The following is a 56,130-nucleotide window of genomic DNA, read 5'->3' on the forward strand; positions in this document are numbered from 1 at the left end:
TGGCGCGGCGCTATATCGATCTCGGCGCCACCTTCGTTGCGGTGGGGTCCGACGTCGGCCTGCTGCGCCAGTCCGCCGTGGCGCTTCGCCAGGCCTTCGACTGCCCGGAAAGCGAAGGCCTGAAGCGTGGCATTCGGATCTGAAAGGTCACGACACAGCCGGCCGGATTGATCGGCCGCGGCCCCAAAAAAAGCGGCCGGCCTTCTGGCCGGCCAATTCGGGGTCATGTCCGGGTCAAGCCCATGGAAGTGAGAAGGTCTTGACGTTGGTGAAGGACTTCATAGCCTCGATGACGCCCTCCTTGTAGCCGTTGCCTGAGTCCTTGATGCCGCCGAAGGGGCTCATCTCGATGCGGTAGCCCGGCACTTCCCAGATGTTGACGGTGCCGACCCTGAGGCCGGCGATGTATTTCTGCATGCGCCGGAAATCGTTGGTGCACACGCCCGACGACAGGCCGAAGGCGGTGGAGTTGGACAAAGCGATCAGGTCGTCGTCATTGTCGGGGGCGCGGATGATCGGGATGATCGGCCCGAACGTCTCCTCCATGACCAGTTCGGAGGCGTGCGGCACGCGGTCGATCACGATGGGGGGAAGCAGCGCCCCCTTGCGGCCGGGATCGTAGAGCACTTCCGCACCCTGTTCGGCCGCCATGTAGACGCGCTTCTCGAACAGGGCGGCGGCCTGTTCGTGCACCACGGTGCCGAGGTCGGTCGACCGGTCCATCGGGTCGCCGAAGCGGATCTTCTTCGCCCGCTCCAGCACCAGGGGCACGAAGCGGTCGGCCACCTTCTCCTGGACCAGGATGCGCTTGACGGCGGTGCAGCGCTGGCCCGAATTCCTGGTGGCGCCGGCAACCGCCAGATCGGCGGCCCTGGCGAGATCCTCGTCGGATAGGTCGTTGAGGATGATGAGCGGGTCGTTGCCGCCCAGCTCCAGCACCTGGCGCTTGTAGCCGGCCTTCGAGGCGATCAGCTTGCCCACCGGCACGCCGCCGGTGAAGGTGATCAGGTCGATGTTGGGATTGGTGATCATCTCGTCGCCGATGTCGGCGGGCCAGCCGGTGACCACCGACAGCATCTGCGGCGGCAGGCCGGCCTCGTAGAGGATGTCGGCCAGCACCAGCGCCGTCATCGGGGTCAGCTCGGTCGGCTTGACCACCACGCAATTGTTGGTGGCGATGGCCGGCGCCACCTTGTGCGAGACCATGTTGAGGGGATGGTTGAAGGGGGTGATGGCCGAGATGGCGTTGAGCGGCTCGCGCAGGGTGAAGATCTTGCGCTGCTTGCCATGCGGGGTGAGGTCGCACGAGAAGATCTCGCCGTCGTCGCGGATGCACATCTGGCCGGCCAGCGTGAACACGTCATAGGCGCGACCGACCTCGTAGAGCGAGTCGGCCTTGGAGATGCCGAGCTCCAGCGTCACCAGGTCGGAGATCTCCTCCTTGCGCGCGGCCAGCGCCTCGGCCGTGCGAAACAGGATCTGCTGGCGCTCGTAGCGGGTGAGCTTCGACGTATAGCCGGCGGCGATGTCGAAGGCGCGCCGCGCATGTTCGGCGCCGCCGGCCGGCACCGTGCCGATGACGGTGTCGTTCCACGGATAGCGCACCTCGACGACGCCGTCGGCATCGACCTTCTCGCCGGCGATGCGCATCGGCTCGTGGCGGAGCTTGAGGGAAGTCTCGGGCTTGTTCATATCTGGCTCCTTCACCCCTCCCGCTTGATGGGGAGGGACGGCGCATCGGCGCCGGGGTGGGGTTGGAAGGCCAGGCAGGGCCCTTCCGCCCCGCCAGCCCGGTTGGCGATCCTCCCCATGAAGGGGGAGGATGAAAGTGTCATCCCACCTGCGCTGCCGCCAGCACCGCATAGTAGAAGGCATCGAAGTTGCGCAGCGCCGGCGCGCCCGGCTGGTCGGGCAGCACCCGGTTGGTGATGAAGGGCACTTCCTGCTCGGTCAGCCCGCCATGCGAGCGCAGCGGCTCGTCGAGCGCGGCAAGGTCATGGCGGTGCGCGCTGGTGCCGATGGTCTTGTTCTCGCCCGACACCATGACGATGTCGCCGATGCGGTCCTCCGGCAATTCGAAGCGGGCGCAGCCCTCCTCGCGGCCGAGCACCAGCGTGATGCCCTCGACCTGGCGCAGCCTGTCCATCACTTCCTCGCGGTCGGCCCCTTGCGGCAGGTAGGCGGTGGCGAAGGAGCCGAGCGCCCCGTGATGCACCACATAGGGATCGGTGATCGGCAGGATGACGCGGGCCGCGTCCTTGCCCAGCCATTCGTCGAGCAGGTCCTGCACATAGACCACGTTGGGCGAGCCGTCGGCATGGTGCTTGGGCTTCATGCCGTGGTCGGCGGTGACCACGATGGCCGCGCCCAGCGCATCGAGCTCGGCCAGGTATTTGTCGAACATCTCGTAGAAGTCGTTGGCCTGCTTCACGCCCGGCGCATATTTGTGCTGCACATAGTCGGTGGTGGTCAGGTACATGACATCCGGCCGGAATTCCTTGAGCAGCTTGACGCCGGCGGCGAAGACGAACTCCGACAGCTCGGCCGAATAGACCTCCGGCACCGGGCGTCCCAGCCATTTGGAGGCGTTGTCGATGCCGTGCTGTGCCTTTGTCGTGGTGTCCGACTTCTCCGAGGAGAAACACACGGCGCGGCCGTCGTCGAACTTCAGCCCATGGCCGAGCAGGGCGCGCAGCTTGTCCTTGGCGGTCACCACCGCCACCCTGGCCCCGGCGTCGTAGAAGGCTTGGAAGACGGTCGGGGCGCGCAGGAACTTCGGATCGTTCATCATCACCTCCTCGCCCGTCTGGGGGTTGTAGAGGTAGTTGCCGCAGATGCCGTGCACGGCCGGCGGCCGCCCGGTGGCGATCGACAGGTTGTTGGGGTTGGTGAAGGAGGGGATCACCGAATGGGCGGTGCGCACCGTGCCCCTGGCCTTGATCTTCTCAAGCGCCGGCATCAGTCCCGCCGCAATCGCCGCGTCCAGATAGGCCGGCTCGCAGCCGTCAAGGCAGATCGCAATCGCAGGCACACGCGGCCACGCATAAGTCCGGCCATTCGCGGCAACAGAAACAGGAGTGTGCTGGTTCATCGGTGTCGTTCCTTGTCTGGCTGGAGGCGGCTCAGGCCGCGAGCTTGGCGCGCTCGGTGAGCGCTGCTTCGGGCGGCGCGGCCGTGTCGACGCCCATTTCCTTGAGGGATTGTCCGGCAGCCTCGACCACGCGCCGCATGACATGCTCGTCCATGCGTCCGATGCAGCCGACGCGGAACGAGTCCACCACGGTCAGCTTGCCGGGATAGATGATGAAGCCCTTGTCCTTCATCAGGTCGTAGAAGCGCTCGAAGTCGAAATTCGGATGCGCGGGATTGAAGAAGGTGACGATGATCGGCGACAGCCAGCGGTCCTTGAGCAGGGTTTCGAAGCCGAGTTCGCGCATGCCGGCGACCATGACGTCGCGGTTTTTCGTGTAGCGCGCGCCGCGGCCCGCCACGCCGCCCTCGGCGGCATGCTGGCGCAGCGCCTCGATGAAGGCGGCGACGACATGGGTCGGCGGGGTGAAGCGCCACTGGCCGGTCTTGTTCATGTGCGCCCATTGGGCATGGACGTCGAGGCTGATCGAATGGCTGCGGCCCTTGGCTGCCTCCAGCTCGTCCTTGCGGGCGATGATGAAGCCGAAGCCCGGTACGCCCTCGATGCATTTGTTGGCCGACGATACCATCGCCGCGTAGCGGATCTCGCTGACGTCGAGCGGCACGGCGCCGAAGGCGCTCATGGAATCGACCAGCAGCTTGCGGCCCCTGGCATGGACGACCTCGGCGATCTCGGCCACCGGGTTGAGGATGCCGGAACTGGTCTCGCAATGGATGGCGATGACATGGGTGATGGCGGGATCGGCATCGAGGGCCGCCGCTACCTCGTCGCCGCGCGGCGGCAGGTAGTCGCCCTTGTCGATGACGGTGTGGGCGCGGCCGAGATAGACCAGCGTCTGCGCGGCCCTGAGGCCATAGGCGCCGTTGGCCAGCACCAGCACCTTGCCGTCGCGGGGCACGAAGGAACCCAGCATCGCCTCTACCGCGAAGCTGCCGCTGCCCTGGATCGGCACGCAGTCGAATTCGTCTTTGGTGTCGCCGGTAAGCGCCAGAAGCCGGCGGCGCAGCTCGGAGGTCATGCCGCGGAAGTCGCCGTCCCAGGAGCCCCAGTCGCGCAGCATCGCCTCCTTGACCTCGCGCGAGGTGGTCAGCGGGCCGGGCGTCAGCAGATAGGGCTCGCCCAGCGCGGGAGCCGGCAGCGGGGCTGCTTCTGCGGATGCAAGGTTCTGATCGGACAGCATTTTTGTCTCCTCGCCGTCAACTGGCTATCTCCGGGATTGACCATGGCAGCGGCCCGTCCATATGTAAAATCGCTAATTTGTATCCATCGATAAGTTATGTCGATGAATTGTCGTGCATCGGGCGATCATGCGGTGCGCAGCAGCCGGCTTTCCAGCAGCTCGCCGCTCTGGGTCAACAGGGGATAGGCCAACGATACCAGAAGCGAATTGATCTCCTTCAGCGCCCGCAGCGCCTCCAGATGGATGTCGCTGGTTTCGAGGCTTTCCGTGGTGCCGGTTTGCAGGCGCTTCAGATGCCGCTCATGGCTTTCCCGTTCCAGCCGGCGCACATGTTCCTTCTCGGCGGCCAGATGGCGGGCGGTTTCCAGATCGCCCGAAACCAGCACGTTCATCGCGATCTGGCTGTTGGCCAGCACCCGCTCGTGCAGTTCCGTCAGTTCCTTCAGCCCCTCGCGCGAAAAATTGAGCTGCTTGCGGGCCTTCTCCTCGGCCAGCGTGAGCAGGTTCTTGGCGATGATGTCGCCGGCATATTCGAGATTGATGGCGAAGCCGGTGAGTTCCACGCCGCGCCGCGCTTCCTCCTGGCTCATGCTGCCCCGGTTGACCTCGGCGATGTAGAGCTTGATCTCGGTATGGGCGCGGTTCACCTCCTGATCGAGGGCGCGGATACGGGCGATGCGCTTTTCGTCGCCGCTGTCGAACAGGTCCATCACCGGCCGCAGCATGACGTCGACGGTCTCGGCCATGCGCAGCAATTCGCGCGTGGCGCTAGTGAGCGCCACGTTCGGCACCTTGATCGCCGAACGGTCGAGCGCGCTGATGCGCTGGGTGATGGGATCGTCGGCGGCCTCGGCAGGCTTGTCGCGCACCAGTTTGCGGGTTGCCGCTTCCATCGCGGCCGTCAGCGGCAGGCACGCCACCAGCAGCACCAGGTTGAAGGCCAGATGCATGTTGACCACCTGCCGGCCAACGCCGGTGCCGAACCAGCCGGGCGGGATCTCGACCAGCCGCGAGGCGACGAGCAGGCCGGCGGCGGCTGCGGCGCGGAACAGGAGGTTGCCGGCCGGAATGCGGCGCGCCTCGACCGCCTGACCCCTCGTCAGCCCGGCCGCAATCAGGCCGGCGCCGAGATTGATGCCCAGCACCATGGGCAGGGCCACCTCGGCCGGCAGCACGCCCTGTGCGGCCATCGACATCAGCAACAGCACCGAGGCCACGCTGGAATGGATGAGCCAGGTGAACAGCCCCGCCAGCAGGAAGGCGGTGATCGCATCATCCTCCAGATAGGCGATGATGACGGGCATGAAATCGCTGTTGCGCATCGGCGCGGTCGCCTCGCCCACCATGCGCAGCGAGATCAGGATGAAGGCGATGCCGAGCGCCGAGCGGCCAGTCTGCTTGATGGTGCGCGATTCGAACTTGAGGAACATGGTGGCGCCGGCGAACAGGAGCAGCGGCACCAGCCAGTCGAGGTCGAAGGACAGCGCCTGCACCACCAATGCCGAGCCGACATCGGCCCCCAGCATGACGGCAATGCCGCCGGCCACGCCAAGCGTGCCCGTGGCGGCGAAGCTGGCCGCCAGCATGGCGACGGCCGTCGAGCTTTGCAGCAGGATGGCCAGGACGATCCCGGCGAAGGCGGCGCGCATGCGACCGCGGCTGGCGCCGCGCAGCGCATCGCGCAGCAGCGCCCCATGCGCCCGCTCGATGCCGGTGCGCACCAGGCGAACCGCCCACAGCAGGAGCATGATGGCGCCGGCCAACTGGATCAGGATCGACATCAGGTGCATCGCGGCCTCCGTATGGGCGTTGCGGCGGCTTTATCGGGCAGGCTCCGGCATGCCGCGTCGCGCGCAGTTTCCCATTTTCTCCTATGTGCACCGGTTATGATATAAATCAAATCGTTAGTTTCTATATTGACATTAATGGAATCTATCGATCATGACTGGTCTTGCTGATGGAGGAAGACCATGCGCTACGTGCAGCTTCGCGCATTCCACTATGTCGCCGTGTGCGGCGGCTTCTCCCGCGCGGCCGAGGAGCTGTTCCTGACCCAGCCGGCCATTTCCGATCAGGTGCGCAAGCTCGAGCAGGAATATGACATATTGCTGTTCAACCGGCACAAGAAGCAGGTGACGCCGACCGAAGCCGGCTACCGGCTGCTGGAGATCACCCAGCGCCTGTTCGACACCGAGCAGCAGGCGCTGGAGCTTCTGTCGGAATCGCGGGCGCTGCGCTCCGGCACCCTGCGCGTCGTCGCCGACGCCGCCCATCACCTGCTGCACATATTGGGCCGCTTCCGCCACAAATATCCGGGCATCCAGGTGCAGGTTCGCTCCGGCAACACCGAGACGGTGATCTCCAGCCTCTATGCCTATGAGGCCGATATCGGTGTGCTCGGCGAGATTCCGACCAGCCGCGATTTCGAGGTGGTGCGGCTCAACTCCACCCCCATCGTGGCCTTCGTGTCGACCGACCATCCGCTGGCCTCGGCGCCGTCGCTGTCTTTGCAGGAACTTTCGGTGCAGCCGCTGGTGATGCGCGAGCGTGGTTCCAAGACCCGCGCCAAGCTGGAGGACCTGGCCGCCAGCCAAGGCTTTGAACTGAAGCCGGCGATCGAGGCGGAAGGCCGCGAGGCCGTGCATGAGATCGTCGCTTCGGGGGCCGGTGTCGGTTTCGTCTCGGCGGCGGAGTTCGGGCAGGACGGGCGGCTGGTCCAGATTCCCATCGACGCGCCCGAAATGCTGATGGAGGAGGCGCTGATCTGCCTCAAGGAGCGCGGCGGCGGCAAGCTGTTGCGCGCCTTCCTCGATATTGCCGCCCAGCATTCGCAGACTGGAAAATAGGGTTTTCCAGGAACCGGCACAGGCTTTTTTGCGGAACCGTCCAATGCCACTTTTTGCAACAAAGCCTTGCCTGATCGGCGCAAGCCCGCCACAGTCGCGCCATGGCATCGCAGAACAGTTCCCGGGCGCTCGCTCCGCGCCGTCATGATGAAATCCTCAAGCGCCTGGCGGCCGACGGCTCGGTCGGCATCGCTGAATTGGCGGCGTTCTTCGACGTGTCGCGCGAGACCATACGCCGCGATATGAAGCTTCTGGCCGAGCGCGGTCAGCTCGATCTGGTGCATGGCGGCGCGCGCTCCTTCGCCGCGACCGAGGCGGCGCTGCCGCTGCGCAGCCAGGAGAACGCTGCCGGCAAGGCGGCGATCGGGCGGGCGGCTGCGGCGCTGGTCGAGGACGGCATGGTCGTCTTCCTCGATTCCGGCACCAGCGCGCTGGAAGTGGCCAATGCGCTGATCGGCAAACAGAACCTCACCATCTGCACCACCAGCTTGGTCATCGCCCTGCTGCTGTGTCGCCAGCCGTCGATGCGGGTCCATATCCTCGGCGGCGAGATCGACCCGATCGAGGAGGCCGCGTCCGGCATCGATGCGCTGGAAGCGATCGGCCGCTACCGCATCGACATCGCGTTCCTTGGGGCCGGCGGCCTCACGCCCGACGGCACGATAACCGACTTCACCCGTTCGGGCGCGGAGCAGCGGGCCCAGATGGTGACCCATGCGGCCAAGACCTATTTCCTGCTCGACTCCTCGAAATTCGGACGGCTGACGCCGATGCGCATCCGCAATTTCGAGCGTGCCTCCGGCATCATCGTCGACGCCCCGCCGCCGGTGCCATCGGGCCATGGGCTCAAGAAGAAAGGCATGAAGGTGATTGTCGCCGGGTGAGAGACGGGCATGTTGCATTTTGTTGCAAAACTTGTTGATTTTTTGATTTTGCGCTTTTAGGCTTCCCGCATCGTTCCGGGAGGTCATCATGGCACAGCAGTTTCCCACTCAGGCCCGCGTGGTCATCATCGGCGGCGGCATCATCGGCTGTTCCGTCGCCTATCATCTGACCAGGATGGGCTGGACGGATGTTCTGCTGCTGGAGCAGGGCCAGCTCAGCGGGGGGACCACCTGGCATGCCGCCGGGCTTGTCGGGCAGCTTCGCAGCCACGCCAACATGACCGGGCTGATCCGCTATTCCACCCAGCTCTATGGCGAGCTGGAGGCCGAGACCGGCCTCGCCACGGGCTGGAAGCAGTGCGGCTCGCTGTCGGTGGCCCGCACCGAGGACCGCATGACGGTGCTGAAACGCACGGCCGCGTCGGCGCGCGCGCAGGGCGTGGAGATCGACGTGATCACCCCGCAGGAGGCCGGCAAGCTGTGGCCGGTGATGGCCATCGACGATCTGGTCGGGGCGGTCTGGCTGCCGGCGGACGGCAAGGCCAACCCCACCGATCTCACGCAGTCGCTGGCCAAGGGGGCGCGCAATCGCGGCGCCCGCATCGTGGAGCGCGTGCGCGTCACCGGCATCACCACGCAGGACGGTACCGTCACCGGCGTCCGCACCAGCGAGGGCGACGTGAAGGCCGAGATCGTCGTCAACTGCGCCGGCCAATGGGCGCGCAAGGTCGGCCAGATGTGCGGGGTGAGCGTGCCGCTGCATTCGGCCGAGCACATGTATATCGTCACGGGCAGGATCGAGGGCGTGCATCCCGACCTGCCGGTGATGCGCGATCCCGACGGCTACATCTACTTCAAGGAAGAGGTCGGCGGGCTGGTGATGGGCGGCTTCGAGCCGCACGCCAAGCCGTGGGGCATGAACGGCATACCCGATGATTTCGAGTTCTCGCTGCTCGACGACGACTGGGACCAGTTCGAGATCCTGATGACGAACGCGCTCATCCGCGTGCCGCAGATGGAAACCAGCGAGGTCAAGAAGTTCTACAACGGCCCCGAGAGCTTTACGCCGGACAACAACTTCATTGTCGGCGAGGCGCCGGAATTGAAGAACTTCTTTGTCGGAGCCGGCTTCAACTCCATGGGCATCGCCAGCGCCGGCGGCGCCGGACGGGCGCTGGCCGAATGGATCGTCAACGGCAGCCCGACGCTGGACCTGTGGCCGGTCGATATCCGCCGCTTCGCCGCCTTCAACAACAATCCGCGCTGGCTGCACGACCGGGTGAAGGAAACGCTCGGCCTGCACTATGCCATGCCATGGCCGAACCGGGAGCTGGACACGGCTCGCCCCTTCCGCCGTTCGCCGCTCTATGACCGGCTGGCCGCAAAAGGTGCCTGCTTCGGCTCCAAGATGGGCTGGGAGCGGGTGAACTGGTTCGCGGGCGAAGGCCGGAAGCCGCAGACCGAATATTCCTTCGGCCGTCAGAACTGGCATGAGGCCGTGGGCCGCGAGATGAAGGCGACGCGCGACGCGGCCGGGCTCTACGACCAGACCTCCTTCGCCAAGCTTTTGATGCAGGGCCGCGATGCCACACGCGTGCTCAACCGCATCTGTGCCGCCGACATCGACGTCGAGGTCGGGCGCTCGGTCTATACCGGCCTGCTCAACAGCGGCGGCGGTTATGAAAGCGACCTCACCGTGATGCGGCTGGGGCCGGAAAAGTTCCTCATGGTCACCGGGTCGGCGCAAGCGGTCCACGATGCCGACTGGATCAACCGCAACATTCCCGAGGGCGCCAATGCGGTGCTGACGGATGTCACCTCCGCCTATGCGGTGCTAGCCCTGATGGGACCGAATGCGCGCGCCATATTGAGCCGCATCACTTCGGCCGATCTCTCCAATGCCGGGTTCCCCTTCGCCACCGTGCGCGAGATCGACGTCGGCTATGCGACCGCCTATGCCAACCGCATGACCTATGTCGGCGAACTGGGCTGGGAACTGATCGTGCCCAGCGAATTCGCGGTCGGGGTCTATGAGGCGTTGCAGGAGGCGGGCCGCGACCTCGGCCTTGTCGATTGCGGTTACTACGCGCTGGAAGGGCTGCGGCTGGAGAAAGGATACCGGGCCTGGAGCCGGGAGTTGACGCCGGACATCACGCCCTTTGAGGCGGGGCTGGGCTTTGCGGTCGCCATGGACAAGCCCGGCGGCTTCATCGGTCGCGAGGTGCTGGACAGTGCCAAGGGCAAGCCGCTTGCCAAACGGATCGTGCAGTTCACCCTCGACGATGGCGGCCCGATGCTGTGGGGCGGCGAACTGGTGCTGCGCGACGGCCGGCCGGTGGGCGAGGTGCGCTCCGCCGCCTATGGCCACACGCTCGGCCGGGCGGTGGCGCTGGCCTTGCTGGAGGATGCGGCCGGCATCGACAAAGCCTGGCTGGAACAGGGTCGTTTCGAGATCGACATTGCCAGCGAGCGCCATGCCGCGACACCGCATCTGCGCCCGGTTTACGATCCCGCGTCGAACCGTGTGAAGGCGGATGGCTGAATATGGCCGTGTGACGGTTCGGGAGCCGGCCGTCAGGCTCTATAGGGCACGATGCCGAAGGGTGCGGTCCTTCGGGCAGGATCAGGCTTCGGAAGCGCCGGCCTCCCGCGGGAGGGCCGGCGGAATGACGTTCGGGGGGATGCCGGTAGTGATTTTTCCAGGAACCCAATGCGTGCCGGCGTGTAACGCCGGCAAAGAGGGGTAGCCGGCATGTCGTCCTTCGCTCTTTCCATCGTGCTTCTGGCGGCGCTGCTGCACGCGAGCTGGAACGCCGTCGTGAAGGCGGTTTCGGACCGCGCGCTCGTGCTGGCGGCGGTATCCGCCTCGCATGCCCTGCTGGGGCTCGCCCTTATCCTGTTCGCGACGCCGCCGGACCGGGCGAGTTGGTTCTACATCTTCCTGTCGACGGTCATCCATTTCGGCTATTACGTCTTCCTGTTCCAGTCGTACAGGCTGGGCGACCTCAGCCAGGTCTATCCGATCTCGCGCGGGCTGGCGCCGGGGCTGGTGACGCTGGGCGCCTATCTGTTCGTCGGCGAAACCCTCGGCCCGGCCGGTTGGGTGGGATTGACCGCGATCACGCTCGGCATCGGCCTGCTCGCCTTCCAGCGCGGCATCACCCATGCCTCGCGTGGCGCCATCGCGGTGGCCGCCATCAATGGCGTTCTGGTCGCGTCCTATTCGGTCGTCGACGGCATCGGTGTGCGCCTGGCCGACAGCCCGTTCGGCTATATGGGCTGGCTTTTCCTGATGGAGTTCCCGGTGCCGCTGTTCATCCTGTTACGCCGGCACCGCCGGGCCGTGCCGATCGAACTGCGCACGCTGGTGCTTGGGCTTCTCGGCGGCGTCGGCGCCGTCTCGGCCTACGGCCTTGTCATCTACGCCAAGACCATTGCGCCGCTCGGCGCCGTTTCGGCGGTGCGCGAATCCTCGGTCATCATGGCTGCCCTGATCGGGCTGTTCCTGCTCGGCGAGCGGCCCTGGCGGCCGCGCATCGCCTCCGCCACTATCGTGGCGCTGGGCGTCGGCGCCCTCGCTTTCGCCGGTTAACCGTTTGTACAACCACTGGTTTCTGATCTATAGCCTGAAATTCCTAGCATCGGCACAATCGATGCTATCATAAAAATAATAGATTTTACTTATTGTAGGGTCGTTCCCACTATCGAGCCTGGAGGGTGCGGATGGACAGGCAATCCCGGATAACCCAGCCGCCCTCCCAATCACGCCGTGCTCACAAAGAGCCACAATGGGAGCCATCGCTATGCACAAAAGGAAGTCCTTTCTGGTCGCGGCCTCCGTCGCCTCGCTGCTGTCGTCGGCGGCGCTGGCGCAGCAGACCGAACTGACCGTCTATACCGCCGTCGAGGCGGTCGACCTGCAGCGCTACGCCGACACGTTCCAGAAGGCGCATCCCGAGATCAAGATCAACTGGGTGCGCGATTCGACCGGCGTCATGACCGCCAAGCTGCTGGCGGAAAAGAACAATCCGGTGGCCGACGTGGTCTGGGGCGTGGCCGCCACCTCGCTGCTTCTGCTCAAGGCCGAAGGCATGCTGGAGCCCTACGAGCCCAAGGGCGTGGAGAACCTCGACCCGCGCTTCGTCGACAAGGATTCGCCACCCAGTTGGACCGGCATGGACGCCTATGTGGCGGCGCTTTGCTACAATACGGTCGAGGGCGAAAAGCTCGGCCTGACGCCGCCGAAGAGCTGGAAGGACCTGACCAAGCCCGAATACAAGGGCCATGTGGTGATGCCCAATCCCGCTTCCTCCGGCACCGGTTTCCTCGACGTTTCGGGCTGGATCCAGATGTTCGGCGAGGACGATGCCTGGACCTTCATGGACGCCCTGCACGAGAACATCGCCGCCTATACCCATTCGGGCTCCAAGCCGTGCAAGATGGCCGGCGCCGGGGAAACGGTGATCGGCGTGTCGTTCGACTTTCCTGCCTCCAACGCCAAGGAGGCCGGCGGCCCGATCGACATCATCTTCCCCTCCGAAGGCTCCGGCTGGGAGTCCGAGGCCACCGCCATCATTGCCGGCACACCCAACCTGGAAGCCGCCAAGACTCTGGTCGACTGGTCGGTGAGCAAGGAGGCGAACGAGATGTACAATGGCAGCTTCGCCGTGGTCGCCTACAAGGGCATAGCCAAGCCCGTGCCGCATCTGCCCGACGATATCCCTTCCAAGATGATCGACAACGATCTGGAGTGGGCCGCCAACAACCGCATGGCGATCATCGAGGAATGGGCCAAGCGCTACGATTCCAAGTCCGAGCCCAAGAACTGACCCCTGCCTGCCATCGGGCCTTCGCCGGCCCGATGGCTCAGCATGACCAGGTGGCGGGCATGACCGCGGCCGTCGGCCGCCCACCATGGTCCCGAGTAGCCGGATGCCGGACAGGCGTCCTCAACGCAGCAGGCCGAGCGGATGACTGATATGCGACACGAGAACCTCGCCGCCAGGGCGCCAACAGCAACCCAACTGCACACGCCCGTCGAAGCCGGCATCCCCGCCACAGGTCCGTCCTATCTCGAAATCGCCAATCTGTGGAAGGTGTTCGGCAGCTTCCAGGCGCTGAAGGACATCAATCTGGAGATCCGCGAGGGCGAGTTCATCTGCTTCCTCGGCCCCTCGGGCTGCGGCAAGACCACGCTTTTGCGCGCCGTTGCCGGTCTCGATCCGCAGACCCGCGGCACCATCCACCAGGCCGGCAAGGATATTTCGGCGCTGCCTCCGTCGAAGCGCGACTACGGCATCGTGTTCCAGTCCTATGCCCTGTTTCCCAACCTGACCATCGAGAAGAACATCGCCTTCGGGTTGGAAAACACCCGGCGTCCCCGCGCCGATATCGACGCTCGCGTCAAGGACCTGCTGCATCTGGTGGGGCTCGCAGACCAGGCGAAGAAATACCCCGCCCAGCTTTCCGGTGGCCAGCAGCAGCGCATCGCGCTTGCCCGCGCCATGGCGATCTCGCCCGGCCTGCTGCTGCTCGATGAGCCGCTTTCGGCGCTCGACGCCAAGGTGCGCATCCATCTGCGCCATGAGATCAAGGAATTGCAGCGCAAGCTGGGCGTCACCACCATCATGGTGACCCACGACCAGGAAGAGGCGCTGTCGATGGCCGACCGCATCGTGGTGATGAACCATGGCGTGATCGAGCAGATCGGCACGCCGGCCGAGATCTACCGCCATCCCAGCACGCTGTTCGTGGCCGACTTCATCGGCGAGGCCAACAAGTTCGCGGCTGTCGTCGACAGCGGCAGCGTGCGCCTCGGCGGGCGCCTTCTCCGCTGCGCTCCGCATGAACTGGCGGATGGCACCCCGGTGGTGGCCGCCATCCGCCCCGAAGAAATCATTCCGCACGGCAGCGGCCCGGAGCGTCCGGCTGAGGCCGCCAACGTCATCGAGCTGACCATCGCCAAGATGGAGTTCCTCGGCTCGTTCTGGCGCACCCATCTGCACGGCCCCTCGATCGGCGAGGAAACCCTGATCGCCAATTTCTCGATCAATGCCGTGCGCCGCCTCGGCCTTGCCGAAGACACGTTGATGACCGTGGAGCTGCCGTCCGAGCGCCTGCTCGTATTCGCGCGAGGTTGACCATGTCCATGGCTGCTGCACGCTCTGTCCCCGCCGGCCGCACGGTCAAGCTGTCGCTCGACCGCGACGAGATCATCAAGCGCGGCCTGATGGTCGTCATCGCCCTCTACCTGCTGGTGTCTCTGGCGGCACCGCTTTACGTGATGCTGTCGAAGTCGTTCTCGACCTATGGCTTCAACCTCGCCGGCTTCGAGTTCCAGGTGGGCGACGAGAGCGGCAACTGGAGCGCGCCGCAGACGGCCGCCGCCCTCAACGAAAGCACCGGCGCCGTTGCCGCCGACAAGCTGGCCAGCCGGTCCGACGGGCGGCTGGCGGCCACCTCCTTCTTCCCCGATTTCAATTTCCGCAGCCCGATCCACTACCGCATCCGCGGCACCAGCGACGAGGCGTCATGGCTGGTCGGCCAGACATTGCATCGCGGCACGGAATGGATGGAACTCGATTCCAACAGTTTTCGCCGGGTGATGCTGCGGCCGGACCGCACCGTCGGCATCGAGAACTACAAGAACTATTTCTCTACCCCCTCGCTGGTGCGCTCCATCCAGAACTCGTTCACCATCGCCATCATCAGCACCGTCATCACCGTCGGCGCCGCCTTCGGCTTCGCCTATGCGCTCAACCGATCCAAGATGCGCTTCAAGGGCTTCTTCCGGCTGGTGGCGCTGGTGCCCATCCTGGTGCCGTCGCTGTTGCCCGGCATCGCGCTGATCTACCTGTTCGGCAATCAGGGCCTGTTGAAGGACCTGCTGATGGGGACCTCGATCTACGGCCCGCTCGGTATCGTCATCGGCTCGGTGTTCTTCACCTTCCCCCATGCGCTCATCATCATCTCGACGGCGCTGGCCATCTCCGACCAGCGCCACTACGAAGCCGCGAAATCGCTGCGTGCCTCGAAATGGCGCACCTTCTGGACGGTGACCATCCCCGGCGCCCGCTACGGGCTGATCTCGGCCGCCTTCGTGGTGTTCACGCTGGTCATCACCGATTTCGGCCTGCCAAAGGTGATTGGCGGCCAGTACAACGTGCTGGCGGTCGATATCTACAAACAGGTCATCGGCCAGCAGAATTTCGAGATGGGCGCCGTGGTCTCGGTGGTGCTGCTCATTCCCGCGCTTGCCGCCTTCATCGTCGACCGGCTGGTGCAGAAGAAGCAGGTCTCCCTGCTGTCGGCGCGCTCGGTGCCCTATGAGCCGAAGCCCTCCCCCCGCTTCGACTTTCTGTGCCTGATGTGGTGCAGCGTGGTGGCCGTCTTCATCCTCGGCATCATCGCCATCTGCCAGCTCGCCGCCATGGTCAAGTTCTGGCCCTACGACATGACGCCGAGCCTGCGCAACTTCGCCTTCCACCGCATGGACGGCGGCGGCTGGACCGCCTATCGCAACTCGATCCAGCTCGGCCTGCTGACGGCCGTGATCGGCACCGCGATCGTCTTTATCGGCGCCTATGTGGTGGAGAAGATCGAGGGTTTCCGCACCGGCCGCGCCCTGTTCCAGTTCCTGGCCATGCTGCCCATGGCGGTGCCGGGCATGGTGCTGGGCCTGGCCTACATCTTCTTCTTCAACGATCCGGCCAATCCGCTGAACCCGATCTATGGCACCATGGCCATTCTGGTGCTCTGCACGATCACCCACTTCTATACGGTCGGCCATCTGACGGCGCTCACCGCGCTCAAGCAGATCGACAAGGAATTCGAACCGGTCGCTGCCTCGCTCAAGCAGCCCTTCTACAAGCTGTTCGGCCGGGTGACGGTGCCGATCTGCCTGCCCGCCATCCTCGACATCTCCATTTACCTGTTCGTCAACGCCATGACGACGGTCTCGGCGGTGGTGTTCCTTTACTCGACCAGCACGGCGCTGGCCTCGGTGGCGGTGCTCAACATGGACGATGCCGGCGACGTGGCCCCGGCCGCGGCCATGGGCATGATGATCTTCTACACCAACATCGCCGCCCGGCTGGTCCACATGTATCTGTCGCGGGCGCTGACCAGCCGCACACAGGCCTGGCGGGTGCGCTAGGAATTATTCGCCAACCGGGAAAACGCCTTTCCGGTTGGCCTGCGGTCGCTGCGTCGAAAGCGAAGGTTGCGCCGGCCGGCGGCTTCGGTCCACACATAACTGGCCTCCCCACGTTGACCTTAGTCGCCTTCTGCCGATAGTTTGCCAGCTTATTGAAACGCCTATCGACAGCTCCGTTCCCAGGGAGGCCTCCCATGACCATTTCGCTGCGGGCTTTTGCCGCCGCCGCGCTGGCATCGCTGCTCACTTTCAGCTCTGCGCATGCGCTGACCGTCTATTCGAGCGTGGACGAGGAAAACGCCAAGAAACTCCTCGACGCCTTCACCAAGGCGACGGGCGTCGATGTCCAGATGGTGTTCCTGTCCTCCGGCCCGGCCATGTCGCGCATCGAGGCCGAGAAGGCGCGCCCGCAGGCCGATGTCTGGTTCGGGGCGCCGAGCGAGAACCACATCCTCGCCAAGGAACGCGGCCTCACCGAGCCCTATGTGTCGCAGAACGCGGATGCCCTGCCTGACCAGTTCAAGGACGTTGAAGGCTACTGGCACGCCATCTACACCAACCCGCTGGCCATCGGGGTGCGCACCGATATCCTCGAAAGCCGCGGCGCTCCGGTGCCGGCCTCGTGGGAAGACCTGAAGAACCCGGCCTACAAGGGCCTCATCCAGATGCCGTCGCCGCAGTCTTCCGGCACTGCCTATTCGCTGATCCTGACGCTGGTCGAGGAGCGCGGCGAGGACGGCGCCTTCGAATTCCTCAAGGCGTTGAACCCCAACGTCCAGACCTACACGCAAAGCGGAACCGCGCCGAGCGGCGCGCTCGGCGTCGGCGAGACGCCGCTCGCCATCCAGTTCACCCCCGGCTTCCTCAAGCTGGCCGACGAGGGCTATCCGGTAAAGGTCGTGTTCCCCTCCGAGGGCGTCGGCTATGAGGTGGCGTCGATGTCGATCCTCAAGGGTGCGCAGAACCCGGACGACGCCAAGAAGCTGGTCGACTGGATCACCTCGGCGGACGGCCAGGGCGCGCTCAGCGCCACCAAGACCTACTTCCTGCCGATCCGCAGCGATGTCAGCGGCGGCACCGGTGTCCCCGCGCTCGACCAGATCAAGCTGACCCCGGTCGATCCGAAATTCGCTGCCGAGAACAAGCAGCGGCTGGTCGACCGCTGGACCGCGGACGTTCTCGGCCAGTAAGGCGGGCGCCTCTTGTCACGCAGCCTGAGTTCCGAACTGCGGCAGCTCGCGCGAGACCCGATCCTGCTCGTGCTGCTGGCGGCGATCGCCCTGTCGATCGTCGTCTTCGTCGTCTACCCGCTGATCAAGGTGCTGGTCGCCAGCGTCCAGATCGGCGGTGTGTGGACGCTGGACGGTTATGCGGAACTCGCGCAGCGCAGGCTCTATCGCAACGCCCTGATGAACAGCCTGGGCGTCGCCACGCTGGTCGGCGTGATCTCCGTGGCCATCGGCTATCTCGCCGCCTTCGTGCTGACGCGCCTCGACGTGCCGGGCAAGACGCTGCTGCATTACGTGACGATCCTGCCGATCGTCTCGCCGCCCTTCGTCAGCGCGGTGTCGATCCTGTTCCTGTTCGGCTTCAACGGGTTGATCACGCGCCAGCTCCTCGGCCTCAACGATTTTTCCATCTACGGCTTTCACGGCGTGGTGCTGTCGCAGGTCTTCACCTTCGCGCCAATCGCCTATCTGTCGCTGCGCGGCGTGCTCGCTTCGCTCAGCCCGACGCTGGAGGACGCCGCGCTCAACATCGGCGCCACCCGTTGGCAGACCTTCTGGAAGGTGAGCCTGCCGCTTTCCCTGCCCGGTATCGCCAGCGCCTTCCTCATCGTGTTCATCGAATCCATGGCCGATTTCGGCAATCCGCTGGTGCTCGCCGGGGCTGCCTTCCCGATGCTGGCGCCGCAGGCCTATCTGGAGATCACCGGCTCCTTCAACCTGTCGCGCGGTGCGACGCTGGCGATCGTGTTGCTGATCCCGTCGCTCACCGCCTTCGCCATCCAGCGCTATTATCTGGCCAAGCGCCAGTACATCACCGTGACCGGCAAGCCGACCGCCTCGACCAGCAAGATCGTCAGCCAGCCGGTCAAATGGCTTCTCTACGGGCTCGTCATATTCTTCGCGCTGCTGGTGGCGGCCTTCTATGCCGTCATCCTCGTCGGCGCCTTCACCAAGGTCTGGGGCTTCAACTACACGCCGACACTGGATCATTTCCTCTATGTGTTCGATGTCGGGCTCAACTCGGTGAAGGACACGCTGGTCGTCGCCATCGTCTCGACGCCGGTGAGCGGCCTGCTCGGCATGCTGATCGCCTTCCTCGTCGTGCGCCGCAGCTTCCCCGGACGCACGGCGCTGGAATTCGGCTCGATTCTGTCCTTCGCCGTGCCCGGAACCGTGGTCGGCATCGGCTACATCCTCGCCTTCAACGCGCCGCCGCTGATCCTCACCGGCACGCTCACCATCCTCGTACTGTGCTTCGTGTTTCGCTACATGCCGGTCGGCATCCAGTCCGGTATCGCGGTGCTGCGACAGATCGATCCGGCCATCGAGGAAGCCGCGCAGAACCTCGGCGCCAGCGGCCTGACCACTTTCCGCAAGGTGACGCTGCCGCTGATCGCGCCGGCATTCTTCTCCGGTCTCGTCTATGCCTTCGTGCGCGCCATGACGGCGATCAGCGCCGCAATCTTCCTGGTCTCGGCCAACTGGAACCTGATGACGGTGCAGATCCTCAACCAGGTCGGCTCCGGCCGGCTCGGCGTCGCGGCCGCCTTCAGCGTGGTGGTGATCGTCATCGTGCTCATCGCCATCGGCATCATCAGCTACCTCATCGGTCGCTGGAGCCGCCACACCTCCATGGTAAGATTCAAATGACGGACAGCATCCGCATCGTCGGCCTCAACAAGCTCTTTTCCAGTCCCGATGGCGGCACCGTCGCCGCCGTCAAGGACGTGAACCTGGAGATTGGTGCCGGCAAGCTGGTCACTCTGCTCGGCCCTTCCGGCTGCGGCAAGACCACCCTGCTGCGCATGATCGCCGGCTTCGAGGAGCCAAGCTCCGGCGACATCTTCTTCGGCAAAAAGCGCATGAACGAGGAGCCGCCGAACACCCGCGACACCGCGATGGTGTTCCAGTCCTACGCGGTGTTCCCGCATCTCGACGTGTTCGAGAACGTTGCTTTCGGCCTCAGGCTGCGCAAGCTGCCCAAGGCCGAGATCGAGGAACGGGTGAACCGCGTGCTCGAACAGACGGGGCTTTCGGGCTATGCGCGGCGCTCGCCCAACCAGCTTTCCGGCGGCCAGCAGCAGCGCGTGGCGCTTGCCCGCTGCATCGTCATGGAGCCGAAGGTGCTGCTGTTCGACGAGCCGCTGTCCAATCTGGACGCCAAGCTGCGCGAGCAGATGCGGGTCGAGATCCGCGAGTTGCAGCAGCGCGTCGGCATCACCTCGATCTATGTCACCCATGATCAGGTCGAGGCGATGAGCATCTCCGACGAGATCGTGGTGATGAATGCCGGCGTGGTCGAGCAGCTCGGCACGCCGCACGAAATCTATGCCCGGCCGGCGAGCCGCTTCGTCGCCGACTTCATCGGCAAGGCGAATTTCGTGCCGGTGAAAATCCTGTCGGGGGATGCGGTCGACATCAACGGCGTGCGCATCGGCGTGCGCGAGATGCCCGACCTCGAAGCCGGCACGACCGTCACCGCCGTCGTCCGGCCGGAAGCGATCCATCTTGCCGGGGACAAGGGCGATTTCCGCGGCACGGTGCGCCGCGTCATGTTCCTCGGCAACATCGCCGAATATCTGGTCGAGATCGAAGGTCTCGGCAATTGGCTGGTCGACAGCCCCAACCCGGCGGAAGCAGGATTGTTCGCAACCGGCGATACCGTGTTCCTTACGCCCTCCCCTTCTTCTATCCACCTGCTGCGCTGAGCCCGCGCCCGCCGGTTTCGGCAAGGCGTCGCCTCTGCCGTAAGCGACATCTGGGGGAATGGCTTTTCTCGGCTTGAAATGCTGCGCCAGGATGCGATACGAACGGGCGTCGGTTTCCGAAAGGAACGAAGAGGGAATTCGCCGCAGGCTTCTTCAGGAACCTGCGAAACGAAACTGCCCCCGCAACTGTAGGCGGTGAGTCCGCTCCCCAAAAAATGCCACTGGGCTTCGGCCCGGGAAGGTGGGGAGGGATGTTGATCCGTCAGTCAGGAGACCTGCCGACACCTGGAACTGAACATGCCGGGCGGGGTGCCCGGGAGAGGTTGTCGATGAAGCCGTCCCTGCCCGATCAGGCTGTCTGCCGCATCCTTGCGGATGCGTGGCGTTTCATTGCGTTCCCCGCCCGAAGCCTCCGTTCCCCGCTGCAAACCGATCGGAGAACTTCGCGTCATGACCTTCCCGCATCTGGCACTTGCTGCCGCTAGCCTTGCGCTGCTCACGGCCCATGCGGCCGCCGAGCCCACGAAATATCCGCTCACGCTGGAGAATTGCGGCGAGACGATCACCTTCGACAAGGCGCCGGCCACCACCGTGACCGTCGGGCAGGCCGCCACCGAGGCGCTCTATGCGTTGGGCCTCGGCGACAAGGTGACGGGCACCTCCGTCTGGTTCACCGACGTGCTGCCCGAGCACAAGTCGATCAACGACAAAATCGAGCGGCTGGCCGACAACGATCCTAGCTTCGAGAGCGTCGTGGCGAAAAAACCCGATCTCGTCGCTGTCCAGTTCATCTGGCATGTCGGGCCGGAAGGCATTGTGGCGACCCGCGAGCAGTTCCACGAGGTCGGTATCCCCACCTATGTGATGCCTGCCGATTGCGTGGCCAAGGACAATTCGGTCGGCGTCGACGGCACTCGCACCGCCGCCTTCTCGACCGAAACCATCCATCAGGGCGTGCGCGAGCTTGCCGAAATCTTCGACGTGCAGGACAAGGGCGACGAAGTCGTCGCCGATCTCGTGAAGCGTGAAGCGGACGCGGTCGAGCGTGCAAAAGCCCTCGATCTCAAGGACGTTTCGGCCGTGTTCTGGTTCTCCAGTGCCGACATGAACATCGATCCCTATGTCGCCGGCCGCAAGGGCGGACCGGCCTATATGCTGGACAAGCTCGGCATCAGGAACATCGTGGAATCCGATGAGGAATGGCCGGTCGTGGGTTGGGAAACCATCGCCAAGGCCAACCCGACGATCATCATCATCGCCAGGATGGATCGCCGCCGCTTCCCCGCTGACGACCATGAAAAGAAGCTCGAGTTCCTCAAGACTGATCCGGTCGCCAGCCAGATGGAGGCGGTGAAGAACAACCGCATCGTGGTGATGGATGCGCATGCCATGGATGCCACCATGCGCACCGTGTCCGGCATCGAGGTGCTGGCCGACGCGCTGGTGGATCTGGGTATCGCCAAGTGACGATTGCCGCTGCCGGCCAGCATTCCATGGCGCGCCTGTGGTGGCGCTGGCCGGCCGGCATCGTCGTGCTGGCGGCGACGGTCTTTGCCGGCACCTGCATCGGCGAGACTGCGATTCCGCTGTCCGTCGTGGTGCAGACGCTGGCCAACAAGGTGCTGGGCGCCGCCTATCCGCTCGACCCGATCGACATGGGCATCGTCTGGAACTATCGCCTGCCGCGCGCGCTGGTGGCCGCGTCCTGTGGTGCGGGGCTGGCGCTGTCCGGCCTCGTGCTGCAATCGCTGCTGCGCAACGCGCTGGCCGATCCCTATCTGCTCGGCATCTCCGCCGGCGCCTCGACCGGTGCGGTGACGGTGACGATCGCCGGCATCGGCGGTGGGGCGGTGTCCATGTCGCTCGGGGCGTTCGCCGGCGCGCTCACCGCCTTCCTGCTGGTCGCGCTGCTGGCACGGGCGGCCGGTGGCGGCGTTTCGGCGCGCGGCACCGGGCAGATCATCCTGGCCGGCATTGCCGGCTCGCAGCTTTTCAACGCGCTCACCTCCTTCATCATCACCAAGTCGGCCAACGCCGAGCAGGCGCGCGGCATCATGTTCTGGCTGCTCGGCAATCTGAGCGGCGTGCGCTGGCCGGATGTGACGCTGGCCGTGCCTGTCGCGGCCATAGGCCTTATCGCCTGCGTGTGGTATGCGCGCGCCCTGGACGCCTTCGCCTTCGGGGCCGAATCCGCCGCTTCGCTGGGCATTCCGGTGCGCACCGTGCAGACGGTGCTGATCGGGCTGACCGCGCTCGTCACCGCCGTCATGGTCTCCATCGTCGGCTCCATCGGCTTTGTCGGGCTGGTCATCCCGCATGCGGCGCGCTTCGTGGTCGGCGTGCGCCATGGCCGGCTGGTGCCGGCGACGGCGCTGACCGGAGCCGCCTTCCTGATCGCCGCCGACGTGCTTTCGCGCACGATGATCCCCGGACAGGTGCTGCCCATCGGCGTCATCACCGCGCTGGTCGGCGCGCCGGCCTTCGCCCTGATCCTCCTCAGGGGGCGGCGCCGGCCATGATCCTTCAGGCACGCAATCTGGGCTGGCGCGTGGGCCGCACGCAGATCGTCGGCGGCGTGGACCTTGCCGTGCATGAGGGGGAAACGCTGGGGCTCGTCGGGCCCAATGGTTCCGGAAAATCCACGCTTCTGCGGCTGCTGTCCGGCATCCTGAAGCCGACGGCCGGCGAGGTCGCGGTCGAAGGCCAGCAGCTCGGCGCCCTGCCGCGCCGGCTGGCGGCGCAGAAGATCGCCTATCTCGAACAGCAGGCCGATACCGGGGAGGCGATCACCGTGCGCGATGCGGTGGAGCTTGGCCGCACGCCATGGCTGACGCCGCTGCAACCATGGTCGCATGAGGACGACCGCATCGTCGCCGAGGTGCTGGCCGACGCCGATCTGCACGGTTTCGAGAAGCGCTATTGGGCCACGCTGTCCGGCGGCGAGAAGCAGCGCGTGCATCTGGCGCGCGCGCTGGCGCAGCGCCCGCGCATCCTCTTGCTCGACGAGCCCACCAACCATCTCGACGTGCGCCACCAGCTTTCGATCCTGAAGCTGGTCGCGGCCCTGCCGGTGACGTCGATCGTCGCTCTGCACGACCTCAACCAGGCGCTCACCTGCGACCGCGTCGGCGTCATGGCGGGCGGGCGGCTGGTGGCACTCGGCGCGCCCGAGGAGGTGCTGGACGTGGAACGCATCGCGGAGGTGTTCGGCGTGCGCGCCAGCATCGTCGTCGACCCCGCCGACGGCGCCCGGATTTTCCGTCTCGATCACATACGCTGAAAGGAATACCATGCGCATCGCCGCATCCGCCCTTATCTTTGCCTTGCTTGTCCCCTCCGCGCCCGCCGTCGCCGAAATGCATGAGGTGATGATGCTGAACCGCAACGAGACCGGCCCGATGGTCTATGAGCCGGATTTCCTGCAAGTTGCGCCCGGCGACACGGTGAAGTTCATAAAGACGACCAGCGGCCATAATGCCGCGACGATCGACGGCATGGTGCCGGAGGGAAATCCCGGCTTCCTCGGCCAGATCAATGAGGAGATCGAGATCAAACTCGATCAGGAAGGTTTCTACGGCATCAAGTGCTCGCCGCATTACGGCATGGGCATGGTGATGGTCATCCGCGTCGGCGATGCGGCCCGGCCGGCGTCCTTCCCGGCCGACAATGTGCCCCAGCGCGCCAGGAAGCGCTTCGAGGACATCCTCGGCCGCAACGGGTTCGGGAAATGAACGCGCCTCTGCCACATGCCGGCAATTTCGACCTCAAGGAGGAGATCCGCTCCTACTGGTCGAAGCGCGCCGAGACCTTCGATCTCGCCTTCGGCCACGGCATATTCTCCGAGGCGGAATTCAGCGCCTGGCAGCGGCCGATCCGCGACACGCTGGGCGAGGAACCGCTCAAGGTGCTGGAGCTCGCCTGCGGCACCGGCGAAGTCACGCGGCTGATCCACGATCTCGGCCACGACGTCACCGCGCTCGACTTCTCGGAAGCGATGCTGGAGGTGGCGCGCGCCAAGCACAATGGCAAGGAGCGGCTGCGCTTCATCCTTGCCGATGCCGAAAACACCATGGAACCGGATGCCGCCTACGACGCCATCGTCTGTCGTCATCTTGTGTGGACGCTGACCGCCCCACAGGCGACGTTCCGCGAATGGCTGCGCCTGCTGAGACCCGGCGGCCGGCTGCTCGTCTATGACGGCGACTGGACGAAGCCCAGCCTGACGGGCCGCCTGTTCGCGCGGCTGGTCGCGCTGCTCGACCGCATCCACGGAGCCGACCCCTACTACGACGGCGCGCTCAGCGACAGGCACGCCAAGATCATGCGCGCCCTCCCCTTCGGCGAGGGCCTGACCTATGACGGGCTTGCCGCGCTTCTAGCCGAGGCCGGCTTCGTGGACGTCCGCTACAGGTCGCATGACGCTATCGCCAGGGCGCAACGGCAAGGCGCCGACCTGCGCAACCGGTTGCGCACTCGCGTCTACCGCCGCTTCATCCTGAGCGCGCGGCGACCACTGCCCTGACGCCCCCGGTGTATCCGCGATCCGGCCGGCGGCGTTGTCAGCCTTCCCGGTAGTAGTAGCTGTAGCCGTTGAGGGCCGGCGCGCCGCCAAGATGGGCATAGAGCACCTTCGATCCCTCGGGGAAGAAGCCCTTGCGCGTCAGGTCGATCAAGCCTTGCATGGATTTGCCTTCATAGACAGGATCGGTGATCATCGCTTCGGTGCGCGCGGCAAGCCGGATCGCCTCGTTGGTTTCCTCCGAGGGCACGCCATAGGCCGGATAGGCATAGTCGGGATTGATGACGATCTCGTCCTCGCGGATGGCGCGGCCGAGGCCCACCAGTTCGGCAGTGCCGTCGACGATCTGGCGCACCTGCGCGCGGGTCTGGTCACAGGTTCCGGAGGCGTCGATGCCGATCACCCGGTCGGCGCGGTCCTGCGCGGCGAAACCGACGATCATGCCGCCCTGGGTCGAGCCGGTGACGACGCAGACGACGATGTAGTCGAACTTGAAGCCCAACCCCTCTTCCTGCTGCGCCACTTCCTCGGCGAAGCCGACATAGCCGAGCGCGCCGAATTTATGCACCGAGGCGCCGGCCGGGATGGGATAGGGCTTGCCGCCCGCATCCTTGACCGACTGGATGGCGTCTTCCCAGCTCTTGCGGATGCCGATGTCGAAGCCGTCCTCGACGAGGCGGCTGTCCGCGCCCATCAGGCGCGTCATCAGTATGTTGCCGACGCGGTCGTAGACCGCATCGTAATGCGGCACCCATTTTTCCTGGATGACCACGCATTTCATGCCGATCTTGGCGGCGGTGGCCGCCACCATGCGGGTGTGGTTCGACTGTACGCCGCCGATCGACACCAGCGTGTCGGCACCCGAGGCGATGGCGTCGGGCACGATATATTCGAGCTTGCGCAGCTTGTTGCCGCCCATGGCGAGGCCCGAATTGCAGTCGTCGCGCTTGGCCCAGACCTCGACCTTGCCGCCGAGCGCCTCGCTCAGCCGGGGCAGATGCTCGATGGGTGTCGGGCCGAAGGTGAGCGGGTAGCGTTCGAATTTTTCAAGCAGGGACATTGACGGGCTCCGTTGCGAATTCGAGGCGCAAGGTAGGGCAATCTGGATGAAAGGTGCTCTCTAATTTTGACTGATCAGAATGCCATAAATCTGCTATGAGGCGATATATCCAATGATTTTCATTATTTCTGGTAGGATTATGGAAGATTCTTCCGCAATTGTTTTGGACCGCACCGACATCAAGATATTGCGCGCGCTGCAAGCGGACGGACGACTGACCAATGCCGAGCTCGCCGCGCGCGTGAATGTCAGCCCCGCCACCTGCCACCGGCGCACGCAGCGCCTGTTCGAAGAAGGGCACATCACTGGCGTGCGGGCGGAAATCGCGCCGGCCTCCGTCGGCCTTGGCGCCGTGGTGATGGTTGGCGTGGTGCTCGACCGCTCGACGCCCGAAAGCTTTGCCGCCTTCGAGGCCGCGGTTCTGGAAATCAAGGATGTCCTCGACTGCAATCTGGTGGCCGGCGATTTCGACTATCTGCTGAAGATCAGGGTGCGCGACATGGCCGATTTCAACAAGCTGCACGGCCAGAAGCTGATCGCCCTTCCGGGCGTGCGCCAGACCCGCACCTTCTTCGTCATGAAGGAGGTGAAGGACAATGCACGCCTGCATTTCTGATGCGTGAAGGCAGGCGTGGCCGATTGCGGGGCTGAAGCGCCAGCGCCGTATATCGTGCGATCCGTTCCCGGTGGGAAACGGCCGGCACTCCTTGACCGGAGAAAGCAGCTTCAGCGGTGGCCGCGACGGCCAGACCATCCGTCATCGTCTCGAAAGCAGGCGGTGCGAGGTGTTTTGGAATCGCTGTGCGCATCCCTGTGCGAGCCGGCCCGGGCGCCGCCGCGGAGTCGCCCCCTTCCCGCGACGCGCACCATGTGGACTGCTACCCTGCGGGCATAGCTGTCCTTTTGAAAGCCCTCTCCTGCTTCTACCCGAACTTCAATGCAAGGAGATGATGCCGTCGACCGCCTGCCATTCGGAAGGCTTGATCAGGTTGTGATGGGCGACCCGCACCGAATGCAGCGGGCCGTCCAGCTCCCGGGTCCAGTAGTCCAGGAAACCCCGCAATTCAGGGAAATGCGGCGCCAGATCGTATTCCTGCCAGATGTAGAGCTGAAGCAGGCTCGGGTGATCGGGCATGTGGTAGTGGATTTCGGCCGTGGTCAGGCCGTAGCCCTTCAACTGGAGTTCGAAATCCCTGCTGACCGTGGTGGCCATCGGCGCATCCTTCCCATGGTCCGGGCTGGTTCCCTCGGAACCGTGCCTGCCCCGGTCGCAAGGCGACGGTCGGAGCGGATGATGCGAACTTTTCCGGCGCGATCGAACTCCTTGACCTTTTTCCTTGCGCCACCCGATTCGCGCTCGGTCACCCACCCTTCTGGAATTGTCGCCGATTGCCCTGCAAATTCAAGCCGGCAATGCTTCACGATTTCAAAAAACTTCGTGATTCCATGGCACTAGCACCAACTCAGTGCGAGTGCCAGAAAGCGGATGCGTGCGGTCTCAATCGGCGATGCCGAGATGGTCCTTGGCCGCGGCGCTCATCATGTCCGGCTCCCACGGCGGCTCATAGGTGAGCTTCACGTCGACGAACTCGATGCCCTCCACCGCCCATGCCGCCTCACGCGCGCCGTCCTTGAGGTAATTGGTCGCCGGGCAGCCCCGGGTGGTCGTCGTCATGACGATGGTGGCGGTGCCGCCGTCCTCGACGACCACGTCATAGACGAGGCCGAGGTCGATGATGTTGAAGCCGAGTTCGGGGTCGATCACCAGCCTGAGCGCATCCTCGATCTTCGCAGCGAGCGTGCCGGCTTCCGTGTCTTCCTGCGGCGGCGGCTTGCGCGGAGGCTCGAGGACGACGGGCGCGCCGGACATGAAATGCTCCATGATGATTCCGAGCAGGGCCGGCTTGAGGTGCCGCCAGTCGCCGGCATTGCGGGTGATGGTGATGGAGTCTGCGTCGAAGGACAGGGCCGCCACGCCCCTGATCTCGAACAGTTTCGCAGCCAGTGGCGAGCGGCCGGCCTCCGCCCGGTTGCGAATTTCAAGTGTCCCGTGCGGCAGGACCTGCCGGCCGGGCAGAAATTTCAGGGTCGCGTCGTCGCCTGTCGTTTTGGTCTGGATGAACATGCTTGGCCTCGGTGGTTCTGCGGCTGCGTTCTAGGCCGCCGCATCATGGGCGCCACCATTGCGCACGAGTATCCGGTAGGTGGTGCCGTCAGGCTCGAAACCGCCGCGCCAGGCATGGCCGCGCTTGGTGAGTTCCGGCAGCAGGAAGATCGGTTCGCGGCACAGCAGCGCCGACAGCACTTCACCCTGCTCCATGGTTTCGAGGGCGGCCAGGATCAGCACCATCGGCTCGGGCGGCTCGCGGTCGCGGCTGTCCATGTGCCGGACCGGCTCCGGCCAGCCGTCGGCATCGCCTGCACCGGTTGTTTGGGGCAAGGGCCCGGGATCGGCGGCGGGCGCTTCGGAACGATGGAACAGCACCTCCCAGTCGCCCTCCCCGATCTCGCGCGCCTCATAACTGAAGCCCCGGTTGCCGAGAAGCTGGAACAGGGGCACCGGCTTGAAGGGGGCCAGCAGCCGCAAGCCCTCGTGCGGCGCCAATGCCTCGACGGCCTGGATGATTTCGGACAAGGGTTCCCCGCCGTCGCGCAGGATCGGGCGGACGTCGAGGTCAACGAAGATATCGGTCATCGGAAAGGCTCCTGTCATCAGCCTGTGGCGGCAAGGGAAATGAGAAGATGGGGACGATGCGCGCCTTCGGGCAACCGGTTGCCGGCGGCCACGTCCGACAGCAGGCGCGTGCGCACCAGCTGGGCCGCGATGGCGATGGTCGCGACCAGCATGGCGCCTGCCGCCAGCCGGAACAAGAGGGGCTGCGCAATGGCAAGCGCCACGCTGCCGCTCCAGACGGCGGCATAGTAGAGGAGGAACCATTTGCGGGCGCGGGCTTCGACCACAAGGTCCTGCACACGCGGAGTCGGCTGCTTGCCGAGCACCGGCCCGTAGCATTCCAGCCAGGTCAGGAAGGCGACGATCTTGTAGAGCTTGGCGAGGCCGAGCCCGCCAAGCCAGCCGAAGGCCAGAAGGAAGACGAGCGTGCCGATCTGGTCGAAGAAGAGGCCGAGGGCGAGCAGTACGGCGCCCAATACCGCCGCCGTCGCCAGCGAAAGCAGGGCCAGTGCCGCCATCTGGCTGTTCAGCTCGATGATGCGGCGCTTGCGGGCGCGATAGAGGTAGACGATGTCCGCGCCGTAGAGCGCGAGAGAGACGGCGCCGAGGACGGCGCTCGCCAGAAGCGCCGGGAAGACAGAAATGTCGAGAAGGGCCAGCGCAAGGCCGCCGACGATGGCCACGGCAAGGGCGCCGGCCCCCAGCCAGAGCGCCGTGCGCGGCCGCAGCCCGTCAAGCTCTGGGGCGAGCATGAACATGGCCAGAAGCCGGTAACCAACGCCCATCGCCACGAAGGTCAGCCAGCCTCCCAGCCCGGCGATGATGTGGAGGGGAAGGCCCGATGCGGCGATGGCGGCAAGCGCCTCCGATGGCAACAGGGCCGCGAAGGCGAAACTGAAGATGGCGCCCAGCGTGACGGTCGCCGCAAGACATGCAAGCCCGACGGCGACGAAGCGCGCCGGCAGCGGCAGCGGGCGCGCCGCCCACAGGGTGCGGCCGAGATTGTAGAGGACGATCGCAAAGCCGGCCGCCAGCGCTGTCGCCGCATAGGGCAGCAGCGACGGCGTCGGCGCGATGGTGCCGGCAAGCTGGAGGAAGCCGCAAAGCAGCAGGCCAAGGCCGGCCACCAGCAGAACCAGCGCGGGCAGCGGCAGCGTGTCGCTGTGAAGATTGCGTGCCACCAGAACGGGCACGAACTGGAACAGCGCGCCGCACAGCAGCAGGCTGAGCCAGCCGATGGCGATCAGGTGGACGAGCACCAGCGTCTGCGGCGCGCGCAGCGGCGCGGCGGGAAAGCCGTATCCGGCGAGCATGAGCGCTTCGCCGAGGACCAGCGCGGCGAGCGCGACGGCAAAGTAGGACATCGTCCAGCGTGAAAGACTGACACCGGTCATGACCATGGCCTCGGCGGCGTGACGCCGGCGGAGACCGGCGCCACGGGTGAATGGATTCAGGCGGCCTTGGCGAATTTGGCGATCTCGACGCGCCAGACCTGCGGCCCCTGCTCGACATAGGTCCACGAGAACTCTCCCGGATATTCGGCCTCGAGCTGGTAGCGCAGCGGCTTCGGATCGTGGTCGTTGACGAGGAGGAAGGAGGCGCCGGGCTTCAGCGCGTCGACAAGTGCGAAAATCCTCGCATGCCGCTCGGCCGGGACGAGAACGCGAACGTCGATGACGTCAGGTGTGCTGGGTGAATCACTCATGGGAAGCCTCTTTGGAAAATCTCTTTGGTTGAGGAAGGACGATCCTTGCGGATGCGCATTCAATCTTCGCCTCAAAAGATATATTGTCAATATATCTTTTACGGGCTACCGTAGCCGGCATGAAGCTGGGTGCCGGGCATGGTTCTTTCCGCCCCGGCCCGCCAGCCGCCGGAAGGCGAGACCTTGAAGGAGACGATGCCATGGACAGGCCTCGACCCCGCGAAACGGTCATGGATATGGCGGGCGTGATGACCAGACGCCTCATGTGCCTGTGCGGCATGCGGGCGACGGGCGTCGTGCCACCGTCCGTGGTCCTGGTACCGCTGCCGGACGACAATGCGGAACGGCGCCTGGATTGGCATCTGCGGCTCGAACGGCTCCATGCGGCGGCCAATGCCGGACCATGGGCAGGGCCATGCGCCGACTGCGGCGCGCTGATCGTCGCCATGGAGGCGATGGAGCGCGACAGGCATGCATAGGCAAAGGAGAAAGCGATGACACAGTTCGCCGAAGACCGGTTGTATATGGCATTGAATGGGTTCACGCAGGCAATCGGGCCGGACGACGCTCCTACGCGCCTGCGCCACGAAGCCCTGATCGCCGCCGAGTTCGACCGCTGCCACCCGGGCGATTCCTTCGAGGACCTGAAGCGGCGAGCCCGCTTCTCCAAGGAGGACCAGGGTTTGCTCTGGGACTGGATGGCGCGCGCCGCGCGCATCGAGGCGTCTGCCCGGGATCGGAAGCCGGACGAACCGGTTGCGCTTGCCGCCTGAAGGTCGGCCACAGCTCCGTTCACGCCTCTGGCCTGCATGATGGGGCATTCGCACCGTGCGGACCTGGCTTCGCCGGCTGGTGATAAGATGCTTTCCCAATCCATCTTATGGTGCCAGATGTGACCGATTGTTGCTAACATGGACGGCCTGCCGACGGCGCCGCGCTGGATGGGTTACATGCGACTGACGATGTTCACCGACTACGCCCTGCGGGTGCTGATGTATGCGGGCATGGCCGGCGACCGGCTGATCACCATCGAGGAGACTGCGAAAGTCTATGGGATTTCGAGGGCTCATCTGATGAAGGTGGTCAACATATTGACGAAAGGCGGCTATCTGAAAGGCGTTCGCGGCCGGTCGGGCGGCTTCAGGCTCGCCATGCCGCCGGAACAGATCAATCTCGGCGCCGTTGTGCGGGCGACAGAGCCGGACTTCGCCCTGGTGGAGTGCTTCGCCACGGGCAACCAGTGCATCATCAGCAGGTGCTGCCGCCTTCCCAATGTCCTCAACGAAGCGCTGAACTCCTTCGTGGCGACCCTCGACCGCTATACTGTCGCGGACCTGATGTTCTCCCAGAACGCCTTCAACAGGTCGCAGGCCTCCGAAACGGTGATGCGCGGGCCTGATTTCCTTGCTGCGGATGCCCGCTCCTGATTTCACGCGCGCTATGCGGCGGGCAGGCCGTCCTGCTTCATGCCGTCGCTCGCGAAGGCGCTGAATATCTTGACCAGCGCCGGAATTTCGGCCCCCGCAAGCGAATAGTAGACCACCCGGCCATCCTTTCTGGTCTTGACCAGGTTGCCCAGCCGCAAGCGGGCCAGATGCCAGGAAACCACCGATTGCGGCAGTTCTACCGCCTTCACCAGTTCGGACACCGACTTCTCGCCATGGGTGAGGATGGTCAGGATGAGGAAGCGGCCCTCATGGGCGGCCGCCTTGAGGATTTCGCTGACCTCTCGCGCCCAATTGGTCGAAGCATCGGCAGGTGCCGCGCCGAAATAGGGGTTACGGTGCCGAGAGGAGGCGGACCGACCGGCAGAGGGGTGAAGATCGAGTTCCATCGGCTTCTCCGGATTGCGATGAAACGCACCATAGGCGTTTTGCCGACGCTTCTATTTGGCCTGGATCAAACAGAAGCGATATCGATGCATAGCTGCACCTCCGGCCGTACCGCGGCTGTTGGATCAGGCTGATGGAAGTTCCGCCATGCGGGTGTCGCGGCGGATTTCCGGCAGAGCCGTCTCGGCGACCGCAGTGAGGCACCAGTCCGCGACCCGCGCGGCATCGGGCGGCAATTGCTGCGCCATTCCGTCGGTGAATTCGAGGAACGCCGGCAGGTTCAGCCCGTTGACGCCCACAAGCACGGGAAGCCCGCGTTCGAGGGCATGTGCCATGCAGCCGGCCAGACCCTTGCCTTCCGCTTCCTGCTTGCCGAATTTGTTGACCACCAGCAGTTCGGCCTTCGCCAGCGCGCCGGCAACCCACAGCGTCGATTGCTCCAGCGCCCCGGCATCCAGCCGGCAGCCGCGCGCTTCCGCCCCGCGGTCGACGCTGATGCGCACCACCGGGCCGTCGGGCAGCAGGCGCAGATCCATGTCGCAACGGGGGCGGTCGTGCCGCTCGATATTGGTCTGCACGGTTCCGGCCAGGGCCATGCCACGGGCTTCCAGCCGTTCGACGACCTCGGCCAACAGCAGGTCGATGCGGCCCTTCCCCTGTACGGTCACGTAGCCCAGTTTCATCACGGCTCTATCCTTCGTGGAAGGGCAGGAATTCCAGCATGTCGCCACGTTGGATGCGGTCTGTTTCCGACGGGATCAGCAGCAGGCCGTCGGCTTGCGCAAGCAGCGCCACCCGATGCGAAACCTCCGAGGTGGCGATCTCCACCGCCCGCGTGCCATGTCCGTCATAGCTGCCGAGGCGGGCCGGCAGGAACTCGCAGCGCCCCGGCGACCGCACCCGGTCGAAGCCGGCCCGCACGATGATGCGCCGCGGCGCGCCGTCCGTCAGCCCCGCCAGGGCTTCGGCGATGCGGGCTCCGATCACGTGCCAGGTCACGAAGGCCGAAACCGGGTTGCCCGGCAGGCCGAGATAGAGCGCGGCGCTGATCCGCCCGATGATCAGCGGCTTGCCGGGCTTCATCGCCACCTTCATCACGTGGATGACGCCGCCCGCAGCGCGCAGGACCGCCGGCATATGGTCTTCGTCGCCGACGGAAATGCCGCCGGTGGTCACCACCAGATCGGCTTTGCGGGACGCTTGTTCCAGTGCCTCCCGCAGCCGGTCGGGCTGGTCGGGGATGGCACCCATGTCGATCGCCTCCACCCAGGGCAGGTCGAGGGAGCCCTGGAGGTGGTAGCGGTTGGAATTCCAGATCTGCCCCGGGGCCAGCGGCGTGCCGGGCGCGCACAGTTCGGAGCCGGTGCTGAAGAAGGCGACGCGGATGCGGCGGCGCACGGCGACTTCGCCGCAGCCCGCGGAAGCCAGCAGCACCGCCGCGCGCGGGCCGATGCAGCGCCCGGCCGGCACGATCTCGGTGCCGGCGGCAAGGTCCTCGCCGGCGTGCCTGATGCTTTCGCCCGGCGCGGGGCGCCGGTCCAGCCGGATCATGTTGCCCTCCGGCCGTGTCGCTTCCTGCATGACCACGGCATCGCAGCCGGGCGGGACGGGCGCGCCGGTGAAGATGCGCAAGGCGGTGCCTGCCGGAAGCGGCTCGCTGCCGGCATCGCCGGCCGCCACGCGCCCCGACACCGGCAGGCGCCACGGCCCCGTCCCGGCAAGGTCGGCAAGGCGGATGGCGTAGCCGTCCATGGCGGAATTGTCGAACAGCGGCAGTGGGCTTTGAGCCCGTACCGCTTCGGCAAGCACCCGCCCATGGGCTTGGTCGAGCGGCAGGCGCTCCACCCCGGCCACCGGCCCGGCCAGCGCCAGCCCCTGGCGCAGGGCGACATCGACGGAAACCAGCTTCCCCGGTTCCGGTTCGGTTTCGCAGCCGCAATAGAAAGGATCGGGCAAGGCAGATGAAGAAGTCATGCTGATAATCTCGCTTCCTTGGCAAGGTGGTCTGCAAGGTCGATGCCTGTGACCTCGGCCTGTGCCGCCAGTTCCTCGACATAGGCGCGGCTGGCGCGCACCCAGTCCGCCTTTTCCTGTGCCTGGCGCAGATGCGGCAGCACAGTGGTGAAAGGCAGGACCTCGCCACGCACGCGCGCGTCCAGCCGGATCAGGTGGAAGCCGTAGCGGCTTTCCACCGGCGTGCCGGAAATGCTTGCTTCGTCCATGCTGCATAGTGCCGCCTCGAATTCGGGCACCGTATCGCCCGAGGCAAGCTGGCCCAGCATGCCGCCATTGGCGCGCGAGGGGCAGGCGCTGTGCTCGGCGGCGAGCGCGGCGAAGCGGCGCGGATCGCTATGCAGTTCGATCAGTACCGTTTCGGCGCGCGACCTCGCGGCGGCGCGGCCTTCCGCGTCATCGGGCGCGGCGGGAAAAAGGATATGCGCGGCCTCGAACAGCGAGGGCCCCCGGAACCGGTCCGGCGCGTCGTCGTAGATCGCCCGCAATTCGTCCTCGTCGATTACGGCCGGAGGAATGGCGCTTTCCAGAAGCTGGCGGATCAGCGCCTCCTCCTCCGTCTCCCATTGGCCTTCGGCCAGTTCGACCGGCGCCGGCGCGATCCGGCGCGCCCTCGCCTCCTGCAACAGCACCTCGCGCAGCACCAGCGCCCGCGCCGCCGCCTTCCAGGCCCAGGCCGGCTTGCCCTTCGGCGCCGGATGGTTCTGCGCCTCGGCCGCGATCGCCTCGGGGGCGATCACGATGCCGTTGACGGTGACCGGCACCGGGGCGTTGGTGCGATCGAGGACCCTCATTCGCCCGGCTCCATGCCCGGCCGCGGCAGCGGCGTCAGCCCGGTGCCCGCCGGCCTGGCCCCGCGCCGCGAGCGCACGATCTGGTAGCCCGGCCGCCACAGATAGCGGATCGGCGCGGAGAACATGTGGACGAGCCGGGTGAATGGGAACAGCAGGAAGATGGTCAGGCCGAGCACGATGTGCGCCTTGAACAGAGGATTGACATCGACGATGTAGTCCGCCGCGCCGGCGCGCAGATAGATGATGCTCTGTGCCCAGTTCATGAACTTCACCATTTCCTCCCCGTCGAGATGGCCGAGCGAGACGATGATGGTTGCGAGCCCCAGCAGCAACTGCATCATCAGCAATATCATGATGCCGGTGTCGGCAAGGGTGGAGTTGGCGCGGATGCGCGGATCGAACAGCCGTCGGTGCAGCAGCAGAAGGCCGCCCACCAGGGCCATGATCCCCGCCACGCCGCCGGCGGCGACGGCCAGAAGCTGCTTGGCGCCATGGCCGACGCCCAGGAAATCGAAGATCTGGATCGGCGTCAGCAATCCGACCAGATGGCCGGCGAAGATCATCAGCACGCCGACATGGAACAGCACCGAGCCGGCGACGAACTGCCGCTTGCGCAGGATCTGGCTCGACTTCGATTTCCAGGTGAAGGGGTCGCGTTCGTAGCGGGCGATGCTGGCCATCACCATCACCGTGATGGCGATATAGGGATAGATACCGAAGAGGAAGTTGTGCATCTGCGCCTCCTGTTCACTGCATGCCGGGCGCGGGTGGCGGGTCCATCCGGGCAAGGATGTCGCGGCTGACCGGGCAGCCCGCATTCGGATCGGGCCCGAAGGTGACCTGCGTCTCCTCCCAGACCGCGTCGAGGGCGGCCAGATCCTCGGGATTGTCGTCCTGCTGGGACAACAGCGCCTGCGCTTCTTCCGTTTCCGGATTAGCGGAGGCGAAGGCGACCAGCCCTTCCAGCACTGCCGCATAGGCGGTCCCGCGCCGTGCCAGACGCTCAGCCAGCGCGACGAGGATGTGGCCGGCGTCGGCCAGCATTTCGCGCGCTTCCGCAATCGGCCGGGTGGACAGGAACTCCAGAAGCACGGGCAGATGGTCGGGCAGTTCGGGCCCGGCGAGGTCGAAGCCGCCGGCGCGATAGGTTTCAAGCAGGTCGACCATCGCCCCGCCCCGGTCGCGGCTTTCGCCATGGATGTGCTCGAACAGGTTGAGCGACAGGGTGCGCGAGCGGTCGAACAGGAGCACGTAGCGTTCCTGAAGGTCGTAGATGTCCTGTGTCTCCAGCGAGGCGAGCAGCGGCTCCAGCGCCGTGACGGCGGCTTCCGGCAGCACGCCCTCGTCGAGCACTGTCCGGATCGCGGGGACCGCCTGCTGAAGATCGCGGCTCGGATAGCTGAGCAGGGCCGACAGGGCCTTGAACGTCCTCATGCGATGAACTCCTGCGGGCTGCGGAACTTCTTGCCGCCGAACAGCGACTGGGGCGAATGCCCGCTCGAGCAGCCGTTGCCGTCGGTGAAGCCGCAGCCACCCTTGAGGTCATAGGCGTCCTCGACCAGTTCGCGATGGGTGGTCGGGATGACGAAACGGTCCTCGTAATTGGCGATGGCCAGAAGCTGGTACATCTCGTCGATCTGCTGCGGCACCAGGCCGACCCGCTTGGCTACGCCCAGATTGACGACGCCGTCCACCGTTTTCGAGCGCATATAGGCGCGCATGGCTAGCATGCGTTCCAGCGCCGAGACGACCGGCGCCTCGTCGCCGGCGGTGAGCATGTTGGCGAGATAGCGCACGGGAATACGCAGCGAGCGCACGTCGGGCATGTTGTCCTGCGCGGCGATCCGGCCGGCTTCGGCCGCATTCTGGATCGGAGACAGCGGCGGAACGTACCAGACCATCGGCAAGGTGCGGTATTCGGGATGCAGCGGAAAGGCGATCTTCCATTCCATCGCCATCTTCCAGATCGGCGATTTCTGCGCGCCCCTGATCCAGTCCTCGGGAACGCCCTCGGCACGGGCGGCGGCGATCACCTGGGGGTCGTTCGGGTCGAGGAAGACGCCGAGCTGGGCGTCGTAGAGATCCTCCTCGTTCTCGACGCTCGCCGCCTCGGCGATGCGGTCGGCGTCGTAGAGCATCACGCCGAGATAGCGGATGCGCCCGACGCAGGTTTCCGAGCACACGGTCGGTTGACCACTCTCCAGGCGCGGATAGCACAGCGTGCACTTCTCGGATTTGCCCGTCGACCAGTTGTAGTAGATTTTCTTGTAGGGGCAGCCCGAGACGCACATGCGCCAGCCCCGGCATTTTTCCTGGTCGATCAGCACGACCCCGTCGTCCTCGCGCTTGTAGATCGCGCCCGACGGGCAGGAGGCGACGCAGGCCGGATTGAGGCAGTGCTCGCACAGCCTCGGCAGGTACATCATGAAGGTGTTCTCGTATTGGCCGTAGATCTCCTTCTGGATGCCCTCGAAATTGTAGTCCCTGGAGCGCTTTTCGAACTCGCCGCCGAGGATTTCCTCCCAGTTCGGGCCCCATTCGATCTTTTCCATGCGCTCGCCCGAAATCTTCGAGCGCGGGCGCGCGGTCGGGAACGCCTGCATTTCCGGGGCGGATTTCAGGTGGTCGTAGTCGAAGTCGAAGGGCTCGTAGAAATCGTCGATCTCGGGCAGGTCCGGATTGGCGAAGATGTTCGCCAATATGCGCCATTTGCTGCCCTGCCGGGGCTGCAACGCGCCCGAACGGGTGCGGGTCCAGCCGCCGTTCCAGCGTTTCTGGTTCTCCCAGTCCTTGGGATAACCGATGCCGGGCTTGGTCTCGACATTGTTGAACCAGGCGTATTCCACCCCCTCGCGGCTCGTCCACACGTTCTTGCAGGTGACGGAGCAGGTGTGGCACCCGATGCATTTATCGAGGTTCAGCACCATTCCGATCTGGGCACGTACCTTCATTCCGCTGCCTCCGTGGTCTGGGTTGCGGGCCGGTCGAGCCAGTCGACCTTCGACATTTTGCGCACGATCACGAACTCGTCGCGGTTGGAGCCGACCGTGCCGTAGTAGTTGAAGCCGTAGGCGAGCTGGGCATAGCCGCCGATCATGTGGGTGGGCTTCAAAACGATGCGGGTGACGGAGTTGTGGATGCCGCCGCGCTTGCCGGTGATCTGGCTGCCGGGCGTGTTCACGATCTTCTCCTGAGCGTGATACATGAACATCGAGCCTTCCTTCATCCGCTGGCTGACCACGGCGCGGGCCGTGATGACGCCATTGGTGTTGAAGACCTCCACCCAGTCGTTGTCGACAAGGCCCGCCTTCCTGGCGTCGGTCTCCGAAATCCACACCACCGGCCCACCCCGGTTGAGGGTCAGCATCAAAAGGTTGTCGGTGTAGGTGGAGTGGATGCCCCATTTCTGGTGCGGGGTCAGGAAGTTCAGCACCACATGCGGCTCGCCTTCCGCCAGCGAGCGCGTCGCCTCCGCGCCCACGGTCTTGAGGTCCACCGGCGGCCGCCAGGTGACGAAGCCCTCGCCGAAGGCGCGCATCCATTCATGGTCCTGATAGAGCTGCTGGCGCCCGGTGACGGTGCGCCACGGGATCAGCTCGTTGACGTTGGTCCAGCCGGCATTGTAGCAGACCTCCTCGCTCTCGATCCCCGACCAGGTGGGCGAGGAGATGATCTTGCGCGGCTGGGCGGCGATGTCGCGGAAGCGGATTTTTTCGTCTTCCTTCACCTCGGCCAGGTGCTTGTGGTCGCGGCCGGTGGCCTTGGCCAGCGCATCCCAGGCCTTCACCGCCACCTCGCCATTGGTCTCCGGCGCCAGCATCAGCACCACCTCGGCCGCATCTATGGCGGTCTCGATGCGAGCCATGCCACGCGTGGGACCCTCCTCGGTCACGGTGCCGTTGAGGGCCTTCAGGTGGTGCACCTCGTCCCTGGTGTCCCAGGCAATGCCCTTGCCGCCATTGCCGATCTTCTCCATCAGCGGTCCGAGCGCCGTGAAGCGCTTGTAGAGGTTGGGATAATCGCGCTCGATGGCGATGTAAGCGGGCGCGGTCTGGCCGGGGATCAGCTCGCACTCGCCGCGCTTCCAGTCGCGGACGACGCCCTGCGCGATCTCGCCGGGGCTGTCGTGCTGGAGCGGCAGTTGCACCACATCCGTTTCGACGCCGAGGATTTCCGGGGCCACTTCGGAGAATTTCCTGGCGATGGCCTTGAAGATTTCCCAGTCCGTCTTCGATTCGTAGGCCGGGTCCACCGCCGCCTGCAACGGATGGATGAACGGATGCATGTCCGACGTGTTCATGTCGTCCTTCTCGTACCAACTTGCCGTCGGCAGGACGATGTCGGCATAGACGGCGGTGGTGGACATGCGGAAGTCGATTGTGACCAGCAGATCGAGCTTCCCTTCGGGCGCCCGCTCGTGCCAGACGGCCTCGACGGGCCGCAGATCGCCTTCCCAGCCCAAATCCTTGCCCTGCACGCCATGGTCGGTGCCGAGCAGGTGTTTCAGGAAATATTCATGGCCCTTGCCGGAGGAGCCGAGCAGGTTGGAACGCCACACGAACAGATTGCGCGGCCAGTTCTCGGGTGCGTCGGGGTCCTCGCAGGACATCTGCAATTCACCCGACTTCAGGCGCTCGGCCACATAGTCCCGGGCCTCGACGCCGGCGGCCTTCGCCGCGCGGCCGACCTCCAGCGGATTGGTCTTCAACTGGGGCGCCGAGGGCAGCCAGCCCATGCGTTCGGCGCGGATGTTGAAGTCGATGAGGCTGAGCCGGTTCCAGTCGCCCGCCGGCGCGGTTGGCGACAGGATCTCCTGCGTGCGCACCGTCTCGTAGCGCCATTGGTCGGTATGGGCATACCAGGCCGAGGTCGAGTTCATGTGGCGCGGCGGTCGCGCCCAGTCGAGGGCGAAGGCCAGCGCCGTCCAGCCGGTCTGCGGTCGCAGCTTCTCCTGCCCGACATAATGCGCCCAGCCGCCGCCCGACTGGCCGACGCAGCCGCACATCACCAGCATGTTGATGACGGCGCGGTAGTTCATGTCCATGTGGAACCAGTGGTTCATCGCCGCGCCGATGATGACCATGGAACGTCCGTTGGTCTTTTCGGCATTGTCGGCGAATTCTCGCGCCACCTGGACGATCTTGTCGCGGCGAACGCCGGTGATGCGCTCGGCCCAGGCCGGCGTGAACGGCACGTCGGCATCGTAGTCGGCGGCGACATGGGTGCCGCCGAGGCCCCGGTCGAGGCTGTAGTTGGCGCACAGGAGGTCGAACACCGTGGCGACCAGCACCTCCTCGCCGCCGGCCAGCTTGAGCCGCTTCACCGGCACGTTGCGGGTCAGCACCTCGCCGCGGTCGTCGACGGCGAAGCCGTTGGTCGCTGCGCCGCCGAAATAAGGGAAGTCGACGCCGGCCACCTCGTCGTGATCCGCCGCGGCGATCAGGCTGAGCTTGAGCCGGATGTCGTCCTTGCCGGCCTTCTCTTCGAGGTTCCACTTGCCGGTCTCGCCCCAGCGGAAGCCGATCGAGCCGTTGGGCACCACGATCTTGCCGGAAATCTCGTCGAGCCCGACCGTCTTCCAGTCGGGATTGTTCTTCTCGCCCAGCGAACGGGCGAAATCGGCCGCCCGCAACTGCCGGCCGGGCACCAGCCGGCCGCCCTGCCGGTCGAGGCGCACCAGCATCGGCATGTCGGAATATTTGCGGCAGTAGTCCTCGAAATAGGGCACCTGCCGGTCGAGGTGGAACTCGCGCAGGATGACGTGGCCGAAGGCCATGCCCAGCGCCGCATCGGTGCCTTGCTTGGCGTTCAGCCAGATGTCGGCGAACTTGGCGGCCTCGGAATAGTCCGGGCAGATGACGGCGCTCTTGGTGCCCTTGTAGCGCACCTCGGTGTAGAAATGGGCGTCGGGCGTGCGCGTCTGCGGCACGTTCGAACCCCACAGAAGCAGATATCCCGCATTGTACCAGTCGGCGGATTCGGGCACGTCGGTCTGCTCGCCCCATGTCTGGGGGCTGGCCGGCGGCAGGTCGCAATACCAGTCGTAGAACGACATGCAGGTGCCGCCGAGCAGCGACAGATAGCGGGTGCCGGCCGCATAGGAAACCATCGACATGGCCGGGATCGGAGAGAAGCCGAACACCCGGTCGGGACCGTATTTGCGCGTCGTGTAGGCATTGGCGGCGGCGACGATCTCGGTCGCCTCGTCCCAGCTCGCCCGCACGAAGCCGCCCTTGCCGCGGATGCGGGTGTAGCTTTCGCGCGCCGCCGGGTCGTTCTGGATCGCCGTCCATGCCTCGACCGGGCTCATGGTCCTGCGCTTTTCGCGCCACAGGCGCATCAGCCGGCCCCGGATCAGCGGTGTCTTCACCCGGTTGGCGCTGTAGAGATACCAGCTATAGGAAGCGCCGCGCGCGCAACCGCGCGGCTCGTGGTTCGGCAGGTCCGGCCGCGTACGCGGATAGTCGGTCTGCTGCGTTTCCCAAGTCACGATTCCCGACTTGACGTAGATCTTCCAAGAGCAGGAACCGGTGCAGTTCACGCCGTGGGTGGAGCGCACGATCTTGTCGTGCTGCCAGCGCCGGCGATAGGCGTCCTCCCAGTCGCGGCTCTCGATCGTCGTCTGGCCATGGCCGTTGGCAAAGGTGTCCTTGCGCAGCGATGTCAGGAAATTCAGGCGATCCAGAAGATGGCTCATGGCTGTCTCCTCAATTATTCGGCAGGAATGGCGGCGGCCGGTGCCCGGCCACGCTCGACGTCGTGCAGGAGTCCGCCACGGCGGGTGTAGACCACCCAGGTGACGGCGAGGCACACGACGTAGAAGGCAAGGAAAGCCCAAAGTGCCGCCAGCGGCGATCCGGTCATGCCGATCGAGGTGCCGTAGGCCTTGGGAATGAAGAAGCCGCCATAGCCGCCGATGGCGCTGGTGAAGGCGATGATGGCGGCGGCCTCGCGCTCCGACTGGCGGCGCTGCTCGGTCGCGTCCCGGTCGGGCGCCAGCCGGGCGACTTCCTTGCGCATGATTACCGGGATCATCTGGAAGGTCGAGGCATTGCCGACGCCGGTGAAGAAGAAGAGCGCTATGAAGAAGGCGAAGAAGCCGGCGAAGGAGCCGATCTGCAACGCCCAGATCACGCCCAGCACGGATGCGATCATACCGGCGAAGACCCAGAAGGTGACGCGCGCGCCGCCGACCTTGTCGGACAGCCAGCCGGTGCCGGCACGGCTCAGCGCGCCGACCAGCGGGCCGAGGAACACGTATTTCAGCGCGTCGACCTCGGGGAAAGCAAGCTTGGACAGCAGCGGGAAGCCGGCCGAATAGCCGATGAAGGAGCCGAAGGTGCCGACGTAAAGCAGGCACATCACCCAGTTGTGGGTGCGGGTGAAGATCACCGCCTGCTCGCGGAAGCTCGCCCGGGCGTCGGCGATGTCGTTCATGCCGAGCCAGGCGGCCGCCGTCGACGCGAGAATGAAGGGCACCCAGATGAAGCCGGCATTCTGCATCCAGATGCGGCCGCCGTCGGACAGTTCCTGCGCCGGCCCGCCGAGCGCGCCGAAGACACCGGCGGTGATGGCCAGCGGTACCAGGAACTGCATGACCGAAACGCCCAGATTGCCGAGCCCGGCGTTCAGCGCCATGGCGTTGCCCTTCTCGGCACGCGGGAAGAAGAAGCTGATATTGGCCATGGAGGAGGCGAAGTTGCCGCCGCCGAAGCCGCACAACAGCGCCAGCACCGCGAAGATCAGATAGGGCGTGTCAGGGTTCTGCACCGCATAGCCGATGCCGAGGGCCGGCGCCAGCAGCGAGGCGGTCGATAGCGTGGTCCACAGCCGGCCGCCGAAGATCGGCACCATGAAGCTGTAGAAGATGCGCAGCGTGGCTCCCGACAGCGCCGGCAGCGCCGCCAGCCAGAAAAGCTGGTCCTGGGTGAAGGCGAAGCCGATCGACGGAAGCTGGGCGACGACCACCGACCACACCATCCACACCGCGAAAGCCAGCAGCAGGGCGGGGATCGAGATCCACAGGTTGCGCTTTGCGATGCGTTGCCCCGTCTGGGCCCAGAATTTCGGGTCCTCGGGCCGCCAGTCCTCGATCAGATGCGGCATGACGGTGCGTTCGGGGTCGTGAACTTCCGCCAGCTCGGGGAAATTGGGCAGCCGGTCGAGGGCCACGCCCTGCGCCTGCCGCTCCATGGCCCGGATTGACAGATGCATCCATGCCATCGAGACGAGCACGATGAGGAACAGGAGCAGGAAGGCCGACGTCCAGATGCCGGTCACGTCGAGCAGCACGCCGAACACGATGGGCAGGATGAAGCCGCCAAGGCCGCCGATCATGCCGACCAGGCCGCCGACCGATCCGACATGGTTCGGGTAGTAGATCGGGATGTGCCGGAACACGGCCGCCTTGCCGAGGCTCATGAAGAAGCCGAGTGCGAAGGTGGTGGCGACGAAGGGCCACAGGTCCATCTCGGTGGAGAAGGCGATGGGCCCGTCCTTGCCGCGGATCACGTAGTCGGTCGGCGGATAGGACAGCATGAACAGGAACAGCAGCGAGAAGCCGAAGGTCCAGTACATGACAGAGCGGGCGCCGAAACGGTCGGACAGCACGCCGCCATAGGCACGGAAGACGCTGGCCGAGAGGCTGAAGGCGGCCGCCGCCATGCCGGCGGTGCGCACGTCCACGTTATAGACCTGCACCAGATAGTGCGGCAGCCACAGCGCCAGCGCCACGAAGCCGCCGAAAACGAAGAAATAGTAGAGCGAGAAGCGCCAGACCTGGAGGTTCTTCAGGGGCGCGAACTGCTCGGCAAGGCTGGGTGCGGCAACGCCCTTGGCCCGCCGCGCGGCGAAATCCGGATCGTCCCTGGCCACGAGGTAGAAGATGACGCCCATGATGGCGATGCCCGCCGCCCATATTTCCGCCACTCCCTGCCAGCCCCAGGCGATCAGCACGAACGGGGCGAGGAACTTGGTGACCGCCGCGCCAACATTGCCCATGCCGAACACGCCGAGCGCGGTGCCCTGCCGGGCCTGCGGATACCATTTCGAGACATAGGCGACGCCGATGATGAAGGAGCCGCCGGCAAGGCCGACGCCCAGTGCCGCCAGCAGGAATGTGGCGTAGCTGTCGGCCCATGTCAGGGCGAAGGTGGCCGCACCGGTCAGGATCATCTGGGCCGCGAACACCAGCCGCCCGCCATAGCGCTCGGTCCACACGCCGAGGATGAGCCGGGTCAGCGAGCCGGTCAGCACCGGCGTCGCGATCAGCAGACCGTATTCGAATTCGGAAAGTCCGAGCTCATCCTTGATGGACAGGCCGATGATGGAAAAGATCGTCCAGACGGCAAAGCACAGGGTGAAGGATATTGTGCTCAACCACAAGGCGCGTTGCTGGTCTGCACGGCTAGGCATCTGTTGGCCGGTCATGGGCTCGACTCCGGGTCTGGCTCCGGTGGCTGGATGTGTTAGCTCACATCTCAACAAACATGGTCGATGCCGATGGTCTTTGATGCAGATCAACTACAATTGCTGACGCCGAGGTAATTGATCTTCTTCGAAGCAGGTCAGCTAAGCTTTGATAATCATATGAAGTTCCATTGATGGATATGGATATCGGAATTGAAGTTTTACGGTTACTCGCTTGATAAATATCAATAAGGCCACAGGAGGTGCTCATCATGCGCGATGACGAGAAGCCGAATCTCCGGCGCCTGCCGCTGTTCCGCGAAATGATGACGCCGACCTTCGACAGTCTGATGCAGATCGCCTACTCGCAGAGCTTTCCGGCGCAGCTCGAACTGATCAGGCAGGGCGAATATGCGGATTTCCTGCATGTCATCATCGAAGGGTCCGTCGAACTGCACGCCAGCTGGAACGGGCGCGACACCGTGATGGGGATCGTGCACCCGGTCTCGACGTTCATCCTGGCGGCCTGCGTGTATGACGAGCCCTATCTGATGTCGGCACGGACGCTGGAGCGGTCGCAGATCGTCCTGATCCCCGTCGCGGATGTGCGGGTGGCGTTGCGGCGCGACAGCGATTTCGCCATGGCCGCGATGCGCGAACTGGCCGGCGGTTACCGCGCTTTCGTGCGCCAGGCCAAGAACCTGAAGCTGCGCAATTCGCTGGAGCGGCTCGCCGCTTACATCCTGCACCAGTCATGCCGGTCCGGCGATGCCGCCACCATCGTGTTGCCGGTGGAGAAGCGGCATCTCGCCTCCCATCTGGGCATGACGCCCGAAAACCTGTCGCGGTCGATGAAGGCCCTGCAAGGCCATGGTGTGGTGGTTCAGGGCATGCGCGTGACGATAACCGACCGGGCACGGCTGGCCGCGATTGCGGTGCCGGATCCGCTGATGGACGGACCGGTCATCAAGGCGCCGACCGTCCTGCCGAGGCGGCGGGAGATGCCATCCCTCGCAAGGAAGCGCGGCTAGGAGCGATCGATTGGAAGTCCCTGGAACCGCCCTACCGTTTCGTCAAGCTGCACCCATTTGTGTTTCGACTGTTCGAACACGGACATGGCGGGCGGCGCAAAGGCCGGGTCGGCAAACGAACCTACCCCTACCCCGATCCACGACGGGGAGGCCTCCGCCCGCCAATAGACGGTGGAACCGCAAGTCGGGCAAAAATGCATGTGGACCTTGCGGCCGCTATCGGCGGTGCGGACGAATTCCGTCGACGCTCCGGTTATTTCGACACAGTCGATCGCGTAGAAGGCATTGGCGCTGAACGGCGCGCCGGTTCTTCGCTGGCAAGCGAAACAGTGGCATAGCGCGGTCAATTGCGGGGGTTCGCCAAACGTCAGTCTAAGAGCGCCGCAGGCGCATTGGGCATCGGCCATAGAAACTCCTTCCGCTTGCGCGGTGTGAACATGCTGGATTGAGGGCTGAAGCACAGGCCGGAACCGCATCCGTTGCGGCAGGCGAAGCGAAGGGCGGGACCTGATGCGATTTCGAGGCTGCCGGAAGACCAAAATAGATCGCGGAGCTGCCGAAGTCCAGGGAGCGTGACCGCCTGGATCGGTTCGGCCCGGCGCACATAGATTGCAATACCTGCTTTTGTTTGATCTGGCACAAACTGGAATATGATAGTCCAGTTTATATGGTTGGGCTCGAATGCCCCTATCCGGGCGCAAAGCACCACCAGCCGGGAGCCTCCCTATGTCCAGTTCCACACCTCTCTCCTTCCGCGCCGGCCGCCGCTCCTTGCTGGCCGTCATGGGTGGTGCGCTGGCACTGCCTTTCGTGACCGGCGCGGCCGGCCGCGCCTTTGCCGCCCCGCTGGCCGAACTTGCGCTCTACGGTCCCCCCGCCGGCCCCTCGATCATCCTTGCCCATGCGGCAGCTTCCGGTGCGCTGTCGCAGATCGCCGACAAGGCAAGTTTCAAGGCCTGGCGCAACCCTGACGAAATGCGCGCCGGCCTGACGTCCGGGACCATGCAGGCCGTGGTGCTGCCGGTGCAGGCGGCCGCCAGCCTCTACAACCGCGGCTTCAAGCTGAAGCTGCTCAACGTCATGACCAAAGGGCTGCTCTACGTCATTTCCACGGACACCGGCGTGACCGGCCTGGCCGACCTGAAGGGCAAGAAGCTCGCCGTCCCGTTCCGCAACGACACGCCGGACCTGGTGCTGGCGCGGCTGCTGCCGCATTATAACCTCGTCGCCGGAACCGATCTTGCCATCGAGACGGTCGGTTCGCCGGTCGAGGCGATCCAGATGCTGCTCGCCGGCCGGGTGGATGCGGTGCTGGCGCCGGAGCCTGCCATCTCGGCCGCCATCATGCTTGCCGGCGCGGCCGGCAAGACCGTGGCGCGCGTCATCGATATTCAGGAGGTATGGGGCGAGGTGAGCGGCGGCCAGCCGGTGCTGCCGCAGGCGGGCCTTGCCCTCACCGATGCGTTCACGCAGGCCAATCCGGGCGTCGCCGACGATTTGCAGGCCGTGCTGGAAAAAATGTCCGCCGAGGTCAATGCCGAGCCGGAAAAGGCGGCGGCCGACGCGGCCCCGGCGCTGGAGATGCCGGCCCCGGTGATCGCCGCGTCCATCGCCACCTCCAAGCTGGTGGCGGCGCGCGCCGTGACGATGCGGACCGAGATCGAGGCCATGCTGACCACGCTGGCGGATGCCGATCCCGCCCTGATCGGCGGCAAGCTGCCCGATGATGGCTTCTACCTCTAAGGCGATGTTCGGCGCGGCGCTGTCACGGCTCGGACGCACGGGAAGCTTCCTGTGGTCGGCCTGGTCCGGTCTTGCCGGGCTGGCCCTACTGGCTGCGCTGTGGCAGGCCGGCCATGAGGCCTATGGCGATTTCATCCTGCCCGCCCCGCTCGATACGCTGGCGGCGGGCGCAGCCATTCTCTCCGACCGGCACGCATGGGAAGTGGCGCTGATTACCGGCTCGCGCGCGGTGGAAGGCTTCGTGGTTTCGGCGCTGGCGGGTGCCGCCTTCGGCCTGGCGGCCGGTTACTCCCCCGCCACCATGCGGCTGGCCCGGCCGCTCGTCACCGTGCTGCTCGGCGTGCCGCCGATCGCCTGGATCGTGCTGGCGATGATCTGGTTCGGTTCCACCGACGGCACCGTCATCGTGACCATCGTGGTGGCGGCGGCGCCACTGGTCTTCGTCGGGGTGGCCGAGGGGGTGATGACGCGCGACCGTGGGCTGGACGACATGGCGCGCGCCTTCGGCGCCGGACCGGTGCAGCGGCTCACCACGCTCGGCCTGCGCCATGTCGCGGCACATCTTTTCCCCGCCCTGGTGGTGGCGCTCGGCATGGGTTTCAAGGTGGCTGTGATGGCCGAGCTTCTGGCCAATGTCGGCGGCATCGGCGGCGAACTGGCGCGTAGCCGCGCCAATCTCGACGTGGCCGGGGCGCTCGCCTGGGTGACGATCGCGGTCGCGGCCCTGATCGTCGTGGAATACGGGGTCGTGCATCCCGTGCGCTCGGAGTTCGAGCGCTGGCGGGCGGCCGCGCGGCCATGGGGGGTCAAAAGATGAACGCGCTTTCCCTTTCGCGCATCGGCCATGCCTATTTCGGCCGCACCGTGCTCGACCATATCGACCTTGCCGTGGCGCCCGGCGAGGTGGTGGCGCTGGTCGGCCCCTCCGGCTGTGGCAAGAGCACGCTGGTCCACATCGCCGCCGGCATCGTGGAGCCGCTGCGCGGCACCGTTGCCGCCGGTTATCGCCGCCATGCCATGGTGTTCCAGGAACCGCGCCTGCTGCCCTGGGCCACGGCCCGCGACAATATCGCCTATCCGTTGCGGCTGGCGGGCATCCGCGCCCGCGAGCGCAAGGCGCGGGCCGAGGCGGCGGCAAGCCGGGTGGCCTTCGATGCCGTCGACCTCGACAAATATCCGGCCGAGCTTTCCGGCGGCATGCGCCAGCGCGTGGCGATCGCGCGCGCCCTTGCCGTCGATCCCGATTTCATCTTCTTCGACGAGCCGTTCACCGCCCTCGATGCCGCCCTCAAGCGGCGCATGCAGGACCTCGTGATCGAGGCGGCGCGCAGCGCGCATTTCGCCGGCCTGTTCGTGACCCACGACCTCATGGAAGCGGTGCGTGTCGCCCATCGCATCGTCGTCCTCGATCTGGCCGGCCGGGGCATTGCCGGCCAGCGCCCCCTGCCCGGCCAGCCGGGCACCCGCGTGGACGGCGACGTCTTCGCCGCCGTGCAGGCGTTCCTGAAGCAGGATCCGCTGTTTCGCCACATCCACGATGTCGACGAGCGGCGGGTGGCGTGATCATGCTGGCCCCTGCCGAACGCCTGCCGCCACCGCCGCTGAGCCGCATCCTCGGCGACGAGGGCTTTCGTCTTTTCTTCCCGCTGGGTGCGATCTATGCGGCGCTGTGGCCGCTGCAATGGGTTCTGGTATTCGGCCTCGACCTGCCGCTGGCGCGCTCGACGCCGCCGGGCCTGTGGCACGCGCATGAGATGATCTTCGGCGCCTTCGGAGCGGCATTGATCGGCTTCATCACCACGGCGGTTCCCGAATGGACCGATACGCCGAAGATGCAGGGCCGCCGCCTCTTCACCCTTGCCGGCCTGTGGGGCGCCGGCCGTCTTGTCGGTTTCTTCGGCGCGGACGCCGCCTCCGCCATCGGCGCCGTGGCCGACACCGCCTGGCTTGCGGCTCTGGCCGTCTATGTGGCCCGGGTGTCGGTTCGCAAGCGCACCGACCGGCTGCTGGCCTTCCTGTTCTGGATATCGGCCCTCTTATGCGCGCAACTGACCGTGCGCTATGCCTTCCTGACTGGCGACGCCGAGCTGGCGCAGTTGCTGCTGCATTGCGCCGGGCTCGTCTTCCTCGGGCTTCTGGGGCTGGCGCTGGCGCGCATCACCGTGCCGGTCAGCAATCTGGTCCTCGATCCGAGCGAGGAGACATCGCCCTTCCGCCCGCATCCCGGCCGCCGGCATCTCGCACCGGGACTGATCGTGGTGGCCGTGGCCGGCGAGCTGCTCGGGCTGTCGCCGGCGGTCAACGGCTTCCTGATGATCGCGGCAGGCGCGGCCTTCATGGATCGCATCGGCGAGGCCTTCATCGGCCGCGCGGCCTTGCGGGCGGAAATCCTCGTCCTCGCCGGTTCCAGCGCCTTTGCAGGCATCGGCCTGCTGCTGGTCGGGGCTGCCCGGCTCGGCGCCCCTTTCGGCGAGGTGCCGGGCCTGCATATGGCCCTGATGGGCGGGCTCGGCCTCGGCGTGCTGGCGGTGTTCGCCATCGCCGGCCTGCTGCACACCGGCCAGAAGCTGGTGCTGCCGCGTGCCGCGAAACTGGCCTTCTTGTGCGGGGCTGCCGCCGTGCTTTTGCGCGTCCTGCCCGACCTCGGCCTGATGCCGGTGCTTCCGGGTCCGCCCTATGCGGTGGCATCGGTTCTGTGGGCGGCCGCCTTCCTGATCTGGCTGGCCGGCTACTGGCCGCTGCTCCGCGATCCCGACACGCTCGGTGGCGACGGCTGCTGAAGGGCCGCGTTCGCCGTAGTGGCGGGTTTCCCTCTGCCCGTAACGAAAAGGAACCCGATCCGGCCGGATCGGGTCCTGGATGATGGGTGGATTTCCGTGGCGGTGCCGCTCGCCGGGGGCGGGCGGCCCTGGCTCACGCCGTGGCGAAGGCGATGTCGCCGATCACCCGCACCCGCACGCGGCGGGCATTGCCGGGCAGATAGGCGAGCGGGATATCCTCGGTCTCCAGCGTGACGATGGTGGAATCGACCGCGCCGGCGGCCATCGCGCGCTCACGGGCGATCCGGTCGGCCTCGGCAATGGCTTCCGCGCGGCCGAGGCCGGAGAACACCTGGTCCACTTCGCCCGAAACCTGCGCCATGGCCGCGCCCAGCGCATTGGCGACGCCGGCATGTTCCACGCGCAGCACCTCGCTGGCGCCCTTCAGTTTTTCCGGCACCAGGAAGGCGCCGCCGCCGACGGCGATCAGCTTCACGTCCTCGGCCGAGGTCTTCATCCGGTCGATGCCGTCTTCCAGCATCGTCTCGATCCGTTTCAGCACCGTCTGCACCAGAGCCGGGTCGAGATGCCTGACGCGGTCGCGGTCGCCGATGTCGGCGCGGCCGGCGGCCACCGCGATGTCGGTGGTCGTCAGCGTGTCGCCGCCGAACACCAGCGCCTTCTCGGTGATGCGGTAGCCGACGCTGCGCGGACCCACGGTGAGCTTGTCGGGATCGACAATGGTGCCGCCGCCGAGCGCCATCGGCAGGAGGTCCGGCATCCTGAACAGGGTCCGCACGCCGCCGACCTCGACCACATTGTTGGCCTCGCGCGGGAAGCCGCGCTGAAGATAGCCGATATCGGAGGTGGTGCCGCCGACATCGACCACCATCGCATCCTCGAGGCCGGTCAGGAAGGCAGCGCCGCGCATCGAATTGGTAGGGCCCGAAGCGAAGCTGTAGACGGGATTGGCGGCCGCGATCTCGGCCAGCACCACGGTGCCGTCGTTCTGGGTGAGATAGAAGGGTGCCGAGATACCGGCCTGCCGCAGCGCCTCGCCGAAGGCGGCGACCGTCTTGCGGCCAAGCTGCTGCAAGGCCGCGTTCAGCATGGTGACGTTTTCGCGCTCCAGTAGCCCGATGCGCCCCAGCGTGCTGGACTGGGTGATGCGGGCGTCGGGCATGATCTCCTGCACGATGGAGGCCGCCTCGACCTCGCATTCTGCCGTCAGCGGCGAGAACAGGGCAGTGATGCCGACCGAGGTGATACCGGCGTCGCGCAGCCGCATCGCCGCGTCGCGGATGGCGGCACGGTCGAGCGGCATCAGCGGCCGGCCGTCATATTCATGGCCGCCCTCGACCATGAAGCTCATTGGATTGACCGCCTCGCGCAGGTCGGCCGGCCAGTCGATCATCGGCGGCAGCGACTCGCCGGTCGGCATGGCGATGCGGATGGCGCCGGCGCGCTCCAGCCGGGCGCGCTCGACCACCGCATTGGTGAAATGGGTGGTGCCGATCATCACCGCGTCGATGGGGCTGTCTTGCGGTCCCTGTGCCGCCATCACGCTGTTGATGGCCTTGACGACGCCGGTCATGACATCGTCGCTGGTGGGAATCTTGATCGAGCTGATCACCCGGTTTCCGTCAATCAGGACGGCATCCGTATTGGTGCCGCCGACGTCTATGCCGATGCGTTTCATGCCGAGAATACCGATCTGAAATCAATGTCATAACCGAAGGCGCGGGGACCGACATGCTGCAGGCCCTTGGGCGTCTGCAAGATGGCGGGGGCAGGCAGGGCCACCGCCGTCACCCGCTGGCCGTAGCGCACCGTCTCGGTGCCGATCGCCTCGCCCGAGACGCTGTCGAGCAGGCAGACCAGGTCCGGCGTCATGGCGATCGGCTCGCCGTCGCGGAAGGCAACCGCCCATTCGTTCTGGAACGCGAGGGTGAGCGTGGAGCCGCGGTCGCCGTCCAATCCTTCGATCGTGGCCGTGCCGCGCAGGAAGCCGCCCGTGGTGGTGCGGTCGACGTCGGTCACCTTGCCGCGGAAGAGCTGCTTGCCGCCCTCATAGTCCAGCACCGCCTGAACCGGATCGCTGTGCGCCGCCTGCGCGGCCATCACGGCGCGGCCAAGCCCGATGGCCTTGGTCACTGTGTTCAGCACGCCCCAGTCCTTGACCTCGCGCCCGGTGCGCGGCGCCTTGCAGGTCGAGGCGGTCGAGCCGACCTCGGTGCAGATGGCGCGCGACACGCGCTCCATCCATTTCCAGGTTGGCGCCTTGGTGACGATCGCCTCGCTGCCGCGGCAATCGACCAGCGTCAGGGGATACATCTGCAGGTCGCCAATGGCGAAGGAGGTCATCTGCGCTTCCGGATAGGCGCGCCCCATCGCGTCCGCATCGACCACGGGGACGTCGAGTATCGCGCCGGCCAGGAAAGGCGAAAGCGCGTTGCCGCCGCCGATCTCCACCGCCATCACGGCGCGGAACTTCTTGCCGGTATAATCCTCGGCCACCTGCATGGCGCGGGCGAGATGCACGGGATTGAGCAATCGCTCCTGCCCGACCAGCGGTGCACCCATCTTGGACACCACCGCCACCATGTCGTTGTCGTCGAGTGCCAAAGGGTCGATCAGCCGGCAGCGCTTGCCTTCCCCATAGAGTTTCTTGAGATTGAGCTGGGACAGGTACGGACTGCCGCCGCCCCCGGTGCCCAGAATCCAGGCGCCTACGGCTAGCGGATCGATCTCGTCCGCTTCAAAGTCACGGATCATGGTAACCTCCGGTTTCTATGGTAGAGTAGCCAGCGGCCGCCGGTCCTGAAATAAGGGACAACCCGTAAGCGACGCCAACACCATCCGCAGGTTCCAAAAATCAACATGCAGCTTCCGTCTTCCCTCTCGCCGAAAAGCGTGGTTGCTGAACGGCCGCCGAGGGTCATGTTCGTCAGCGTCGGGCGCTCGCCGCGCAAGGACCTGATCGGCGAGATCGTCGAGAACCTGGACATCCCGATCGAGGTGTTCGAGGTGGGGGCGCTGGATGGGTTGCCCCATCACGAGATCGAAAAGCTCAAGGCGACGCCGCACGAGAACAGCATCGTTTCCAGGCTGGACGATACGCGCAGGATCGTGCTGTCGAAGGCCAAGATGACGGAAAGAATGAGCGAGATCGTCGGCGCCTTCCCGCCGGGCGCCTACGATCTGGTCGTCATCCTGTCGACGGGGCTGTTCGGTGAATTCGAAAGCACCTGCCCCACTGTCAACACCCAGCGCGCCATCGAATCCGCGGTGCTGTCGCTGGCGGCGGCCGGCGATGTCGTCGGGCTGGTCCAGCCGCTGAGCCGGCAGACCCGCGAGATCGAAAGCCCTGCCTTCGATTCCTACCAGCTTCATGTGACTCATGCCGAGGAGGGCGACCGCGCCTCGCTCGCCACGGCGATCCTCGACTTGTCGGCATGCAGCATCATCGTGCTGAATTCGGTCGGCTTTACCGAGGCCGACCGGCTGATGATGGCCAAGGCGAGCGGCAAGCCGATCGTTTTGGCGCGGCGTATCATGGCCAGCGCCATCCGGCTGCTGCTGAACCGTCCCACGCCCGTCCTGCCCTCACCCTCTATCCCGGCGGAGTTCGCGGAGCGGCTGAGCAATCTTACGGCGCGCGAGCGCCAGGTGCTTTCGCTGGCAGCCGAGGGCCTGTCGAACAAGGCCATCGCCCGCCAGTTGGGGATAAGCCCCAAGACGGTCGAGATCCACAGGTCGAACATGATGCGCAAGATGGAAGTGTCGTCTTCCGGCGCGCTGATCCGCATGGTTGTCGAGGCCGGCTACCGCTGATTTCACCGCTCCGGCCCGGTTTTTTAGGCGGATTCGGGGTGCTATTAGGTGGAATCCCCTATGGTGCTGGTGCCCGTACGGCAGCTACTCTTCACGGCTAGTCGGGCGGAGACCTTCATGAAGCAGCAATTGCATGTCGCTTTCGTGACGATCGGGCAGACGCCCCGGTCGGATATCGTGCCGGAAATGTTGTCCGAGATCGAACTGGGGTTCGATCGCGACCGGCTCGTCGTCAGCGAATATGGCGTGCTCGATGGACTGGAAGGCGCGGCCCTCGACGCCATGCGCGCCGGCGAAGGCGAGGAAATTTTCGCGACACGGCTGCGTGACGGCACCGAAATCGCCATTTCGGTCGAGCGCACCGAGGCCCGCCTCAACGAATTGCTGCACGCGCTGGACGGCAAGGTCGACCTGATCGTGATGCTGTGCACCGGAACCCGGACGGAGCCGCTGGCCCGCACCCTGGTGATCGAGGCGCAGAGCGTCGTCGACAAGACCGTCGAGGCGTTGGCCGCCTCGTGCAGGCGGCTCGGCGTCATCGTGCCGCTGGCCGGCCAGGTCGGGGATTTTTCCGCCCATCATGCATTCGACGGCGAAACGGTGGTCGTTTCGGCCTCGCCTTATTCGCAGGGCGATTTCGAGGCCGCGGCCTCGCAACTGGCCGATTGCGACCTCATCGTCATGCATTGCATGGGCTACGACAGCGCCATGCATGAAAGGGTCAAGGCGAAGGCGGGCAAGCCGGTGCTGCTGTCGCGCCGCGTCGTCGCGGGAGTGGCGCGACAGCTGATCTGAACGCGCCACGGGCAAAACCGATAAACAAGCAAACGACCAGAGGTGTTCTCGATGTTTGAAAGTCTCAACCGCCGGCAGGTGCTTGCCGGACTGATGGCCTCTCCCCTGCTGGCTTCGGGCCCGGCGCTGGCCTTCGAGCGCACGGAAAACGGAAACGTGATCGTGTTCGGCGGCAATCAGGCCATTCCCGTCCTCGATCCCCATGTCCGCTACGACTGGTCGACGCGCATGGTGCAGCAGGCGGTCTATGACGCGCTGTTCAAGTATGAGGACGATCCGGCCGAGATCAAGCCGTGGTTGGCCGAGAGCTGGGAATCCAGCCCCGACGGCAAGGTGTGGACCTTCAAGCTGGTGGACGGGGTGAAGTTCCACAATGGCGATCCGCTGGATGCGGAGGCGGTGCGCTATTCGTTCGAGCGCGGGCTGAAGCTCAACAAGGGCGTCGCCTGGATGCTGAAGGAATTCCTGGCGCCGGAGGACATTACCGTGGTCGACGCACGCACCGTGCGCTTCGAGCTGAAGGCGCCCTATGCGCCATTCATGTCGGTCCTGCCCTGGTGGTACATCGTCAACCCCAAGGAAGTGCAGGCCAACGAGAAGGACGGCGACTACGGCCAGGCCTGGCTGACGGATCATGCCGCCGGTTCCGGCCCCTTCATCCTCGGCCGCTGGGAGCCGAACGTGCTCTACGAGCTGAAGTCGGTCGCCGACTACTGGAAGGGCTGGCCGAACGCGGAACGCCGCCCGGCCGGCATCATCTATCGCCTCATCGCCGAGCCGGCGGCCAAGAAGGCCGCCTTGCAGCGCGGCGAGGTCGACATCGTCGAGACGCTGACCAGCGACGACTACATGCTTCTGTCGAGGGCGCCCGGCATCGTCGTCGAGAGCCATCCCGGCTCGACCACCTTCGGCATCAAGTTCAACACGCAGGTCGGCCCGACCGCCGACATCAACCTGCGCAAGGCCATCGCCTATGCCATGGACTACGATGCGCTGATCGCCGTCTACAACGGCGCGGCCACTCTCGAGACCAGCCCCTTCCCGGGCGCGCTGCGCGGCCATATCGACATTCCCGACATGCCGCGCCGCGACGTGGCCAAGGCCAAGGAGTATCTTGCCAAGTCGGCCTATCCGGACGGCAACATCACCTTGAAATACATCTATATGAACGGGCTGGAGGAAGCGCGGCGCATCGGCCTAGTGCTGCTCGACAACCTCAAGGAGCTGAACATCACGCTCGAACTGGTCGCCGAGACCTGGCCGAACATGGTGGCGCTCGGCTCGCGGGTCGAGACCGCGCCGAACATGACCTCGGTCTACACCACGCCGATCACCAACGACCCGGATGCGGTGGCCTATCAATACCACCCTAAGAGCTGGGGGCAGTACTATGCCATGCACTACTACGACAACAAGGAAGTCGCGCAGATGATCGACGAGGCCCGGGCCGAGATGGACTGGGACAAGCGCGCGGCCCTCTACGCCAAGATCCAGACCCAGATCGTGGCGGACCAGCCGGAGGTGTTCGGCATGCTGGAGAACCGCCGCTGGGCGCTGCGCGACTATGTGAAGGGCTTCCGGTTCTCACCGGTGCGGCTCGCCAGCGAGATCGACCTTTACCAGCTCTATATCGACGCCTGACAATCGCGCGTCGCTAAAGCACGATGAGGCGCCCGCCCGAGCGGGCGCCCCCAGCCGGGAAACGCAATGCTCTCATTCGTCGCCAGGAAGTTGATTGCTCTTGTCGCCACGCTGTTCGGCGTGGCGGTGCTGACCTTCATCATCACCAATATCGCGCCCGGCGACCCTG

General features: G+C 65.6%; 51 protein-coding genes, 1 pseudogene and 1 riboswitch (2 of these 53 cut by a window edge). Of the genes and pseudogenes, 29 read left to right on the forward strand and 23 right to left on the reverse strand.

What is annotated here, in order from left to right; genetic code table 11:
- On the forward strand, positions 1–143 hold the 3' portion of the coding sequence (locus ABID37_RS15040; protein WP_354196146.1) for an aldolase/citrate lyase family protein. The gene continues 661 nt to the left of window position 1, outside the view; the window shows 143 of its 804 coding nt (coding positions 662–804); the start codon falls outside the window, past its left edge; it ends in the stop codon at positions 141–143.
- Positions 144–234: 91 nt separating this feature from the next.
- On the opposite strand, the gene phnY is transcribed toward ABID37_RS15040, so the two are convergent.
- From phnY to ABID37_RS15060, 4 genes are all read right to left on the reverse strand, one after another.
- Positions 235–1,692: a phosphonoacetaldehyde dehydrogenase gene (gene phnY, locus ABID37_RS15045; protein ID WP_354196148.1), complete on the reverse strand. Its 1,458-nt coding sequence runs from the start codon at positions 1,690–1,692 to the stop codon at positions 235–237.
- A 139-nt stretch (positions 1,693–1,831) separates the two neighbouring features.
- Positions 1,832–3,091, reverse strand: a complete 1,260-nt coding sequence (phnA, locus tag ABID37_RS15050; protein WP_354196150.1) for a phosphonoacetate hydrolase — start codon at positions 3,089–3,091, stop codon at positions 1,832–1,834.
- 31 nt (positions 3,092–3,122) lie between these two features.
- Entirely contained in the window at positions 3,123–4,331 is a 1,209-nt protein-coding gene (locus ABID37_RS15055; protein ID WP_354196152.1) for a 2-aminoethylphosphonate--pyruvate transaminase, read from the reverse strand.
- 125 nt (positions 4,332–4,456) lie between these two features.
- On the reverse strand, positions 4,457–6,121 hold the full coding sequence (locus tag ABID37_RS15060) for a Na/Pi cotransporter family protein (RefSeq protein ID WP_354196154.1): 1,665 nt from the start codon (positions 6,119–6,121) through the stop codon (positions 4,457–4,459).
- A gap of 180 nt (positions 6,122–6,301) precedes the next feature.
- Between ABID37_RS15060 and ABID37_RS15065 the strand changes: the two genes are divergently transcribed.
- The 15 genes from ABID37_RS15065 to ABID37_RS15135 all read left to right on the forward strand — a co-directional run bounded on the left by ABID37_RS15065 (position 6,302) and on the right by ABID37_RS15135 (position 24,675).
- Positions 6,302–7,177: a LysR substrate-binding domain-containing protein gene (locus ABID37_RS15065; RefSeq protein WP_354196156.1), complete on the forward strand. Its 876-nt coding sequence runs from the start codon at positions 6,302–6,304 to the stop codon at positions 7,175–7,177.
- 101 nt (positions 7,178–7,278) lie between these two features.
- A complete protein-coding gene (locus ABID37_RS15070; RefSeq protein WP_354196158.1) occupies positions 7,279–8,061 on the forward strand; it encodes a DeoR/GlpR family DNA-binding transcription regulator in 783 nt (260 codons plus the stop codon).
- 88 nt (positions 8,062–8,149) lie between these two features.
- Entirely contained in the window at positions 8,150–10,603 is a 2,454-nt protein-coding gene (locus ABID37_RS15075) for a GcvT family protein (RefSeq protein WP_354196160.1), read from the forward strand.
- A 210-nt stretch (positions 10,604–10,813) separates the two neighbouring features.
- Positions 10,814–11,653, forward strand: a complete 840-nt coding sequence (locus tag ABID37_RS15080) for an EamA family transporter (protein ID WP_354196162.1) — start codon at positions 10,814–10,816, stop codon at positions 11,651–11,653.
- Positions 11,654–11,864: 211 nt separating this feature from the next.
- Entirely contained in the window at positions 11,865–12,890 is a 1,026-nt protein-coding gene (locus tag ABID37_RS15085; RefSeq protein ID WP_354196164.1) for a putative 2-aminoethylphosphonate ABC transporter substrate-binding protein, read from the forward strand.
- Positions 12,891–13,040: 150 nt separating this feature from the next.
- A complete protein-coding gene (locus ABID37_RS15090) occupies positions 13,041–14,201 on the forward strand; it encodes a putative 2-aminoethylphosphonate ABC transporter ATP-binding protein (RefSeq protein ID WP_435521571.1) in 1,161 nt (386 codons plus the stop codon).
- A gap of 8 nt (positions 14,202–14,209) precedes the next feature.
- Positions 14,210–16,216 carry a putative 2-aminoethylphosphonate ABC transporter permease subunit gene (locus ABID37_RS15095; RefSeq protein ID WP_354196406.1) on the forward strand — a complete coding sequence of 669 codons (2,007 nt, stop codon included), beginning with the start codon at positions 14,210–14,212 and terminating at the stop codon, positions 16,214–16,216.
- 194 nt (positions 16,217–16,410) lie between these two features.
- Complete coding sequence (locus tag ABID37_RS15100) at positions 16,411–17,406, forward strand: ABC transporter substrate-binding protein (RefSeq protein ID WP_354196168.1); 996 nt, start codon at positions 16,411–16,413, stop codon at positions 17,404–17,406.
- Between the two features lie 12 nt (positions 17,407–17,418).
- Positions 17,419–19,095: an ABC transporter permease gene (locus ABID37_RS15105; RefSeq protein ID WP_354196170.1), complete on the forward strand. Its 1,677-nt coding sequence runs from the start codon at positions 17,419–17,421 to the stop codon at positions 19,093–19,095.
- Entirely contained in the window at positions 19,092–20,153 is a 1,062-nt protein-coding gene (locus tag ABID37_RS15110; RefSeq protein ID WP_354196172.1) for an ABC transporter ATP-binding protein, read from the forward strand. The genes ABID37_RS15105 and ABID37_RS15110 overlap by 4 nt, the downstream gene beginning before the upstream one ends.
- A gap of 93 nt (positions 20,154–20,246) precedes the next feature.
- Positions 20,247–20,450: riboswitch (cobalamin riboswitch) on the forward strand.
- A gap of 153 nt (positions 20,451–20,603) precedes the next feature.
- The gene (locus ABID37_RS15115; RefSeq protein WP_354196173.1) at positions 20,604–21,620 is read left to right on the forward strand and encodes an ABC transporter substrate-binding protein; all 1,017 of its coding nucleotides are present in this window, start codon (positions 20,604–20,606) and stop codon (positions 21,618–21,620) included.
- 26 nt (positions 21,621–21,646) lie between these two features.
- Entirely contained in the window at positions 21,647–22,672 is a 1,026-nt protein-coding gene (locus ABID37_RS15120; protein WP_354196408.1) for a FecCD family ABC transporter permease, read from the forward strand.
- Positions 22,669–23,433 carry an ABC transporter ATP-binding protein gene (locus tag ABID37_RS15125; RefSeq protein WP_354196174.1) on the forward strand — a complete coding sequence of 255 codons (765 nt, stop codon included), beginning with the start codon at positions 22,669–22,671 and terminating at the stop codon, positions 23,431–23,433. Before ABID37_RS15120 ends, ABID37_RS15125 begins: the two co-directional genes overlap by 4 nt.
- A 10-nt stretch (positions 23,434–23,443) precedes the next feature.
- Complete coding sequence (locus ABID37_RS15130) at positions 23,444–23,884, forward strand: pseudoazurin (protein WP_354196176.1); 441 nt, start codon at positions 23,444–23,446, stop codon at positions 23,882–23,884.
- Positions 23,881–24,675, forward strand: coding sequence for a class I SAM-dependent methyltransferase (locus tag ABID37_RS15135; RefSeq protein WP_354196178.1), 795 nt, complete (start codon positions 23,881–23,883; stop codon positions 24,673–24,675). Before ABID37_RS15130 ends, ABID37_RS15135 begins: the two co-directional genes overlap by 4 nt.
- A gap of 37 nt (positions 24,676–24,712) precedes the next feature.
- On the opposite strand, the gene ABID37_RS15140 is transcribed toward ABID37_RS15135, so the two are convergent.
- Positions 24,713–25,732 (reverse strand): 1-aminocyclopropane-1-carboxylate deaminase, encoded by a 1,020-nt coding sequence (locus ABID37_RS15140; RefSeq protein WP_354196180.1) that lies wholly within the window; start codon positions 25,730–25,732, stop codon positions 24,713–24,715.
- 139 nt (positions 25,733–25,871) lie between these two features.
- Between ABID37_RS15140 and ABID37_RS15145 the strand changes: the two genes are divergently transcribed.
- Complete coding sequence (locus tag ABID37_RS15145; RefSeq protein ID WP_354196182.1) at positions 25,872–26,348, forward strand: Lrp/AsnC family transcriptional regulator; 477 nt, start codon at positions 25,872–25,874, stop codon at positions 26,346–26,348.
- A gap of 318 nt (positions 26,349–26,666) precedes the next feature.
- Here ABID37_RS15145 and ABID37_RS15150 read toward each other — a convergent pair whose 3' ends face one another.
- The 6 genes and pseudogenes from ABID37_RS15150 to ABID37_RS15175 all read right to left on the reverse strand — a co-directional run bounded on the left by ABID37_RS15150 (position 26,667) and on the right by ABID37_RS15175 (position 30,111).
- Positions 26,667–26,945, reverse strand: a complete 279-nt coding sequence (locus ABID37_RS15150; protein ID WP_354196184.1) for an usg protein — start codon at positions 26,943–26,945, stop codon at positions 26,667–26,669.
- Between the two features lie 285 nt (positions 26,946–27,230).
- Positions 27,231–27,602 (reverse strand): metal-sulfur cluster assembly factor, encoded by a 372-nt coding sequence (locus ABID37_RS15155; RefSeq protein ID WP_354196410.1) that lies wholly within the window; start codon positions 27,600–27,602, stop codon positions 27,231–27,233.
- Between the two features lie 3 nt (positions 27,603–27,605).
- Positions 27,606–27,857, reverse strand: a pseudogene (locus ABID37_RS15160) (NifU N-terminal domain-containing protein); the annotation flags it as partial.
- 30 nt (positions 27,858–27,887) lie between these two features.
- Complete coding sequence (locus ABID37_RS15165; protein ID WP_354196186.1) at positions 27,888–28,427, reverse strand: DUF2249 domain-containing protein; 540 nt, start codon at positions 28,425–28,427, stop codon at positions 27,888–27,890.
- A 17-nt stretch (positions 28,428–28,444) separates the two neighbouring features.
- On the reverse strand, positions 28,445–29,800 hold the full coding sequence (locus tag ABID37_RS15170; RefSeq protein WP_354196188.1) for a hypothetical protein: 1,356 nt from the start codon (positions 29,798–29,800) through the stop codon (positions 28,445–28,447).
- 56 nt (positions 29,801–29,856) lie between these two features.
- Positions 29,857–30,111: a DUF2249 domain-containing protein gene (locus tag ABID37_RS15175; protein WP_354196190.1), complete on the reverse strand. Its 255-nt coding sequence runs from the start codon at positions 30,109–30,111 to the stop codon at positions 29,857–29,859.
- A gap of 200 nt (positions 30,112–30,311) precedes the next feature.
- On the opposite strand from ABID37_RS15175, the gene ABID37_RS15180 reads away from it, so the two are divergent.
- From ABID37_RS15180 to ABID37_RS15190, 3 genes are all read left to right on the forward strand, one after another.
- On the forward strand, positions 30,312–30,590 hold the full coding sequence (locus ABID37_RS15180) for a hypothetical protein (RefSeq protein ID WP_354196192.1): 279 nt from the start codon (positions 30,312–30,314) through the stop codon (positions 30,588–30,590).
- 15 nt (positions 30,591–30,605) lie between these two features.
- Positions 30,606–30,884, forward strand: coding sequence for a hypothetical protein (locus ABID37_RS15185; protein WP_354196194.1), 279 nt, complete (start codon positions 30,606–30,608; stop codon positions 30,882–30,884).
- A 177-nt stretch (positions 30,885–31,061) separates the two neighbouring features.
- On the forward strand, positions 31,062–31,538 hold the full coding sequence (locus ABID37_RS15190) for an RrF2 family transcriptional regulator (RefSeq protein WP_354196196.1): 477 nt from the start codon (positions 31,062–31,064) through the stop codon (positions 31,536–31,538).
- A gap of 11 nt (positions 31,539–31,549) precedes the next feature.
- Here the strand turns inward: ABID37_RS15190 and ABID37_RS15195 are convergent, their stop codons facing one another.
- The 9 genes from ABID37_RS15195 to ABID37_RS15235 all read right to left on the reverse strand — a co-directional run bounded on the left by ABID37_RS15195 (position 31,550) and on the right by ABID37_RS15235 (position 44,179).
- On the reverse strand, positions 31,550–31,945 hold the full coding sequence (locus ABID37_RS15195) for an ArsR/SmtB family transcription factor (protein ID WP_354196198.1): 396 nt from the start codon (positions 31,943–31,945) through the stop codon (positions 31,550–31,552).
- Positions 31,946–32,068: 123 nt separating this feature from the next.
- Positions 32,069–32,626 (reverse strand): DUF2478 domain-containing protein, encoded by a 558-nt coding sequence (locus tag ABID37_RS15200; protein ID WP_354196200.1) that lies wholly within the window; start codon positions 32,624–32,626, stop codon positions 32,069–32,071.
- A gap of 7 nt (positions 32,627–32,633) precedes the next feature.
- Complete coding sequence (locus ABID37_RS15205) at positions 32,634–33,917, reverse strand: molybdopterin molybdotransferase MoeA (RefSeq protein ID WP_354196202.1); 1,284 nt, start codon at positions 33,915–33,917, stop codon at positions 32,634–32,636.
- The gene (locus tag ABID37_RS15210; RefSeq protein ID WP_354196204.1) at positions 33,914–34,750 is read right to left on the reverse strand and encodes a peptidylprolyl isomerase; all 837 of its coding nucleotides are present in this window, start codon (positions 34,748–34,750) and stop codon (positions 33,914–33,916) included. The genes ABID37_RS15205 and ABID37_RS15210 overlap by 4 nt, the downstream gene beginning before the upstream one ends.
- On the reverse strand, positions 34,747–35,484 hold the full coding sequence (gene narI / locus ABID37_RS15215; RefSeq protein ID WP_354196206.1) for a respiratory nitrate reductase subunit gamma: 738 nt from the start codon (positions 35,482–35,484) through the stop codon (positions 34,747–34,749). The genes ABID37_RS15210 and narI overlap by 4 nt, the downstream gene beginning before the upstream one ends.
- A 13-nt stretch (positions 35,485–35,497) precedes the next feature.
- Complete coding sequence (gene narJ, locus ABID37_RS15220; protein WP_354196208.1) at positions 35,498–36,184, reverse strand: nitrate reductase molybdenum cofactor assembly chaperone; 687 nt, start codon at positions 36,182–36,184, stop codon at positions 35,498–35,500.
- The gene (gene narH / locus ABID37_RS15225) at positions 36,181–37,701 is read right to left on the reverse strand and encodes a nitrate reductase subunit beta (RefSeq protein WP_354196210.1); all 1,521 of its coding nucleotides are present in this window, start codon (positions 37,699–37,701) and stop codon (positions 36,181–36,183) included. Before narH ends, narJ begins: the two co-directional genes overlap by 4 nt.
- On the reverse strand, positions 37,698–41,447 hold the full coding sequence (locus ABID37_RS15230; protein WP_354196212.1) for a nitrate reductase subunit alpha: 3,750 nt from the start codon (positions 41,445–41,447) through the stop codon (positions 37,698–37,700). The genes narH and ABID37_RS15230 overlap by 4 nt, the downstream gene beginning before the upstream one ends.
- 14 nt (positions 41,448–41,461) lie before the next feature.
- Positions 41,462–44,179, reverse strand: a complete 2,718-nt coding sequence (locus tag ABID37_RS15235) for a nitrate/nitrite transporter (protein ID WP_435521569.1) — start codon at positions 44,177–44,179, stop codon at positions 41,462–41,464.
- 251 nt (positions 44,180–44,430) lie between these two features.
- On the opposite strand from ABID37_RS15235, the gene ABID37_RS15240 reads away from it, so the two are divergent.
- Positions 44,431–45,189 carry a helix-turn-helix domain-containing protein gene (locus ABID37_RS15240; RefSeq protein ID WP_354196214.1) on the forward strand — a complete coding sequence of 253 codons (759 nt, stop codon included), beginning with the start codon at positions 44,431–44,433 and terminating at the stop codon, positions 45,187–45,189.
- On the opposite strand, the gene ABID37_RS15245 is transcribed toward ABID37_RS15240, so the two are convergent.
- Positions 45,186–45,596 (reverse strand): GFA family protein, encoded by a 411-nt coding sequence (locus tag ABID37_RS15245; RefSeq protein WP_354196216.1) that lies wholly within the window; start codon positions 45,594–45,596, stop codon positions 45,186–45,188. The genes ABID37_RS15240 and ABID37_RS15245 overlap by 4 nt on opposite strands.
- Positions 45,597–45,915: 319 nt before the next feature.
- Here ABID37_RS15245 and ABID37_RS15250 point away from each other — a divergent pair, with 319 nt between their 5' ends.
- Genes ABID37_RS15250 through ABID37_RS15265 form a run of 4 tightly spaced genes read left to right on the forward strand, consistent with a single transcriptional unit; the run spans position 45,916 to position 49,712 of the window.
- Positions 45,916–46,932, forward strand: a complete 1,017-nt coding sequence (locus ABID37_RS15250) for an ABC transporter substrate-binding protein (RefSeq protein WP_354196218.1) — start codon at positions 45,916–45,918, stop codon at positions 46,930–46,932.
- The gene (locus tag ABID37_RS15255) at positions 46,913–47,749 is read left to right on the forward strand and encodes an ABC transporter permease (protein ID WP_354196220.1); all 837 of its coding nucleotides are present in this window, start codon (positions 46,913–46,915) and stop codon (positions 47,747–47,749) included. Before ABID37_RS15250 ends, ABID37_RS15255 begins: the two co-directional genes overlap by 20 nt.
- On the forward strand, positions 47,746–48,495 hold the full coding sequence (locus ABID37_RS15260) for an ABC transporter ATP-binding protein (protein ID WP_354196222.1): 750 nt from the start codon (positions 47,746–47,748) through the stop codon (positions 48,493–48,495). Before ABID37_RS15255 ends, ABID37_RS15260 begins: the two co-directional genes overlap by 4 nt.
- 2 nt (positions 48,496–48,497) lie before the next feature.
- Positions 48,498–49,712 (forward strand): NnrS family protein, encoded by a 1,215-nt coding sequence (locus tag ABID37_RS15265; RefSeq protein WP_354196224.1) that lies wholly within the window; start codon positions 48,498–48,500, stop codon positions 49,710–49,712.
- Between the two features lie 133 nt (positions 49,713–49,845).
- On the opposite strand, the gene ABID37_RS15270 is transcribed toward ABID37_RS15265, so the two are convergent.
- Complete coding sequence (locus ABID37_RS15270) at positions 49,846–51,390, reverse strand: hydantoinase/oxoprolinase N-terminal domain-containing protein (protein WP_354196226.1); 1,545 nt, start codon at positions 51,388–51,390, stop codon at positions 49,846–49,848.
- Entirely contained in the window at positions 51,387–52,466 is a 1,080-nt protein-coding gene (locus tag ABID37_RS15275) for an S-methyl thiohydantoin desulfurase family protein (protein ID WP_354196228.1), read from the reverse strand. The genes ABID37_RS15270 and ABID37_RS15275 overlap by 4 nt, the downstream gene beginning before the upstream one ends.
- A gap of 165 nt (positions 52,467–52,631) precedes the next feature.
- Here ABID37_RS15275 and ABID37_RS15280 point away from each other — a divergent pair, with 165 nt between their 5' ends.
- The 4 genes from ABID37_RS15280 to ABID37_RS15295 all read left to right on the forward strand — a co-directional run.
- Positions 52,632–53,525, forward strand: coding sequence for an AroM family protein (locus tag ABID37_RS15280; RefSeq protein WP_354196230.1), 894 nt, complete (start codon positions 52,632–52,634; stop codon positions 53,523–53,525).
- Positions 53,526–53,642: 117 nt separating this feature from the next.
- Entirely contained in the window at positions 53,643–54,320 is a 678-nt protein-coding gene (locus tag ABID37_RS15285; protein ID WP_354196232.1) for an AroM family protein, read from the forward strand.
- Positions 54,321–54,371: 51 nt separating this feature from the next.
- On the forward strand, positions 54,372–55,961 hold the full coding sequence (locus tag ABID37_RS15290; protein ID WP_354196234.1) for an ABC transporter substrate-binding protein: 1,590 nt from the start codon (positions 54,372–54,374) through the stop codon (positions 55,959–55,961).
- A 66-nt stretch (positions 55,962–56,027) separates the two neighbouring features.
- On the forward strand, positions 56,028–56,130 hold the start of the coding sequence (locus ABID37_RS15295) for an ABC transporter permease (protein ID WP_354196236.1). Its footprint extends 905 nt past the window's final position; only the first 103 of its 1,008 coding nucleotides appear in the window; its start codon is at positions 56,028–56,030; the stop codon falls past the right edge of the window.

The sequence above is a fragment of the Aquamicrobium terrae genome (assembly GCF_040545735.1).
Taxonomy (GTDB): Bacteria; Pseudomonadota; Alphaproteobacteria; order Rhizobiales; family Rhizobiaceae; genus Mesorhizobium; species Mesorhizobium terrae_A.

What these genes read in the sequence shown, in the direction of transcription:
- phnY (WP_354196148.1), bottom strand. Translation starts at nt 1,692, where the DNA reads ATGAACAAGCCCGAGACTTCCCTCAAGCTCCGCCACGAGCCGATGCGC.
- phnA (WP_354196150.1), bottom strand. Translation starts at nt 3,091, where the DNA reads ATGAACCAGCACACTCCTGTTTCTGTTGCCGCGAATGGCCGGACTTAT.
- ABID37_RS15055 (WP_354196152.1), bottom strand. Translation starts at nt 4,331, where the DNA reads ATGCTGTCCGATCAGAACCTTGCATCCGCAGAAGCAGCCCCGCTGCCG.
- ABID37_RS15060 (WP_354196154.1), bottom strand. Translation starts at nt 6,121, where the DNA reads ATGCACCTGATGTCGATCCTGATCCAGTTGGCCGGCGCCATCATGCTC.
- ABID37_RS15065 (WP_354196156.1), top strand. Translation starts at nt 6,302, where the DNA reads ATGCGCTACGTGCAGCTTCGCGCATTCCACTATGTCGCCGTGTGCGGC.
- ABID37_RS15070 (WP_354196158.1), top strand. Translation starts at nt 7,279, where the DNA reads ATGGCATCGCAGAACAGTTCCCGGGCGCTCGCTCCGCGCCGTCATGAT.
- ABID37_RS15075 (WP_354196160.1), top strand. Translation starts at nt 8,150, where the DNA reads ATGGCACAGCAGTTTCCCACTCAGGCCCGCGTGGTCATCATCGGCGGC.
- ABID37_RS15080 (WP_354196162.1), top strand. Translation starts at nt 10,814, where the DNA reads ATGTCGTCCTTCGCTCTTTCCATCGTGCTTCTGGCGGCGCTGCTGCAC.
- ABID37_RS15085 (WP_354196164.1), top strand. Translation starts at nt 11,865, where the DNA reads ATGCACAAAAGGAAGTCCTTTCTGGTCGCGGCCTCCGTCGCCTCGCTG.
- ABID37_RS15090 (WP_435521571.1), top strand. Translation starts at nt 13,041, where the DNA reads ATGCGACACGAGAACCTCGCCGCCAGGGCGCCAACAGCAACCCAACTG.
- ABID37_RS15095 (WP_354196406.1), top strand. Translation starts at nt 14,210, where the DNA reads ATGGCTGCTGCACGCTCTGTCCCCGCCGGCCGCACGGTCAAGCTGTCG.
- ABID37_RS15100 (WP_354196168.1), top strand. Translation starts at nt 16,411, where the DNA reads ATGACCATTTCGCTGCGGGCTTTTGCCGCCGCCGCGCTGGCATCGCTG.
- ABID37_RS15110 (WP_354196172.1), top strand. Translation starts at nt 19,092, where the DNA reads ATGACGGACAGCATCCGCATCGTCGGCCTCAACAAGCTCTTTTCCAGT.
- ABID37_RS15115 (WP_354196173.1), top strand. Translation starts at nt 20,604, where the DNA reads ATGACCTTCCCGCATCTGGCACTTGCTGCCGCTAGCCTTGCGCTGCTC.
- ABID37_RS15120 (WP_354196408.1), top strand. Translation starts at nt 21,647, where the DNA reads ATGGCGCGCCTGTGGTGGCGCTGGCCGGCCGGCATCGTCGTGCTGGCG.
- ABID37_RS15125 (WP_354196174.1), top strand. Translation starts at nt 22,669, where the DNA reads ATGATCCTTCAGGCACGCAATCTGGGCTGGCGCGTGGGCCGCACGCAG.
- ABID37_RS15130 (WP_354196176.1), top strand. Translation starts at nt 23,444, where the DNA reads ATGCGCATCGCCGCATCCGCCCTTATCTTTGCCTTGCTTGTCCCCTCC.
- ABID37_RS15135 (WP_354196178.1), top strand. Translation starts at nt 23,881, where the DNA reads ATGAACGCGCCTCTGCCACATGCCGGCAATTTCGACCTCAAGGAGGAG.
- ABID37_RS15140 (WP_354196180.1), bottom strand. Translation starts at nt 25,732, where the DNA reads ATGTCCCTGCTTGAAAAATTCGAACGCTACCCGCTCACCTTCGGCCCG.
- ABID37_RS15145 (WP_354196182.1), top strand. Translation starts at nt 25,872, where the DNA reads ATGGAAGATTCTTCCGCAATTGTTTTGGACCGCACCGACATCAAGATA.
- ABID37_RS15150 (WP_354196184.1), bottom strand. Translation starts at nt 26,945, where the DNA reads ATGGCCACCACGGTCAGCAGGGATTTCGAACTCCAGTTGAAGGGCTAC.
- ABID37_RS15155 (WP_354196410.1), bottom strand. Translation starts at nt 27,602, where the DNA reads ATGTCCGGCGCGCCCGTCGTCCTCGAGCCTCCGCGCAAGCCGCCGCCG.
- ABID37_RS15165 (WP_354196186.1), bottom strand. Translation starts at nt 28,427, where the DNA reads ATGACCGATATCTTCGTTGACCTCGACGTCCGCCCGATCCTGCGCGAC.
- ABID37_RS15170 (WP_354196188.1), bottom strand. Translation starts at nt 29,800, where the DNA reads ATGACCGGTGTCAGTCTTTCACGCTGGACGATGTCCTACTTTGCCGTC.
- ABID37_RS15175 (WP_354196190.1), bottom strand. Translation starts at nt 30,111, where the DNA reads ATGAGTGATTCACCCAGCACACCTGACGTCATCGACGTTCGCGTTCTC.
- ABID37_RS15180 (WP_354196192.1), top strand. Translation starts at nt 30,312, where the DNA reads ATGGACAGGCCTCGACCCCGCGAAACGGTCATGGATATGGCGGGCGTG.
- ABID37_RS15185 (WP_354196194.1), top strand. Translation starts at nt 30,606, where the DNA reads ATGACACAGTTCGCCGAAGACCGGTTGTATATGGCATTGAATGGGTTC.
- ABID37_RS15190 (WP_354196196.1), top strand. Translation starts at nt 31,062, where the DNA reads ATGCGACTGACGATGTTCACCGACTACGCCCTGCGGGTGCTGATGTAT.
- ABID37_RS15195 (WP_354196198.1), bottom strand. Translation starts at nt 31,945, where the DNA reads ATGGAACTCGATCTTCACCCCTCTGCCGGTCGGTCCGCCTCCTCTCGG.
- ABID37_RS15200 (WP_354196200.1), bottom strand. Translation starts at nt 32,626, where the DNA reads ATGAAACTGGGCTACGTGACCGTACAGGGGAAGGGCCGCATCGACCTG.
- ABID37_RS15205 (WP_354196202.1), bottom strand. Translation starts at nt 33,917, where the DNA reads ATGACTTCTTCATCTGCCTTGCCCGATCCTTTCTATTGCGGCTGCGAA.
- ABID37_RS15210 (WP_354196204.1), bottom strand. Translation starts at nt 34,750, where the DNA reads ATGAGGGTCCTCGATCGCACCAACGCCCCGGTGCCGGTCACCGTCAAC.
- narI (WP_354196206.1), bottom strand. Translation starts at nt 35,484, where the DNA reads ATGCACAACTTCCTCTTCGGTATCTATCCCTATATCGCCATCACGGTG.
- narJ (WP_354196208.1), bottom strand. Translation starts at nt 36,184, where the DNA reads ATGAGGACGTTCAAGGCCCTGTCGGCCCTGCTCAGCTATCCGAGCCGC.
- narH (WP_354196210.1), bottom strand. Translation starts at nt 37,701, where the DNA reads ATGAAGGTACGTGCCCAGATCGGAATGGTGCTGAACCTCGATAAATGC.
- ABID37_RS15230 (WP_354196212.1), bottom strand. Translation starts at nt 41,447, where the DNA reads ATGAGCCATCTTCTGGATCGCCTGAATTTCCTGACATCGCTGCGCAAG.
- ABID37_RS15235 (WP_435521569.1), bottom strand. Translation starts at nt 44,179, where the DNA reads ATGACCGGCCAACAGATGCCTAGCCGTGCAGACCAGCAACGCGCCTTG.
- ABID37_RS15240 (WP_354196214.1), top strand. Translation starts at nt 44,431, where the DNA reads ATGCGCGATGACGAGAAGCCGAATCTCCGGCGCCTGCCGCTGTTCCGC.
- ABID37_RS15245 (WP_354196216.1), bottom strand. Translation starts at nt 45,596, where the DNA reads ATGGCCGATGCCCAATGCGCCTGCGGCGCTCTTAGACTGACGTTTGGC.
- ABID37_RS15250 (WP_354196218.1), top strand. Translation starts at nt 45,916, where the DNA reads ATGTCCAGTTCCACACCTCTCTCCTTCCGCGCCGGCCGCCGCTCCTTG.
- ABID37_RS15255 (WP_354196220.1), top strand. Translation starts at nt 46,913, where the DNA reads ATGATGGCTTCTACCTCTAAGGCGATGTTCGGCGCGGCGCTGTCACGG.
- ABID37_RS15260 (WP_354196222.1), top strand. Translation starts at nt 47,746, where the DNA reads ATGAACGCGCTTTCCCTTTCGCGCATCGGCCATGCCTATTTCGGCCGC.
- ABID37_RS15265 (WP_354196224.1), top strand. Translation starts at nt 48,498, where the DNA reads ATGCTGGCCCCTGCCGAACGCCTGCCGCCACCGCCGCTGAGCCGCATC.
- ABID37_RS15270 (WP_354196226.1), bottom strand. Translation starts at nt 51,390, where the DNA reads ATGAAACGCATCGGCATAGACGTCGGCGGCACCAATACGGATGCCGTC.
- ABID37_RS15275 (WP_354196228.1), bottom strand. Translation starts at nt 52,466, where the DNA reads ATGATCCGTGACTTTGAAGCGGACGAGATCGATCCGCTAGCCGTAGGC.
- ABID37_RS15280 (WP_354196230.1), top strand. Translation starts at nt 52,632, where the DNA reads ATGTTCGTCAGCGTCGGGCGCTCGCCGCGCAAGGACCTGATCGGCGAG.
- ABID37_RS15285 (WP_354196232.1), top strand. Translation starts at nt 53,643, where the DNA reads ATGAAGCAGCAATTGCATGTCGCTTTCGTGACGATCGGGCAGACGCCC.
- ABID37_RS15290 (WP_354196234.1), top strand. Translation starts at nt 54,372, where the DNA reads ATGTTTGAAAGTCTCAACCGCCGGCAGGTGCTTGCCGGACTGATGGCC.